Raw genomic sequence first — 57071 nt, 5'->3', positions numbered from 1 at the left:
ACAGCGAGATCCAGGCGCTCGGCCCCTCGAACGGGTGCGCCGAGTTGGCGTTGTAGAAGCCACCACCGTTGGTGCCCAGCAGCTTGATGGCCTCCTGCGAGGCCACCGGCCCACCCGGCAGGTACTGGGTCGCACCCGCGAGGGTGCTCGCCCCGGTGCCCGACGACAGGTTCTGCACCACGCCGCCCAGCACCAGGACGACGGTGCCCAGCACCGCCAGAGGCAGCAGGATGCGGGTGACCGCCCGGGTGAGGTCGACCCAGAAGTTCCCCAGCAGGTCGGTGCGGGTGCGGACGAAGCCGCGGACCAGCGCGACGGCGACGGCGAGCCCGACCGCGGCCGAGAGGAAGTTCTGCACCGCCAGCCCGGCCATCTGCACGAGGTGGCCCAGCGTCGACTCGCCGGAGTACCCCTGCCAGTTCGTGTTGGTCACGAAGCTGACGGCGGTGTTCCAGGCCGAGCCCGGCTCCACGGCGCGCAGGTCGTTCGACCAGGGCAGCCACTGCTGCGCCCGCTGCAGCGCGTGGAGCAGCAGCACCGACACCGCCGAGAACGCCAGCACGCTGCGCAGGTACACCGGCCAGCGCTGCTCCGTGGCCGCGTCCACGCCCACGGCCCGGTAGGCGGCCCGCTCGACCCGCCAGTGCCGGTCGCTGCTGAAGACCTCGGCCATCCGGTCGCCGAGGGGCCGGTGGACGACGGACAGCGCTGCGACCAGCAGCACGGCCTGCAGCCACCCGGCCGTCGCAGCGCTCATCAGAACCGCTCCGGGAAGAGCAGGGCGGCGAGCAGGTAGAGCAGGAGTGCGGCGGCGACGGCCGGTCCCAGCCACATCACAGCCGCTCCACCCCCCGCCCCGCGAGCGCCAGCAGTCCGAAGACCACCAGCGTGAGGAGCACGCAGACCACGTCGGTCACCGTCGAGAGCACCTTCTCCGTCCCGCGCGGACGGCCCCGTGCCGTCCACGTCCGGGCGGCGACGCTAGGAGCCCCCGGACCGGTCGGAGGGCCTCTTGACGGGTTGTTGACGGCCGGGCGGGACGACCTTGACGGCGCCCTGACGGGCGCCGGTGTGCGCTCACCCGTCCGGGGGCGTTGACGCGTTCTTGACGCCCGGCGCGTCGTCCCGGCGGGCGGGACGGCCGATCATGGGGGCATGGCCCGCGGAACGCTGCGCATCTACCTGGGTGCCGCTCCCGGCGTCGGCAAGACCTTCGCCGTCCTCGGGGAGGCCCGTCGCCGGCTGGAGCGCGGCGCGGACGTCGTCCTCGGCATCGTGGAGACGCACGGACGCCCGCGCACCGCCGAGCAGCTGGCCGGCCTCGAGGTCCTCCCCCGCGCCCGCGTGGTGCACCGCGGCGTGGCGCTGGAGGAGCTGGACCTCGACGCCGTGCTGGCCCGGCGCCCGCAGCTGGTGGTCGTCGACGAGCTGGCGCACACCAACGTGCCCGGCTCGCGGCACGAGAAGCGCTGGCAGGACGTCGAGGCGATCCTGGACGCCGGGATCGGCGTGCTGACCACGGTCAACGTGCAGCACCTGGCCAGCCTCACCGACGTCGTCGAGCAGATCACCGGCATCGCGCAGCAGGAGACCGTGCCCGACGCCGTCGTCCGCCGGGCCGACCAGGTCGAGCTGGTCGACATGTCACCGGAGGCGCTGCGGCGGCGCATGGCGCACGGCAACGTCTACCCGGCCGGGCGGGTGGACGCGGCGCTGGCCAACTACTTCCGCGTCGGCAACCTCACCGCGCTGCGCGAGCTGGCCCTGCTGTGGCTCGCCGACCGGGTGGACGAGGGGCTGCGCCGCTACCGCGCCGAGCACGAGATCGACCACGTGTGGGAGGCCCGCGAGCGGGTCGTGGTCGCGCTGACCGGCGGCCCCGAGGGCGAGACGCTGGTCCGGCGGGCCTCCCGGGTGGCCCAGCGCGCCGGTGGGGAGCTGCTCGCGGTCCACGTGCTCTCCCCCGACGGCCTCGTCGGGGTCCCGCCCTCCGCGGTCCGCGACCAGCGGGCCCTCGTGGCGAGCCTGGGTGGCACCTTCCACCAGGTCGTCGGCGACGACGTCGCGACGACGCTGCTGGAGTTCGCCCGCGGCGTCGACGCCACCCAGCTGGTCCTCGGCACCAGCCGGCGGTCCCGGTGGGCCCGGGCGGTGCGCGGCGGGATCGGCGGCCAGGTGGTCGCTGGGGCCGGCGAGATCGACGTGCACATCGTCACCCACGGCGAGGCGGGCTCCCGCGGCTGGCGGCTGCCGCCGCTGACCGGCGCGCTCACCGCCCGGCGCCGCTGGTGGGGGCTGACCCTGGCCGTCGCCGGGGTCCCGCTGGTGACCCTCGCCTGCCTGGCCGTCCCCGGGCTGTCGCTGCCCGTCGTGCTGCTGGCCTTCCTGCTGCTGGTGGTGGCCGTGGCCCTGGTCGGCGGGCTGTGGCCCTCGCTGGCCGCCGCGGTGGCCGGCGGGCTCGCCGAGAACTGGTTCTTCGTCCCGCCGACCGGCGGCTTCACGATCGCCCGCCTGGACGACGTCGTCGCGCTGGTCGGCGGGCTGGTCGTCGCGGTCGCCGTCGCCACGGTCGTGGACCGCTCGGCCCGCCGCGGCGTCGCGGCCGCCCGCGCCCGCGCGGAGACCGCGCTGCTGGCGTCGCTGTCGCGGTCGGTGCTGGCCGGCGACCGGACGGTGCCGGGGATGCTGGAGCAGGTGCGGGAGGCCTTCGGGCTCCGCTCGGTGCAGATGGTCGAGCGCAGCTCCGACGGCGAGGTCGTGGTCGGGGCCTGCGGTGCGTCCGCCGGTGACCCCGGGGACGAGGTCCCGGTGACCGGCACCCTGGCGCTGCGGCTGTGCGGCCGCGCGCTGGCCGCCGGTGAGCGCCGCGTCCTCGTCGCCTTCGCCGAGCAGGTCGCGGTCGCCGTCGAGCACGGGCGGCTGACGGCCCAGGCCGCGGAGGCCGACCGGCTGGCGGCGGGCAACAGCATGCGCACGGCCCTGCTGGCAGCGGTCAGCCACGACCTGCGCACCCCCCTGGCCGGCATCAAGGCCGCCGCGTCGGCGCTGCGCACCCCCGGCCTCGCGCTGACCGACTCCGACCGCGCCGAGCTGGTGACCACCGTCGACGAGTCGGCCGACCGGCTGACGGCGCTGGTCGACAACCTGCTGGACATGAGCCGGCTGCAGGCCGGCGCCGTGGCGCCGGTGACCGGTCCGGTGGACGCCGCCGCAGTCGCGCTCCGGGCCGGCGCCGAGCTGGAGGCCCCCGACCGCGACCGCCTGTCGCTGGCCGTCCCCGACGCGCTGCCCGCCGTGCTGGCCGACGCCGGCCTGCTCGAGCGGGTGCTGGCCAACCTGGTGGCCAACGCCGCCCGGCACACCGACGGGCCGGTGCACGTCACGGCGGGGGCGGTCGCCGGCCGGGTCGAGCTGCGGGTCGTGGACACCGGGCCGGGGGTGGCCGAGGCCGACCGGGAGCGGCTGTTCGCCCCCTTCCAGCGGCTGGGCGACGCGCCCCGCGGGCAGGGCGTGGGCCTCGGCCTGGCGGTCGCGCGGGGGCTGACCGAGGCCATGGGCGGCTCGCTGACCGCCGAGGACACCCCCGGCGGGGGCCTCACCATGGTGGTCGCGCTGCCCGCCGTCGCGGTCCCCGCCGTCCAGGCCCCGGTCGGGAGCCCCGCGTGAGCCGGGTGCTGGTCGTCGACGACGACCCGCAGCTGCTCCGCGCCCTGCGCATCACGCTGCGCGCCGACGGCCACGACGTCGTCACCGCCGCGGACGGGACGACGGCGCTGCACGAGGCGGCCGCGGCGCACCCGGACGTCGTCGTCCTCGACCTGGGGCTGCCGGACCTGGACGGGACGGAGGTGCTGGCGGGGCTGCGGCCGTGGTTCACCGGGCCGGTGCTGGTGCTCTCGGCCCGGGCGGACAGCCGGGACAAGGTGGACGCCCTCGACGCCGGGGCCGACGACTACGTCACCAAGCCGTTCGACATGGCCGAGCTGCTCGCCCGCCTGCGGGCGCTCGCCCGCCGCGGCCCGGCCGGCACGGACGGCCCGGTGGTGACCACCGACCACTTCACCGTCGACCTCGCGGCGAAGCAGGTGACCGTGGACGGCGCCCCGGTGCGGCTGACCCCGACCGAGTGGGCGCTGCTGGCCGAGCTGGTGCGCTCCCCCGGCCGGTTGGTCGGGCAGCGCCACCTGCTCCAGGCGGTGTGGGGACCGGCGTACGAGAAGGAGACCAACTACCTACGGGTCTACCTCAACCAGCTGCGCCGCAAGTTGGAGCCCGCACCCGCCGTGCCGCGCTACCTGCGCACCGAGCCCGGCATGGGGTACCGCTTCACGCCCTGATCAGGCCCGCGGCGGCGCCTTCACCGCGAGGACCGGGCACTCGACGTCGAGCAGGATCCGCTGCGCGGCGCTGCCCATCAGCAGCTTGCCCACGAGGCTGCGCTTCCGGAGCCCGATGACCAGCAGCTCGGCCCCGGTCTCGGCGACGACGTCGGCGAGCTCCTCGGCGACGTCGCGCCCGGACACCGGCTGCCGCAGCTCGGCCGGCACGCCCGCCACGGTGAGCTCGTCCTCCAGCCGTCGCCGGTCGGCGCCCTGCACGTAGCGCTCGTCGACCAGGGCGTCCCCGCGGGAGGAGTTGACGACGACGAGCCTGGCCCCGCGGCGCCGGCACTCCTCGATGCCGTGCAGCAGCGCCGCCTCACCGCGAGGCCCCGGGACGTAGCCGACCACGACCGTGCCTGAGCTCACCGCTCCTCCTCCTCGTCGGCGCCGCGGTCGCGCCCGGCGGGCACGGGTCGCTGCAGCGTGCCGGACTCCTGCACCTCGGCCGGGGTGGCCCGGGGGCCGCGGACCAGACGCAGCACGATCGGGCCGAGCAGCGCCAGCAGCGACAGCGCCAGCACGATCCGGCTGACCCAGCTGTCGACCAGCACCGACAGGTCACCGCCGCTGATCGCCAGCGCCCGCCGCAGGTTGGTCTCCGCGATCGGCCCGAGGATCAGCCCGATGACCGCCGGCGCCACCGGCCAGCCGTACCGCCGCATGAAGAAGCCGAGCAGGCCGATGACCAGCAGCAGGACGAGGTCGAGCGGGTCGGCGTTGACCGCGTACGAGCCCAGCGAGGCGAACATCAGGATGCCCGCGTAGAGGTAGGGCCGCGGGATGCGCAGCAGCTTCACCCAGACGCCGACCAGCGGCAGGTTGAGCACCAGCAGCATGAAGTTGCCGATGAGCAGCGACGCGATGAGCGTCCACACCAGCCCCGACTCGGTGGTGAGCAGCGTCGGGCCGGTCTGGATCCCGTAGCCCTGGAAGGCGGCCAGGATGATCGCGGCGGTCGCCGAGGTCGGGATGCCGAGGGTCAGCAGCGGCACGAGCACGCCCGCGGCGGCCGCGTTGTTCGCAGCCTCCGGGCCGGCCACGCCCTCGATCGCGCCCTTGCCGAACTCCTCAGGGTGCTTCGTGAGCTTCCGCTCGGTGGCGTAGGAGAGGAACGTGGGGATCTCCGCGCCACCGGCGGGCAGCGCACCGAAGGGGAAGCCGTAGGCGGTGCCGCGCAGCCACGGCTTCCACGACCGGCGCAGGTCCTGACGGGTGAACCACGGCCCCGACGTCCCCATCACCTGCACCGGGCCGCGGCGCAGCCGGGAGGCGACGTAGAGGCACTCGCCGACGGCGAACAGCGCCACCGCAACGACGACGACGTCGATGCCGTCGGAGAGCTGCGGGACCCCCAGGGTGAACCGCTCCTGCCCGGTGAGGACGTCGGTGCCGACCAGGCCCAGGTAGAGCCCGATGCCCAGCGAGGCCAGGCCGCGCAGCGGTGAGGCGCCCAGCACGGTGGCGACGGCGACGAAGGCGAGCACGGTGATGGCGAAGTAGTCGGCCGCGGTGATGCCGATGGCGAGGTCCACGACGGTGGGCGCCAGCAGCGCGAGCAGCAGCGTCGCGATGGTGCCGGCCACGAACGAGCCGAGCGCCGCGGTGGCCAGCGCCGCCGAGCCGCGGCCGGCCTTGGCCATCTTGTTGCCCTCCAGCGCGGTCATGATCGAGCTGGACTCGCCCGGGGTGTTCAGCAGGATCGACGTCGTCGACCCGCCGTACATGCCGCCGTAGTAGATGCCCGCGAACATGATGAACGCGCTGGTCGGCTCCAGGACGTAGGTGACGGGGAGCAGCAGCGCGACGGTCATGGCGGGCCCGATGCCGGGCAGCACGCCCACCGCCGTCCCCAGGATGACGCCGACGAGCGCGAACAGCAGGTTCTCCGGGGTCAGCGCGGTGGCCAGCCCGTCGACGAGGTCGCCGAGTGCGTCCATCAGAACCAGTCCGTCGCCCACTCGAGGAGCGTGCCGCCGGGCAGCGCCACGTCCAGCGCCTTGACGAACACGATCCAGACCACGACCGAGGCGATCCCGCCGGCGATCAGCGGGCGCACGATGCCGCGGGCGCCGAGGGCCCACGCGACGGTGCCGAACATGAGGGTGACGGCCAGCGGCCACCCGACGACGTTGATCAGCAGCGCGTGCGCCAGGAAGGCGGCCGCGATGATGCCGACCGCGCGCCAGTCCGTGCCGGCCGTGGGGTCGACGTCCTCGCTCTCGTCCGCGGGCCCGCGGTCGCCGCGCCACACGCGGACGGCCAGCGCGATGCCGGTCGCCGTGACGACCCCTCCGACCAGGTAGGGGAAGAAGCGCGGGCCGACCTGGTTGGTGGAGCCCGGCACCGCGATGTTGGCGGCGTCCAGGACGAGGTACAGCCCCAGCGCCGCGAGCAGCAGCGCCATGACCAGCTCGCCGGTGCTCCGGCCGGGCGGCCCGGGCGGCCCGGGCGCCGCCTCCGGCGGGCCGAGGTCCGCTGCGCTGCTCACTGGATCAACCCGATCTCCTGCAGGATCTGGCGCACGCGGGTCTCCTCCTCGGCCAGGAACTCGCCGTACTCGGCTCCGGTCAGCAGCTGGTCGTCCCAGCCGTTGTTCTCGAGCGCCTCGGCCCACTCGTCGCTGTCGTGCATGTCGACGACGAGCGCGATCAGGTCCTCCCGGGCGGTGTCGGTCATGCCGGGGCGGGCCATGACGCCGCGCCAGTTGGACACCTCGACGTCGAAGCCGGACTCCACGAGGGTCGGCACGTCGGGCACCTGGTCGGAGCGCTCCGGGGTGGAGACGGCCAGGCCCACGAGGTCGCCGGACTGCACCTGGGGGCCGTAGTCGGCGGTGCCGGAGATGCCCGCGACCACCTGGCCGCCGAGCAGCGCGGACAGCGACTCCCCGCCGCCGGAGTACGGGATGTAGTTGATCTGGCCCGGGTCGATGCCGGCCGCCTGGGCGAGCAGCCCGGCGAGGATCTGGTCGGTGCCGCCGGCGGAGCCGCCCGCGATGGGCGTGCCCTGCGGATCGGCGCGCCAGGCCTCGACGAACCCCTCCACGTCGTCGAAGGGTGCGTCCGCCGCGGCGACGATCAGCTCGGTCTCGCCGATGAGACGGGCGATCGGGGTGACGTCGTCGAGCCGGGTGGCGGACTCGTTGGTGTCGACCGCGCCCACCATGACCAGGCCCATCATCATGAGCAGCGCGTCGTCGTCCTGGCGGGCCAGCTGGCCCAGGCCGATGACGCCGCCGGCGCCCTCGACGTTGAAGACCTGCACGTTGCGGGCCAGCCCGGCGCTCTGGATGACGCGCTGCATGACGCGTGCGGTGGTGTCCCAGCCGCCGCCGGGGCTGGCCGGCGCCATGATCCGCATCCGGGAGAGGTCGCCGGGCTGCACGACCGTCCCGGCACATCCGGCGAGGGTGGTCAGCAGCGGCGCGGCGACGGCGCCGGCCAGGAACGATCTCCGGGAGAAGGCCACGGGATTGGACCTCCGAACAGGTGCGGGACGTGGTCTCAGTCCACTCCCCCGCGGCCTGCCGCGCCACTCCGCCGCCGCTGCCTGTGGACAACGGCTCGCGCGCGTCCGTCGAGCGGCGATGCTCTCCCGCAGACGGCGACGGAGGTGCGCGGTGCGGACGACGGTGACCGACGTGTGGGGTGCCCGGTGGACGGTGCGGGCCCGGGAGGTGCGCGGGACCGGGACGGTGCCGCCGCGAGCGGGCCCCGACGTCGACCGCATGCGCCGCCGGCTCGATGCGGCCCTGGGGCAGCACCCGGCCCCCCTGGGTCCGGAGGTGCCCACCGACATCCGGGAGCCGGCCGCCCCCGTCAGCGACCCGGTCGACGCGGAGCTGTCGGCGTTCCGGCGGGGCGAAGGACGGCCGGGCACCCGCCTGTGGGCGCTCGGCCGGACGGGCTGGCTCCTCCGCATGGCCGTGGCCCACCTGCGGACGCCGAGGTCGGGCACCTGGGAGGTCGAACTGCTGGCACGGGGCCGGTTCCGGCGCTGGGCGCGCTGGCAGGTGCGCGGGGAGGAGGCGGCGGCCCGGGCGCTGACCACCGTCGCAGCCGACCTGACCGCCGGGCGGGTTCCGCAGCCCGACGGGGGCACGCTGGTCGAGGTCGTCGACCACCGGCCCCCGTTCCGGCCGCAACAGGTCGCCTGACCGGTCAGACGACGAGCCCGAGCCCGCCGTCGACGAGCAGCGTCTGGCCGGTCGCGTAGCGGGTGCCGATGAGCCCCACGCAGGCGTCGGCGATGTCGTCGGGCGTGGCGACCCGCTTCAGCGGAGCCATCGCGCTCACCCCCTCCTTGATCTGGTCCCACGTCTCGGTCCACGGCGTCGCCACGAGACCGGGCGCCACCGCGTTCACCCGGACCCCGCCGCCGGCGTGCTTGGCGAGCAGCGTGGTCAGGTGGTCCACGGCCGCCTTGGAGACGGCGTAGGGCAGCGAGCTACCGGTCTGGCGGATGCCGGCGATCGAGGTGATGTTGACGATCCACCCGTCCTCGGCGGCACGCAGCAGCGGGAGCGCGGCCTGCGACACGAGGAAGGTCCCGACGACGTTGACGCCGAGCACCCGGTTCCAGTGGTCGATCGTCACGCCGTCGATGTCGGCGAGCGGGACGTCCGCCGTGACCGCCGCGTTGTTGACCAGGCCGTCGAGCCGGCCCCAGCGGTCCTGCGCCGCCTGGACCAGCGCGTGCGCCGTGGCCGGCTCGGAGATGTCGCCCTGCACGTAGACGGCGTCGCCGAGCTCGGCTGCCAGCCGTTCCCCGGCGTCGACGGAGGAGGCGGAGTTGACGACGATGCGGGCGCCCGCGCCCGCCAGCCTCCGGGCGACGGCTTCGCCGATGCCGCTGCTCGACCCGGTGACGATGACGACGTGATCGGTGAGGTCCATGCCGCGCAGTCTGCAGCGCCAGGAGCCGGTGGGGGTGACGGGGCGGTCCCCGACGCGACGGCGCCCGCCCCCTGGTACGGGGACGGGCGCCGTCGATGTGTCAGCTGGCCTTCTTGCGGGCCCGCTTCTTCGGTGCGGCGGCCGCGGCCACGGCGTCCTCGTCGAGGATCTTCGCCAGGTACCGGCCGGTGTGGCTCTCGGGCACGGTGGCGACGAACTCCGGCGGCCCCTCGGCGACGACCGTGCCGCCGCGGAACCCGCCCTCCGGGCCCATGTCGATCAGCCAGTCGGCGCTCTTGATGACGTCGAGGTTGTGCTCGATGACGATCACCGAGTTCCCCTTGTCGACCAGGCCCTGGAGCACCAGCAGCAGCTTGCGGATGTCCTCGAAGTGCAGGCCGGTGGTCGGCTCGTCGAGGACGTAGATGCTGCGGCCGTTCGACCGCTTCTGCAGCTCGCTGGCCAGCTTGACCCGCTGCGCCTCACCACCGGAGAGGGTGGTGGCGGGCTGGCCGAGCCGCACGTAGCCGAGGCCGACCTCGGTGAGCGTGCGCAGGTAGCGCGCGATCGCCGGGATGGCGGCGAAGAAGTCCGCGGCCTCCTCGATCGGCATGTCCAGGACCTCGGCGACCGTCTTGCCCTTGTAGTGCACCTCGAGGGTCTCCCGGTTGAACCGGGCCCCCTTGCACACCTCGCAGGGCACGTAGACGTCGGGCAGGAAGTTCATCTCGATCTTCAGCGTGCCGTCGCCGGAGCACGCCTCGCACCGGCCGCCCTTGACGTTGAAGGAGAAGCGTCCGGGCAGGTACCCGCGCATCTTCGCCTCGGTGGTCTGGGCGAACAGCTTGCGGACCTGGTCCCACACGCCGGTGTAGGTGGCCGGGTTCGACCGCGGGGTGCGGCCGATCGGCGACTGGTCGACGTGCACGACCTTGTCGAGCTGGTCCAGGCCGGTGATGGTGCGGTGCCGGCCGGCGACCATGCGCGCGCGGTTCAGCTGGTTGGCCAGCGTCGTGTAGAGGATGTCGTTGACCAGGGTCGACTTGCCCGAGCCCGAGACGCCGGTGACGGCGGTCAGGACCCCCAGGGGGAACGCCACGTCGATGCCCCGCAGGTTGTTCTCGCGGGCGCCCTTCACGACCAGCTCGCGGCCGGGCGTCAGCTCGCGGCGCTGGGCCGGGATCTCGATCGCCTTGCGCCCGGAGAGGTACTGGCCGGTGAGCGACCGCTCGCTGGCCAGCAGCTCGTCGACGGTGCCGCTGACGACGACCTCGCCGCCGTGCTCGCCGGCGCCCGGGCCGATGTCGACCACCCAGTCGGCGACCTTGATGGTGTCCTCGTCGTGCTCGACGACGATGAGCGTGTTGCCCATGTCGCGCAGCCGGACCAGCGTCTCGATCAGCCGGGTGTTGTCCCGCTGGTGCAGGCCGATCGAGGGCTCGTCCAGCACGTAGAGCACGCCGACGAGACCGGACCCGATCTGGGTGGCCAGCCGGATCCGCTGCGCCTCACCACCGGCGAGCGTGGCTGCCGGGCGGTCGAGGGAGAGGTAGTCCAGGCCGACGTCGACCAGGAAGGACAGCCGCGCCTGGATCTCGCGGAGCACGCGGTCGGCGATCGCCTTCTCCCGCTCCCCCAGTTCCAGGACGCCGAGCCACTGCGAGGCCTCGCCGATGGACAGGTTGGTGACCTCGGCGATCGAGCGGCCGTTGAGCTTGACGGCCAGGATCTCAGGCTTGAGACGGGTGCCGTGGCACACGGGGCACGGCACGTCGCGCATGTAGCCCTCGTACTTGTCCCGCATGTAGTCGCTGTCGGTGTCGTCGTGCCGGCGCTCGAGGAAGGGCAGCACGCCCTCGAAGGCGGCGTAGTAGCTGCGCTCGCGGCCGTACCGGTTCTTGTAGCGGACGTGCACCTGGTCGGGCGAGCCGTGCAGGATCGCCTTCTGCACCTTGGCCGGCAGCCGCTCCCACGGGTCGTCCATGGAGAAGCCGATCTGCTGCGACAGGCCGGTGAGCAGCCGGGTGAAGTACTCGTTGCTCATCGAGCTCGACCACGGCGCGATGGCGCCCTGGTTGAGGCTCTTCTCCGGGTCGGGGACGACCAGCTCGGGGTCGACCTCCTTGCGGGTGCCGATGCCCGTGCACTCGGTGCAGGCGCCGAAGGGCGAGTTGAACGAGAAGGAGCGCGGTTCGAGCGCCTCGAAGGACAGCCCGTCGTCGACGCAGGCGAGGTGCTCGGAGAAGGTCCGCTCGCGCTGCGGGTCGTCGTCCGGGAGGTCGACGAACTCGAGGACGACGAGGCCGCCGGCCAGGCCGAGCGCCGTCTCCACCGAGTCGGTCAGGCGGCGCTTGGCGCTCTCCTTGACCGTGAGGCGGTCGATGATGACCTCGATGGAGTGCTTCTCCTGCTTCTTCAGCTTCGGCGGCTCGGTGAGCGAGTGCACCGTGCCGTCGACCCGGACGCGGGAGAAGCCCTGGGTCTGCAGGGAGCTGAACAGGTCGACGTACTCGCCCTTGCGGGCGCGGACGACGGGGGCCAGCACCTGGAAGCGGGTGCCCTCCTCCATCGCCAGCACCTGGTCGACGATCTGCTGGGGGGTCTGCCGGGAGATCGGCTTGCCGCAGTTCGGGCAGTGCGGCTGGCCGGCGCGCGCGTAGAGCAGGCGCAGGTAGTCGTAGACCTCGGTGATCGTGCCGACGGTCGACCGCGGGTTGCGGTTGGTCGACTTCTGGTCGATCGAGACCGCCGGCGAGAGCCCCTCGATGAAGTCGACGTCGGGCTTGTCCATCTGACCGAGGAACTGGCGGGCGTACGCCGACAGCGACTCGACGTACCGGCGCTGCCCCTCGGCGAAGATCGTGTCGAAGGCCAGGCTCGACTTGCCGGAGCCGGAGAGACCCGTGAAGACGATGAGCGCGTCACGGGGGAGGTCGAGGTGGACGTCCTTGAGGTTGTGCTCTCGGGCGCCGCGGACGACGAGCCGGTCCATGTGATCCCTGTCGGTCGCTGGTGGGTGTCGCGGTGTGGCGGTGCTGGTGCCGTGGTGCTGGTCCTGCGGTGGCTGCCGTGGACGCCGCCGCTCCTGCGGGTGCAACGTGCCTGCTCCCCGCGGTCGTCCGCCTCCGTGGTGTGACCTGCACCCACCCGCGGGGCGGCCGCGCTCAGAGCTCGGCGGTCGACGGTGCGGTGGGATCGAAGACGGGCGCGTAGCGGCGCCACGGGAGCCGGCGTTCCAGCTCACCGGCCAGCCAGAGTAGTCGTCCCTCGGCCCCCGGGGGGCCGGCGAACTGGACGGCGACGGGCGGCCCGCCCGTGCGGCCGGCAGCCGGCAGCACGACCGCCGGGAGCCCGGCGAGGTTCCACGCCGCGGTCCACGGCGCCCACCGTGCGTTGGCCGTGATGTTGGCCAGGAACCCGCGCTCGTGCCACGGCCGCGCGGGCAGCGGCGGGCCGGTGGTCACCGGGGTGAGCAGCACGTCGACGTCGTCGAAGAAGCCGGTCATCCGCTCGCGGAACCGCTCCTGGGTGCGCGGGCGGAGCAGGCCGAGCCGCCGGACGACCCGCCCGATGCGGGCATGGGTCCGGCTGCGCGGCTGGAGCTTGTGCCGGTCCAGGCCCAGGAGCTCGGCGTCGTCCTCGGCCCCGGCCATCCAGCGGACCAGCGCCCCCGCGGCGGCCCCGGGGGTGAGCGGCGGGTTGCGGCGGACCACGGTGTGGCCGGCGGCCTCCAGCTGGGCCACGACCGCGTCGACGGCCGCCCGGGTGGCCGCGTCGGCGCCCACCCCGGGGATCGGCGACCGGGTGCTCACCGCGATCCGCAGCGGGCGGTCCGGCGCCGGCGGCTGCTCCGGCGCCTCGCCCGCGAGCACGGCGTGGGCGAGCGCGAGGTCGGCCACGGTGGTCGCCAGCGCGCCGTTGACCGCCATGCCCGACCAGTCGTCGGCGCCGATGCCGCCGGGCACGACGCCCGTGCCGGGCTTCAGCGTGACCAGCCCGCACGCGGCGGCCGGCAGCCGCAGCGAGCCCATGCCGTCGTTGCCGTGCGCGATCGGCACCGACCCGGACGCGACGGCCGCGGCGCTGCCGCCGGAGCTGCCGGCCGGGGACAGCGCGGTGTCCCAGGGGTTGCGGCTGACCGTGCCGGGACCGTCGGTCGCCGCGTAGAGGCAGAGCTCCGGCACTCGGGTGATGCCGACGACGACGGCACCGGCCTTGCGCAACCGGGTGACCACCGGGTGGTCGGCGCGCTCGGGTTCGCAGCGGCGGGCCGCGGAGCCGTCGGTGCACGTCTCCCCCGCCACGGCGACGTTGTCCTTGATCGCCACCGGCACCCCGGCGAGCGGGAGCGCGAACCGGGTGAGGCTGGCGTCCACCGCCGCGGCCTCGGCGAGCGCCGCGGCCCGCCGCACCACGCGGAACGCGCCGACCCGGGCGTCGACCGCCTCGATGTGGTCGAGGTGCGCCCGCACCACGTCGACGGCCGTGATCTCGCCCGAGCGGACCCGCGCGGCGATCTCCGCCGCGGGCAGCCCGACCAGCGCCGGGTCGCTCGGCGTCCCGTCCAGGTCACCGGCCCAGGGCACCGGCCGCCCGGACGACCCGTCACCGGCCCGCATGACGATCGGGGGCGGTCCGAGACCTCCGCTAGCGTCCATGCCTGGACCGTAGCGGCGGACGCCGACAGTTTTCGAACGGAGGCCGGAGATGAGCTCGTACACCGGGGACGTCGAGGTCGGTGGGGCGCCCGCCGTGCGGGAGCTGCCCGGGCTGACGATCAGCAAGCTGGCCGTCAGCGAGATGGCGAACAACGCCTACCTGCTGCGCTGCACGGCCACCGGCGAGGCGCTGCTGGTCGACGCCGCGGCCGAGCCGGAGGCGTTGCTGGCACTGGTCGGCGACGCGCCGTTGCGCACCGTCGTCACCACCCACGGGCACTGGGACCACCACCGCGCGCTGCCCGAGGTCGTCGCGGCCACCGGTGCGGTGACCGTCGCCCACCCGGCCGACGCCGCTGACCTGCCGGTGCCCGTGCAGCGACCGGTGGAGCACGGCGACACCGTCGCCGTCGGCGAGCAGGTGCTCGAGGTCGTGCACCTGCGCGGGCACACGCCCGGCAGCATCGCGCTGGTGTGGCGCGGCGGGGACGGCGCCGGCACGCACGTCTTCACCGGCGACAGCCTCTTCCCCGGCGGCGTCGGCAACACCCAGCAGGACGCCGCCCGCTTCGCCAGCCTGATCGACGACGTCGAGCAGCGGCTGTTCGGCGCGCTCCCCGACGACACCTGGGTCTACCCCGGCCACGGCGGGGACACGACGCTCGGCGCCGAGCGCCCCTCCCTGCCGGAGTGGCGCGCCCGCGGCTGGTGACGCGCGGCGACGGCGGCCGTCAGGCCTCCGCGGGCTCGTCGTCGTCGTCGAAGGCGGCGGCCAGTTCGTCCGGTGTGCCGGGCAGGTACAGCGGCAGTATCGACACGTTCCACTCCGGACGCCGCTGGTCCACCCCGACCGCGAGGTCCCAGGCGGCCCGGGCGGAGAGCGGCCCGAAGCAGCCCTCGTCGCCGTCCTCGCCGACCGCCACCTCCACCAGCCACTGGTCGGAGAGGTCGGCGGCGAGCTCGGCGAAGTCCGGCAGCGCCTCCTCGTCGGGTTCGGGAGCGTCCGCCAGGACCGGGTAGATGAGCGCCATGCCCCACCGTAGAGGCGCGGGCCCGTTCCGCGCGCGTCCGCCTAGCCTGGCCCGGTGACCAGCGGAGCCGACGACACCCGGTCCATGCGCGAGCGGATGGAGGCCGGCGACCCCTACATCGCCGACGACCCCGAGCTCGCCGAGGCGAGCGCCCGCGCGCTGGACCTCTCGGCCGCCTACAACGCGACGTCGGTGCGCCAGGCGCCGCTGCGCCGGGCGCTCCTCGAGCAGCTGCTCGGCTCGGTCGGCGAGGGCACGGAGCTCCGGCCGCCCCTGCATGTCGACTACGGCCGCAACATCACGATCGGCGCCCGCAGCTTCGCCAACTTCGGGCTCGTGGCGCTCGACGTCGCCGCCATCACGATCGGCGACGACGTGCAGATCGGTCCCAACGTCCAGCTGCTCACCCCCACCCACCCCCTCGAGCCCGGGCCGCGCCGCGAGAAGTGGGAGGCGGCGCAGCCGATCTCCATCGGCGACAACGTGTGGCTCGGCGGGGGCGCGATCGTGCTGCCCGGCGTCACGATCGGCGCCAACACCGTCGTGGGAGCGGGCGCCGTCGTCACGAAGGACCTGCCGGCCGACGTCGTCGCCGTCGGCAACCCGGCCCGTGTCGTGCGCCGGCTCGACGCGTCCTGACTCAGCCCTGATCCGACGGGTCGTCGACCAGCTCGGCGGTGCCCGGGCCGGGGTTCTCGGCGGTCGGCAGCCAGCGCGCCCACCACCGCAGCAGGTGCTCGAACCGGGCCAGCCGGTGCCGAGGCCGACCCGAGCGGGACAGCTCGTGCCCCTCGCCCGGGAAGAGCAGCAGCTCGGAGGGGACGCCCCGCCGCTTGAGCTCGACGTAGAGGCGGGCGCCCTGCTCGACGGGGCAGCGCCAGTCCTCCTCGGAGTGGACGACGAGCGTCGGGGTGGTGATGGCGCCCGCGCCGGCCAGCGGGCTCTGCGCGGCCACGCGGGCCGGGTCGGTGCCGACGTACTGGTCGGCGAACACCCACCCGATGTCCGAGGAGCCGACGAAGCTGACCGGGTCGAGGAACCCGCGCTCCACCACCGCGGCGGCGAACCGGTCGGTGCGGCCGAGGATCAGCGCGGTGAGGTAGCCGCCGTAGGAGCCGCCCAGGACCCCGACCCGGTCGTGGTCGAGCGCCGGGTCGGCCAGCGCCGCGTCCAGGAACGCGAGGACGTCGTCGGCGTCGACCGTGCCGAGGGCGCCGCGGACCGCCCGGCCGTGGGCCGAGCCGTACCCGGAGGACCCTCGCGGGTTGCACTGCACGACCGCGTAACCGGCCGAGACCAGCACCTGGGTCTCGTCGAGCAGCGTCCAGCCGTACTGCGCGAACGGGCCGCCGTGGATCATGAGCAGCACCGGGTGCGGTCCCGGCCCGGGCGGCGTGGTGACCCAGCCGTGCACCGGGGACCCGTCGGAGGACGGCACGCTGCGGTCGCGCATCCGGTGCAGCCGGCCGGTCGCGCCCAGGTCCCGGCCGAACGCCGTGAGCAGCCGGCGTCCTCCTCGGGACAGCGCGATCAGCTCGCCGGCCGAGCGGTCGTGCGCGACGGTCGCCACGACCACCCCTCCCCCGGCGGCGACGCCCCGCACGGTGAACGGCCCGCCCAGCAGCACCTCGGGCGGTCCGCCGTCCATCGGCACCCGCAGCAGCTCGACCGAGCCTCGTCGCTCGACGCCCAGGAGGACGGCGCCGTCGGCCAGCACCGTGGCCGGCCCGAGGTCGCCGCGGTGGTGGTCGGCGGGGTCGAGCAGCGGGAGCAGCGCCCCGTCGTCGGGCACCCGGCAGGGCACCCGCTGGCGGGCCACGAAGTCGGTGCCCTCGGGCCCCAGGTCGGGGACGGCGGTGACCACGAGCGTCCCGTCGGCCGCGTAGGCCGGGCCCGCGCACTCGCCGCGCGAACCGGTCACCCGGCGCAGCCCCGTCCCGTCCACCCCGATCTCGTGCACGTCGCGCACCAGGTCCCGATCGGCGCGCGGGTGACGGGCGGAGACGAACGCCAGCGCCCCGCCGTCCGGGCGCCAGGCGACGTCCGCGCAGTCGGCGTCGCCGGTGGTGAGCTGAACCGGCCGCGGCAGCTCCGCGGCGTCGTCGTGCAGGTGCGGCGGCAGGTCGAGGACGAACACCTGGCTGCGCCGGTCGGGCAGGAAGCCCACGCCGTCCGCGCGGTACTGCAGCGTGGTGAACAGCCGCGGCGGCTCGGCCTCGGGGCCGACGCCGTCGGCCGTGCCGTAGCGCCCGGCGTCGGGGACGCGGGCCACGTAGGCCAGCCGCCGGGAGTCCGGCGCCCACACCGGGGCACCGGCCCCCAGGGGGTGGTCGGTCAGCCGGCGCGGCTCGCCGCCGGCCGTGGCGAGCAGCCAGACCTGGGGCTTGCCGCCCTGCTCGGCACCCAGGTAGGCCAGCCAGCGGCCGTCCGGCGAGAACGCCGGCGCGCCGTCGCGGTGCCCGGTGGTGATCGGCCGCGCCGGCGCCGAGGCGTCGGTCGGGACCGCCCAGAGCTGGCCGCGGTACTCATCGGCCCCCAGGTCCAGCCGCTCCACCGCGACGACCGCCATCCGGCCGTCCGGCGACACGGTCGGGACGCCCGGCGTGCGGAGGACCGCGAGATCGTCAGGGCGCATGGCCCTCGACGCTAGTCCGTCCGCCCGTGCGGATCCGCCGTCACCTCCGGGCCGGGGTCAGGAGGCGATGCGCGCCGTGCGGGCGGTGCCGATGAGCGCCAGGCCGCCGAGCAGCGGCAGGGCGGCGAGCAGCAGCAGGCTGCGGTCGATGCCGAGCACCTCCCCGATGCCGCCGACGACGGCGGAGCCCACGCCCCCGCCGACCAGGAAGACCAGCGTCGCGATGCCGAGGGCCACTCCGCGGACGTCGGCCGGGACGGCGTCGCCCACGGCGGCCATCAGCGCGGGCTGGCCGAGCCCGAACGCCAGCGTCACCAGGACCACGGCCAGCACGAGGACCACCGCGGAGCTCGTGGCCGCGCCCAGCGCGGCGACCGCCAGGGCCAGCGCGGCGGTCGCGTCGGAGGTCATCAGCGACCGCACCGGACCGAGCCGGGCCAGCAGCGGACCGGCCAGCCGCGGGGCGAGGAACCCGGTGACGGCGCTGGGCACCAGCGCCAGCCCGACCTGCAGCGGCGTCCAGCCGCGCGCGGCCAGCACGGCCGGGACGGCGATCAGCAGGGCGAACCAGGCCGCCGGCACCGCCGAGGCGGCCAGGGCGCTGCGGACGACGACGGGTTCCCGGATCACCGACCTCGGGAGGAAGCCCTCCGGCCGGCGGCGCACCTGCGCCGCCACCGCGGGGACGCCCAGGGCGACCAGCAGGGCGCCGGCCGTCGCGACCAGGACCCCCGAGGCGGGCGACTGCACGAGCAGCACCAGGCCGGCGGCCGTGGCCGCGACGAGCACCGCCCCCAGGACGTCGAGGCGCGCGCCGGTCCCCTCGGTCGGCAGCGCACGCCACAGCGCGGGGATGACCAGGAGCCCGAGGGCGGGCAGGGCGACGACCGCACGCCACCCCGCCAGGTCGGCGACGAGGCCGCCCGCGAGCGGGCCGAGCGCGCTCACCGCGGCGGCGGTCCCGGCCACCTTGCCCAGGGCAGCCGTCCGGACGGCGCCGTCGTAGCGGGCGCTGACGATCGCCATCCCGAGCACGGGCACCGCGGCCGCACCGGTGCCCTGCAGCAGCCGGGCGCCGAGCAGCACCTCGATGCCGGGCGCGAAGCAGCCGAGCACGGCGCTGCCGGCCATCAGGCCGGTGCCCACGAGGAGGGGCAGCCGGATGCCGGCGAGGTCGGCGACCCGCCCGTATACGGCCGTCGCCACCGCCAGCATCAGCGCGTAGAGGCTGATGACCCAGGAGACGCCGCCGGTGGTGAGGTCGAGGTCCGCCGCGATCGCGGGGAGGGTGACGGCCACGGCCGCGCTGCCCATCCCGGCGAGGCCGAAGAGCAGCCCCACCAGCAGCGCGACCCGGCCGGCGTCGGTCTCCTCACCCACGCACGGCGCCAACCCGCGGGAGCCGGCGTCTGTTCCGCCCACCGTCAGCGGCGGGCGGATTCCTCGTCCGGCTCGTCGGCGAGGCGGGCCTCGGCCGCCGCCGCGGCCTCGGGCCCGCCGGTGGGCACCGAGCGCGCCGTCCCGTGGTCGACGTCCGGGGCGCCCGGAGTGGCCAGCTGACCGCGGGTCCGCAGCAGGCTGGCGATCGTCGCGACGAGCAGCACCCCCAGGATGATCGTGAGCGACAGCCAGATCGGGATCTCGGGCACCGCCTCGATGTGCTCGCCGCCGTTGATGAAGGGCAGCTCGTTGGTGTGCAGCGCCTCCATCACCAGCTTGACGCCGATGAACGCGAGGATGACCGCGAGGCCGACCGAGAGGTAGACCAACCGCTTGAGCAGCCCGCCGAGCAGGAAGTACAGCTGGCGCAGGCCCATGAGCGCGAACACGTTGGCGGTGAAGACGATGAAGGGCTCCTTGGTGAGCCCGAAGATCGCCGGGATGCTGTCCAGCGCGAAGAGCAGGTCGGTCGTCCCGAGCGCCAGGAAGACGATGATCATCGGGGTCCAGAGCTTCTTGCCGTTCTCGGTGACCCGGATCTTGGCGCCCTGGTAGTCCTGCGTCATCGGCAGCACCTTGCGCATGCGCCGGATGAACGCGTTCTCCTCGTAGTCCTCGTCCTCGCCGCGGTGCCGGACCAGGTTGATCGCGGTGTACACGAGGAAGGCACCGAAGATGTAGAAGACCCAGGTGAAGCGCTCGATCACCGCGGCGCCCAGCAGGATGAAGATCCCGCGCAGCACGAGCGCGATGATGATGCCCACCATGAGCGCTTCCTGCTGCAGGTGCCGCGGCACCTGGAAGCGGGCCATGATGATCACGAAGACGAAGAGGTTGTCGACCGACAGCGAGTACTCGGTCAGCCAGCCCGCGTAGAACTCGGTCGCGAACTGCCCGTCGGTGACGGCCAGGATGACCAGCCCGAACAGCAACGCCAGACCCACGTAGAAGCCGACCCAGATGCCGGCTTCCTTGACCGAGGGCTCGTGCGGGCGACGGGCCACGATCGCGAGGTCGGCGAGCAGCAACAGCGAGAGGCCGACGAACGTCGCGACCTCGAACCAGACGGGGATCTCCACGGGCGGGAACGCTACGAGGTCCCGGGGCGACCCGCCCGGCGGGGTGGGGAGCCGGCGGAAGCGCCCAGGTCAGGGCTGCCCGCCGGCTCCCCCGTGCCTCAGTCGCCCCGCGTGGCGTCCTGGCCCGAGACCGGCGCGGACGCCGGCTGGGGCGGCCCGTCGGCCCGGCCGGTGGCCCCCTCCTCGCGGTCGCCGGGGGCAGCGACGAGCCGCTCGCCGTCGTCGGCACCCGGGTCGGTCGCGTCCGTGGGGCTGGTGTAGCCCTGCGCCCGGTCCCGCTTGTTCTTCGCGAGGCTGGCCAGCGTCGTCACCAGCAGGGTCACGAGGATGACCGACAGCGAGAGCCAGGTGGGGATCTCCGGGATCGCGGTGACGTGCTCGCCGCCGTTGATGAACGGCAGCTCGTTGGTGTGCAGGGCGTGGATGAGCAGCTTGGCCCCGATGAAGCCCAGGATGACGGCCAGGCCGTAGGCCAGGTAGACCAGCCGGTCGAGCAGTCCGTCGATGAGGAAGAACAGCTGGCGCAGGCCGAGCAGCGCGAACGCGTTGGCGGCGAAGACCAGGTAGGTCTCCTGCGTCAGGCCGAAGATGGCCGGGATCGAGTCGACGGCGAAGAGTATGTCGGCGCTGCCGATGGCGACCAGCGCGATGGCCAGCGGCGTGATGTGCCGCTTGCCGTCGACCTTGGTCAGCATCTTGTCGCCGTGGTACTCCTCGGTGGTCGGGACGGCGCGGCGGGTGAGCCGCAGGAAGAAGTTCTCCTTGAACTCCTCGCTGTCGTCGTGCCCACCGCTGCGCGCCTGGGCCCACGCCGTGTAGACGAGGAAGCCGCCGAAGACGTAGAAGACCCAGCTGAAGTTCTCGATGGCCGCCGCACCGATGAAGATGAAGACGGTGCGCAGCACGAGGGCGAAGGCGATGCCGAACAGCAGCACCTTCTGCTGCAGCTCCCGCGGCACCGCGAAGCTGGCCATGATCAGCACGAAGACGAAGAGGTTGTCGACCGACAGGCTCTTCTCGGTGATGTAGCCCGCGAAGTACTCACCGCCGAACGTGCCGCCGGCGAAGATCAGCACGAGCAGGCCGAAGACGACGGCGATCGCGACGTAGACGGCCGACCAGGTGGCGGACTCGCGCAGCGAGGGCGCGTGCGGCGTGCGCACGTGGCCGTAGAAGTCGAACAGGAGCATGCCCACGATCGCGCCGACCGTGACTGCCCAGACCCAGAAGGGGACGTCCAACAGCTTCCTCCGATGACTGGCGACGCGTCAGTACCGGAGGTCTCTCCCACCGTGCCCCGCGAGGCGGCCGGCCGGCGGGCCGGGGGTCATGGGACCCCGTACTGACGACCTCACCGCGCGGGGATACTCCCCTCCACGGGCACACCGCAGGGGGTGCCCGTCGTGCACAACGCAGCCGGTCCGGGTCGAGTTCCCGGCGGCGGAGAATTTCTGCGGACGGTCAGTCCCCGGCCGCGACGAAGGCAGCGCGGGCGCGGTCCAGGAGCCGTGCCCGCTCGGCGGGCCGGAGGTACCCCGCCCCGATCTGCTCGTCGACGGCGGCGGCGTACCGCGCCAGGTAGCCCTCGACGTCGCCGTACCGCTGGCGCAGCTCCTGGGCGGTGAACGGCTGCCACCCGCCCCAGTTGCCGCAGACGTCGGTGATCGACGCGGTGCCGACCGGCCCGAGCGCGACCGGCACGGGACGCCCGAGCGGGACGACGGCGTCGGGGAACCGCACCCCGCCGAGCGGTTGGGCCGTGTCGTCGTCGACGGCTGGGACGAGCAGCGGCACCCCGGGCAGCGCGTTCACGTCCGCATCCGGAGCGGGCGGGACCAGGTCGAAGACGGCGTCGGGCGGCAGCGCGGTCCCCCCGGACGCCGGCAGCCGGACGAGGTCGGCGATGCCTGCGACCAGCGTGCGCAGGTGGGCGTCGTAGGCGATGGGGTTGCGGGGCACCTCGACGCCGCCGTTGCAGCCGAGAGCGCCGAACACCAGGGCGTCGGGATAGGCGGGGCCGGCGTGCGGGGCGGGCCAGTCGTACCGGAGGGCGCCGTGCGTGCGGTCGGCGTGCGCGGTGACGCTCGCCCGGAGGCGGTAGTAGTCGGTGTAGGTGGCGACGTCGACGTACAGCGGATCGCTCTCCGGCCGGGTGAGGATCCGCTCGTAGGGCAGCGGTACGCCGTCCGGCAGCAGGTAGGGCCGCTGCTGCTCCTCCCCCGCCAGCTGGTTGACCGCCAGCCAGTTGCCGGTGCCGGAGACGGTGAGCGCGGCGGCGTAGACCCCGGCGCCCGAGACCGGGTCGACGTTGACGCCCTCGGCGAGGAACGTGGTGACGAACCAGGCGCTCTGGCTGATGCCGGACAGCAGGGCCGTCCCGAAGCGGGGGACGGCGTCCGCGCCGGGGGTGCCGGCGCCGTCCGCGGCCCCGGTGAGCAGCCGACCGAACTCGCGCAGCACCACCTGGCCCACCCCCTGGGCGGTCACCGGGACGCCGGCGGCGATCCCGGCCTCCCACTGCACCCGGGCGTAGCCGAGGTCGAGCTCGCCGAGGAAGCCGGTCCCGCGTCCTGCCGGGTACACCGCGCCGGTCGGCGTGACGTCGGCCGAGCCGAGGGCGAACTGCTCCAGGGAGAGCAGCGTGGCCGGACGGCCGCGGTTCTCCACGTCGACGAGGACCAGGTCGCCCGCACCGCCGGGCGCGAGGACCTCGAACTCCGCGCTCCAGGCGTGGCGGCCCTGTTCGTCGGCGGGCAACCCGGTCAGGCCGGCCACCGCCTCCCCCGGACCGACGACGCCGTGCAGCGTGCCGGAGGTCCGCTGCCACCTCCGCCCGCCCAGCTCGATGGTGGCGGTGCCGGCCTCGACGCGGACGACGGCCGACGCCGGCTCCTCCCCCGCCGTCGCGGTGCGGTCGTCGGAGGGCCGGGAGCCGGCGGTGCGGGTCATGCGGGCTCCCCGGTCAGGCGTGCGCTGCGTCGAACTGGCGGAGTTCCTTCTTGAGCTCGGTCAGCTCGTCGCGCAGCCGGGCTGCGACCTCGAACTGCAGCTCCCGGGCAGCGGACAGCATCTGCTCGTTCATCGTCTGGATCATGTCGGCCAGCTCGGCGCGAGGCAGGCCCTGCACGTCGATCGAGCCGGCCTTGACCTTGGACTTGGACGATAGGCCGGGGACCGGGGCCTTCCCGCGCGACTGCTGACGCCCCGAGCCGCCGAGCATCTCGGTCGCCGCCTCGGCGTCCTCCGCCGCCTTGTAGATGCCGTCGAGGATGTCGACGATCTTCTTGCGCAGCGGCTGCGGGTCCACACCGTGCTCGGTGTTGTAGGCGATCTGCTTCTCGCGCCGCCGGTTCGTCTCGTCGATGGCCTGGGCCATCGAGGGCGTGATCGTGTCGGCGTACATGTGCACCTGGCCCGACACGTTGCGGGCCGCGCGGCCGATCGTCTGGATCAGCGACTTGCCCGAGCGGAGGAAGCCCTCCTTGTCGGCGTCGAGGATCGCGACCAGCGACACCTCGGGCAGGTCGAGGCCCTCGCGCAGCAGGTTGATGCCGACCAGCACGTCGTACTCGCCCTGGCGCAGCTCGCGCAGCAGCTCGACGCGGCGCAGCGTGTCCACCTCGGAGTGCAGGTACCGGACCTTGATGCCGAGCTCGAGCAGGTAGTCGGTGAGGTCCTCGGCCATCTTCTTGGTCAGCGTGGTGACCAGGATCCGCTCGTCCTTCTCGGTGCGGAGCCGGATCTCGTGGACCAGGTCGTCGATCTGGCCCTTGGTCGGCTTCACGACCACCTCGGGGTCGATCAGCCCGGTGGGCCGGATGACCTGCTCGACGACGTCGCCCTGGACCTTGCCCAGCTCGTAGTCGCCCGGGGTCGCGGAGAGGTAGACGCTCTGGTGGATCCGGTCGGTGAACTCCTCCCACTTCAGCGGGCGGTTGTCCATCGCGGACGGGAGCCGGAAGCCGTGCTCGACCAGCGTGCGCTTGCGGCTCATGTCGCCCTCGTACATGCCGCCGATCTGCGGCACCGTCACGTGCGACTCGTCGACGACCAGCAGGAAGTCGTCCGGGAAGTAGTCGATGAGGCAGGCGCCGGCGCTGCCGGGCGCGCGACCGTCGATGTGCCGCGAGTAGTTCTCGATGCCGGAGCAGAACCCGACCTGGCGCATCATCTCGATGTCGTAGGTCGTGCGCATGCGCAGCCGCTGCGCCTCGAGCAGCTTGCCCTGCCGCTCCAGCTCGGCGAGCCGGGTCTCGAGCTCGGCCTCGATGCTGCGGATCGCCCGCTCCATGCGGTCGGGCCCGGCGACGTAGTGGCTGGCCGGGAAGACGAACAGCTCGTCGACCTCGCGCACCACCTCACCGGTGAGCGGGTGCAGGTAGTACAGCCGCTCCACCTCGTCGCCGAACATCTCGATGCGGACGGCGAGCTCCTCGTACACCGGGAAGACCTCGATCGTGTCGCCCCGCACCCGGAAGGTGCCGCGGGTGAAGGAGAGGTCGTTGCGGGTGTACTGCTCGGTGACCAGGGTGCGCAGCAGCTCGTCCCGGTCGCGCTCCTCGCCGGTCCGGATCTTGAGCGCGCGCTCCACGTACTCCTGCGGGGTGCCCAGGCCGTAGATGCAGGAGACCGTGGACACCACCACGACGTCGCGCCGGGTGAGCAGGCTGTTGGTGGCGGAGTGGCGCAGCCGCTCGACCTCCTCGTTGATCGAGGAGTCCTTCTCGATGTACGTATCGGTCTGCGGGACGTACGCCTCGGGCTGGTAGTAGTCGTAGTAGGAGACGAAGTACTCCACCGCGGCGTCGGGCAGCAGCTCCTTGAACTCGTTGGCCAGCTGCGCGGCCAGCGTCTTGTTCGGCGCCATCACCAGCGTCGGGCGCTGCACCTGCTCGATCAGCCAGGCCGTCGTCGCCGACTTGCCGGTACCGGTGGCACCCAGCAGGACCGTGTCCTGCGCACCCGAGTTCACCCGCTCCGCGAGCGCCTTGATCGCAGCCGGCTGGTCACCCGCCGGCTCGAACTCGCTGACGACGCGGAAGCGGCCCTGCGTGGGCCTGATGTCGGAGGTCGTGCGCACGGGGACGACGGTACGACGGGGGTGCGACAGAACGCCGGGTCGCGCTCCCGCGACGCCCTGCTCAGGCGCCCCGCCGGGGGCGGTGGGGCGGACGGGACGGTCCCGCGGCAGGTACTTGCGGGCGGCGCGGGCGTCGCCCTAGCGTCCCGGCTCGCAGGTGCGGCCCCGGGGCCAGCGCCACCCGGATCCTCCGGGCGAGGTCGGCCCCGCCGCCCGGCGCACGGCGCCCCCGCGGACCTCCGCGGGGGCGCCGTCGTGCGTCCGCGACCGGGCGCCCGATCCCCTTCCGGAGCCGGGCAGGTCACACCGATCCCAGGTGTGCGGGGGCCCCCGGGAGGGCACGGACCCACGGTCGCCCCGTCCCGGCCTCCTCCGCAGCCCTGGAGAGAGGCCCAGCCCCGTGTGGGCACCCAGCAGGAGGAACCAGTCCATGACCCAGGTATGGCCCGGCAGCGCCTACCCCCTCGGGGCCACCTACGACGGCACCGGCACCAACTTCGCGATCTTCAGCGAGGTCGCCGACAAGGTCGAGCTCTGCCTCTTCGACGACGAGGGCAACGAGGAGCGCATCCGGCTGCCGGAGATGGACGGCTTCGTCTGGCACGCCTTCCTCCCGGGCATCCACCCCGGCCAGAAGTACGGCTTCCGGGTCCACGGCCCGCACGACCCCGCGCAGGGACTGCGCTGCAACCCGAGCAAGCTGCTGCTGGACCCATACGCCAAGGCGATCGACGGCCAGATCGACTGGGACCCCTCGGTCTTCGGCTACGACTTCGAGACCAAGGAGCGCAACGACGACGACTCCGCCGCGCACATGCCGAAGTCCGTCGTCGTCAACCCGTACTTCGACTGGGGCGTGGACCGCCCGCCGCGCATCCCCTACAACAAGACGGTCATCTACGAGGCCCACGTCAAGGGCCTGACGATGACCAATCCGCGCATCCCCGAGGAGCTGCGCGGCACCTACGCCGGCGTCGCGCACCCGGCGACCATCGAGCACCTCACCGACCTGGGCATCACCGCGATCGAGCTCATGCCCGTGCACCAGTTCGTGCAGGACGACACGCTGCTGCAGAAGGGCCTGCGCAACTACTGGGGCTACAACACGATCGGCTTCTTCGCGCCGCACAACGAGTACGCGCAGTCGAGCAACGGCCAGCAGGTGCAGGAGTTCAAGGGCATGGTCCGCGCCCTGCACGAGGCCGGCATCGAGGTCATCCTCGACGTCGTCTACAACCACACCGCCGAGGGCAACCACCTGGGCCCGACGCTGTCGTTCAAGGGCATCGACAACCGGACCTACTACCGGCTGGTCGAGGGCGACGAGCAGTACTACATGGACACCACGGGCACCGGGAACTCGCTCAACGTCCGGCTCCCGCAGTCGCTGCAGCTGATCATGGACTCGCTGCGGTACTGGGTCACCGAGATGCACGTCGACGGCTTCCGCTTCGACCTCGCCTCCACCCTGGCCCGCCAGTTCCACGAGGTGGACCGGCTCTCGGCGTTCTTCGACCTGGTGCACCAGGACCCGGTGGTCAGCCAGGTCAAGCTGATCGCCGAGCCCTGGGACATCGGTGACGGCGGCTACCAGGTCGGCAACTTCCCCGCGCTGTGGACCGAGTGGAACGGCAAGTACCGCGACACCGTCCGCGACTTCTGGCGCGGCGAGGGCGGGACCATCGGCGAGTTCGCCGACCGCATCTCCGGCTCCTCGGACCTCTACCAGCACTCCGGCCGGCGCCCGGTGGCGAGCATCAACTTCGTCACCGCGCACGACGGGTTCACCCTCAACGACCTGGTCTCCTACAACGAGAAGCACAACGAGGCCAACGGCGAGGGGAACAACGACGGCGAGAGCCACAACCGGAGCTGGAACCACGGCGTCGAGGGCGGGACCGACGATCCCGAGGTCCTCCAGCTGCGCGCCCAGCAGCGGCGCAACTTCATCGCCACGATGATGCTCAGCCAGGGCGTGCCGATGCTGCTGCACGGCGATGAGCTCGGCCGCTCGCAGGGCGGCAACAACAACGGCTACTGCCAGGACTCCGAGCTCACCTGGATCGACTGGGAGAACGTCGACGAGGGCCTGCTCGAGTTCACGAAGAAGGTCACCAGGCTCCGGTGCGACCACCCGACGTTCCGGCGTCGCCGCTTCTTCCACGGCCGTCCGGTGCGCCGGGGCCTGGGCGACCCGGTGCCCGACATCGCCTGGCTCACCCCCGCCGGCGAGGAGATGGCCGACGAGGACTGGGACGCCGCCCACGCCAGGTCGCTGGCGGTCTACCTCAACGGCGTCGGCATCCGCGAGATGGACGAGCGCGGCGAGTACGTCAAGGACGACCACTTCTACCTCGCCTACAACGCCTCGCCCGAGGCCATCGAGTTCACGCTGCCCAGCGACGACTACTCGCGGAACTGGACGACCGTCCTGGACACCGCCGAGATGCACGAGGTCGAGCCGGTCGAGGTCAAGCCGGGTGACACGGTGACCGTCCAGGGCCGCTCCGTCGTCGTCCTCACCGGGCCGGCGGAGTGAGCCCGGCGCAGGACCCCGGCGGCGAGCGTCGCCGGGACGTCCCCGCGGCGACCTACCGGCTGCAGGTGCACGCCGGCTTCGGGCTCGACGACGCCGCCGAGGTGGCCGGCTACCTGGCCGACCTCGGCGTGACGCACGCCTACTCCTCGCCGCTGCTGCGCTCCGCCGAGGGCAGCACCCACGGCTACGACACCGTGGACCACGCGCACATCGACGAGGCCCGCGGCGGGCAGGCCGGCTTCGACCGGTTCGTCGCCGCGCTGCACGAGCACGGCCTCGGGCTGGTGCTCGACCTGGTGCCCAACCACATGGGCGTCGACGACCCGGCCGCGGCGCCGTGGTGGTGGGACGTCCTGCAGCACGGGCAGGCCTCGGCGCACGCCGCCGCGTTCGACGTCGACTGGGACTTCGGCGGCGGCAAGGTCCGCATCCCCGTGCTCGGCTCGGCGGACGACGTCGACGAGCTGGAGGTCGTCGGCCGGGAGGGTGGGGGCAGCGGAGACGGCGAGCTCCGCTACTACGACAACCGCTTCCCGATCGCCCCGGGGACCGGCGGCGGCACGCCGCAGGAGGTGCACGCCCGCCAGCACTACGAGCTCGTGGACTGGCGGCGCGCGGACTCCGACCTCAACTACCGGCGCTTCTTCGCGATCAACACCCTGGCCGGGCTGCGCGTCGAGGACCCCGCGGTCTTCGACGCCACGCACGAGCTGGTGCTGCAGCTGGTCCGCGACGGCGCCGTGGACGGCCTGCGCATCGACCACCCGGACGGCCTGGCCGACCCCAAGGGCTACCTCGACCGCCTGGCCGCGGCGTCCGGGGGGCGCTGGACCGTGGTCGAGAAGATCCTCGAGCCCGGTGAGGAGCTGCCCGAGAGCTGGGCGACGGCGGGGACGACGGGCTACGACGCGCTCACCGAGGTCGACCGGGTGCTGGTCGACCCGGCCGGCGAGCCCGCGCTCACCGCGCTGGACACCGAGCTGTCCGGCGGCCCCGTCGACTACGCCGCGCTCGTGCGCAGCTGCAAGCGCGAGGTCACCGACGGCATGCTCGGCTCCGAGGTGGCCCGGCTGGTCCGCGTCATCGGGGACCTGGGCGGGCCGGGCGGCGGCGCGGTGGGCCGCGCCGAGCAGACCGAGGCGCTGGCCGAGCTCCTGGCCACGTTCGGCGTCTACCGCAGCTACCTGCCCGACGGGCGGGTGCACCTCGACGAGGCGGTCGCCGCCGTCCGGGAGCGCCGGCCGGACCTCGTCCCGGCGGTCGACGCCCTGTACCCGGTGCTCTCGCAGGCCGGCTCCGAGGCGGCCACCCGCTTCGAGCAGACCAGCGGCCCCGTCATGGCCAAGGGCGTCGAGGACAGCGCCTACTACCGCTGGTCCCGCTTCGTCGCGCTCAACGAGGTGGGCGGCGACCCGGCGCACTTCGGCGGCACGGTCGCGGACTTCCACGCCGCGCAGGTGCACCGGCTGGCGGTCAAGCCGCAGGCGATGACCACCCTGTCCACGCACGACACCAAGCGCAGCGAGGACGTGCGGGCACGGCTCGCGGTGCTCGCGGAGCTGCCCACCGAGTGGGCGCAGCTCGTGCGCGGCTGGCTGGACCGGCACCCGCTGGCCGACCGGCCGCTGGCGCACCTGGTGTGGCAGAACCTGGTCGGCGCCTGGCCGCTGTCGCGGGAGCGGGCGCACGCCTACGCGGAGAAGGCCGCGCGCGAGGCGGGCACCTCGACGACGTGGACCGACCCCTCCGAGGAGTTCGAGGCGCAGCTGCACGCCCTGGTCGACGCCGCCTACGACGACGCCGCGACGCACGCGGAGATCGAGGCGTTCGTCGCCCGCATCGCGCCGCTGGGCTGGGCGAACTCGCTGACGCAGAAGCTGCTGCAGCTCACGATGCCTGGCGTCCCCGACGTCTACCAGGGCACCGAGCTGCACGACCTCTCGCTGGTCGACCCGGACAACCGCCGTCCGGTCGACTACGCGCTGCGCCGCCGGCTGCTGGCCGAGCTGGACGGCGGTGCGGTGCCGGCCGTCGACGGCACGGGCGCGGCCAAGCTGCTGGTCACCTCGCGGGTGCTGCGGGCCCGGCGGGACACCCCGGAGCGCTTCGCCGGGTACGCGCCGGTCGAGGTGTCCGGACCGGCCGCCGACCACGTCGTCGCCTTCGACCGGGGCACCCCGGACCAGGACGGCGTCGTCGTCGTCGCCACCCGCCTGCCGGCCGGCCTGGCCGCGACCGGGTGGGGCGGCACCGCGCTGGAGCTGCCCACCGGCGCGTGGCGGGACCTGCTCACCGGCGAGCGGTTCGTCTCCGACGCCGCCGGGCTGGCCGCCGAGGTGCTGCTCGCCCGGCTGCCGGTGGCGCTGCTCGTCCGCGACTGACCCGACGAGATCGGCGATCTCGCGCGCTCCGGAGCCCGGAACCGCGCGAGTTCGCCGATCTCGCCCTTCTCGTGCGCCGTCTCGTGGTGTGATGCGCGCGTGCACATCGACGCGCTGTACCGCTTCCCGGTGAAGTCCCTGCTCGGCGAGCGCGTCGAGGAGGTCCGGCTGACCGGGCGCGGGGTCCTCGGCGACCGGGCCTACGCGCTGGTCGACGTCGAGGACGGCACCGTCGCCAGCGCCAAGCACCCGCGGAAGTGGGGCGCCCTGCTGGGGCTGTCCGCGCGGTTCGTCAGCGAGCCGGTCGCCGGCCGGCCCGCGCCGCCGGTCGCCATCTCGCTGCCCGGGGGCACCGAGCTGCGCAGCAACGAGCCGGGCACGGACGCCGCGCTCTCCGATCTCCTCGGCCGGCCCGTGCGGCTGACCAGCGAGGCCGTGGCCGGCAGCAAGTTCGAGGAGCAGTGGCCCGACATCGAGGGGCTCGCGCCGGAGTCGTTCATCGAGGGCACGACGCACGCCTTCGAGGGGTCCGAGCCGGTGAGCGCGATCGACCTGGGCCTCATGGCGCCGCCCGGCACGTTCTTCGACCTCGCCGCGCTGCACCTGCTCACCCGCTCGACCCTCGACCGGCTCACCGAGCTGGGGGACGGCGGGGACTTCGACGTGCTGCGCTACCGCCCCAACGTCCTGGTCGGCGGCACCGAGCCCGGCTTCGCCGAGGACGAGTGGGTCGGCCGCAGCGTCGCGCTCGGCGACTCGGCGCGCGCCGGCGTGAGCATGCTGACCATGCGCTGCGTGATGACCACCCTCGCCCACGGCGACCTGCCCGAGGACCGCGGCACCCTGCGGACCGTCGCCAGGCACCACCGCCGCGAGATCCCCGGCCTGGGCACCTGGGCCTGCGCCGGCGTCTACGCCGACGTCACCGGCGAGGGCGTGGTGCGCACCGGCGACCCGGTCGCGTTGGTCTGACCCCTCCCCCGCGCACGGGTCGCGGCATACTCCGCCGATGGCGCTGTACGACCGGATCGGCCGCTCCTACCGGCGCACCCGGCAGGCCGATCCGCGGATCGCGGCCGCCATCCGGGAAGCCCTCGGCGACGTGCGCAGCGTCGTCAACGTCGGCGCCGGCGCGGGCGCGTACGAGCCGCCCGTGACGGTGCTGGCGGTCGAGCCCAGCCGCGTGATGCTCGACCAGCGCCCCGCGGACGCCGCGCCGGCCGTCCAGGCGGTCGCCGAGGCGCTGCCGCTGGCCGACGACGCGGTCGACGCGGCGCTCGCCGTCCTCACCGTCCACCACTGGAGCGACGTCGCGGCCGGGGTGGCCGAGCTGCGCCGCGTCGCCCGGCGACGGGCGGTCTTCTTCACCTGGTGGCCCGAGCGGATGGCCGAGTTCTGGCTGCTGCGCGACTACCTGCCCGCGGCGGCGGAGACCGACGCGCGCATGGCGCACCAGGTGGCGCGGTTGAGCGAACTCCTCGGGAACGAGGCCGACGTCCGGTCGGTGCCGGTGCCGCACGACTGCGTCGACGGGTTCGGCGCCGCCTTCTGGCGCCGTCCCGAGGCCTACCTCGACCCCGACGTGCGGGCGGGCATGTCGCTGTTCGCGACGACCGACCCCGACGCCGTGCGCGACGGGCTGGCCCGCCTCGAGGACGACGTCCGCTCGGGCGCGTGGCACCGCGCGCACGCCGACCTGGTGCAGGCCGACGTCCTCGACGTCGGGTACTGCACGGTCGCCGTCGACCTCTGACCGCGCCGGAGGTTGACCGGCCGCGGTCCGGGCATGATCCGACCGCTCCCCACCCGTCGTCCGCCCCGGAGGCCCCCGCATGTCCGCACCCGTCGAGTTCGCCGTCTGGGCACCGCTGCCGGAACGGGTGCGCATCCAGGTCGACGGCAGCGTGCACGACATGACCCGGGACGACGACGGCTGGTGGCGCGCCGACGTCGAGGCCGGCCCGGAGGCCGACTACGGCTTCCTGCTCGACGGGAACGGGACACCCCGCCCCGACCCCCGCTCGCGGCGGCAGCCCGAGGGCGTGCACGGCCTGTCCCGCCGGTACGAGCCGGACTCCTACGAGTGGGGCGACGGCGCCTGGACCGGGCGTCCGCTGGCCGGCGGCGTCGTGTACGAGCTGCACGTCGGGACCTTCACCCCCGAGGGCACCCTCGACGCGGCGATCGGCCGGCTCGGCCACCTGGTCCGCCTCGGCGTGGACTTCGTCGAGCTGCTGCCGGTCAACGGCTTCAACGGCACGCACAACTGGGGCTACGACGGCGTGCTCTGGTACGCGGTGCAGGAGGAGTACGGCGGCCCCGCGGCCTACCAGCGGTTCGTCGACGCCTGCCACCAGCAGGGGCTCGGCGTGATCCAGGACGTCGTCTACAACCACCTCGGCCCGTCCGGGAACTACCTGCCCGAGTTCTTCCCGATCTTCGCCGAGGGCGGGGCGAACACCTGGGGCAACTCGATCAACCTCTCCGGGCCGGACTCCGACGAGGTGCGCCGGTACGTCATCGACAACGCGCTCATGTGGCTGCGCGACATGCACGTCGACGGGCTGCGGCTGGACGCCGTCCACGCCCTGGTCGACGAGCGGGCCACGCACGTGCTGGAGGAGATGGCGCAGGAGGTGGACAAGTTGTCGGTCGCCGTCGGCCGGCCGCTGACCCTCATCGCCGAGAGCGACCTCAACGACCCGCGCATGGTCACCCCGCGGGTCGCCGGCGGCCTGGGGCTGACCGCTCAGTGGAGCGACGACTTCCACCACTCCCTGCACTCCACGCTGACCGGCGAGGGCCAGGGCTACTACGCCGACTTCGCCGAGGCCGGCATCGGCGGCCTGGCCAAGGTGCTCACCGGGGCCTTCTTCCACGACGGCGCCTGGTCGAGCTTCCGGCGTCGGCACCACGGCCGCCCGGTCGACACCGCGACCCTGCCGGGCTGGAAGTTCCTCGGCTACCTGCAGGACCACGACCAGATCGGCAACCGCGCCGTCGGCGACCGCATCTCGGCCACCCTCTCCCCCGGGCTGCTGGCCGTCGGCGCGACGATCGTGCTGACCAGCCCGTTCACGCCGATGCTGTTCATGGGCGAGGAGTGGGGGGCCACCACCCCGTGGCAGTTCTTCACCAGCCACCCCGAGCCCGAGCTGGGCAAGGCTACGGCCGAGGGCCGGATCGGGGAGTTCGCCGAGCACGGGTGGGACGCCGACGTCGTCCCCGATCCGCAGGACCCGGAGACCTTCACCCGGTCGAAGCTGGACTGGTCCGAGCTGTCGCAGGAGCCGCACGACCGCCTGCTGTCGGTGCACCGCTCGCTGCTCGCGCTGCGCCGCGCGCACCCCGACCTGGTGGACCCCGACCTGGCCGGCGTCCAGGTCGAGTGGGACGACGCGGACCGCTGGCTGGTCGTGCACCGCGGCGCCCTGCGGGTCGTGGTCAACCTGGCGGAGGAGCCCCGGGAGATCGACCTGGACCGGCCCGCCGACGAGGTCCTCTTCGCCACCGGCGAGCTGCCCACGGTCGACCGGGACACCGTGACCCTGCCGGCGGAGAGCGCGGCCGTCCTCAGCACCCGCTGACGTGCGCCGCCTCCACCCCTCGCCCTCGGGCGAGCTCGACGACGCCGCGCTGGCCGAGGCCTACCGGCTGCCGGCCGGGCGGTCGGTGCGGATGGACTTCGTCGCCTCGCTGGACGGCGCGGTCAGCGTCGACGGGCGCAGTGCCGGGCTCGGTTCGCCCGGGGACGAGCGGGTGTTCCGCGTGCTCCGGGCGCTGGCCGACGTCGTCCTGGTCGGGGCGGGGACCGCGACCACCGAGGGGTACCGGCCCGTGCGGCCCGGCTCCCCGGTCGGCGAGCTGCGGGCGTCCCTCGGCCGGCCGGCGACGCTGCCGATCGCGGTGGTGACGCGGCAGGCCTCGCTCGACCCGGCCACGGCGCTGGCCGCCGACGCCGGCACGCTGGTGGTCACCTGCGCGGCCGCGGACCCCGACCGCCGCGCGGCCCTGGCCGCCGCCGGCGCCACCGTGCTCCTCTGCGGTGACGACGACGTCGACCTGCCCGCCGCCGTGACCGCGTTGGCCGACCGGGGCCTGGAGCAGGTGACGTGCGAGGGTGGCCCGCAGCTGCTGCACGCGGCGCTGGGCGCCGGGGTGGTCGACGAGCTGGACCTGACGATCGCGCCGGCCCTGGTCGGGGCGGCGCACCGGCTCCTGCCCGACGGGCTGCCCTCGCCGGTCGCGCTGGAGCTGCGCCAGGTGCTGGAGGAGGAGGGCGTGCTGTTCACCCGCTACCGGGTGACCGCCGCCCACGGCTGAGGATCGTCGGCGAGGAGCAGGCATGGCAGCGCTGGACCGGGACGTCGTCGCCGGGCGGATCGCCGGCTTCCCGCGGGTGGCCGCCGACCGGCCGGAGCTCAAGCAGGCGGCGGTCGCGCTCTGCGTCACCGAGGCCGACGGCGTCCCGACGCTGGTGATCACCCGCCGCGCGGCCGGGCTGCGGGCGCACGCCGGCCAGTGGGCGCTGCCCGGCGGCCGGCTCGACGCCGGCGAGGGCCCGCCCGAGGGCGCGCTGCGCGAGCTGCACGAGGAGATCGGGGTCGACCTGGGTCCGGGAGCGGTCCTCGGCCTGCTCGACGACTACGTGACGCGGTCGGGCTACGTGATGACGCCGGTGGTGTGCTGGGCCGGTCCGGTGACGGGGTTCGCCGGGTCCGAGCCGGAGGTGGCCGCGGTGTTCGAGGTGCCGCTGACCGACCTCGACGTCGACCCGGTGTTCGAGTCCATCCCGGAGTCCGACGGGCCGGTCATCAAGCTGCCCCTGCTGGGTGGCTTCGTGCACGCCCCGACCGCCGCGGTGGTCCACCAGTTCTGCCGGATCGCCTGCCGGGGCGAGGTCGAGCGGGTGGCCGGCTACGAGCAGCCGGTCTTCGCCTGGCGCTAGGAGTCGTCGGCGCGGGCCCCGGGCCGGCGGTAGCCGACGGACTGCGCCCGGCGCAGGGCCTCGATCGTCTCCTCGACGGTGAGCAGCACCGTCGTCTCGATCGCACCGAGCGCCCCTCCCCCGCCGATGGCCAGGACGACCGACGCCATCGCGACGTCGTCCGGGGCCTCCCACAGCGTGACGCCGTCGTGCTCGCCGAACGAGTACCAGAACCCGTGCAGCCGGCCGCCGACCGACTCGATGTAGGCCGACGCCGCCCGGCGGCGGTCCTCGGGCTCGACGATGAGCATCGCCCACGTCTCCGGGGTGTAGCGGAACCGCGTCAGGTACATGGGCATCGGCGTGCCTCCCGATCGGCCCCCGCGCTCCCCGAGGCTAGGAGCGGCGGCCCACCCGGTCGAGACCCCCGCGCCCCGGGGCGGGGGCTGCTTGGATACCGGCATGGACCTGCCCCTGCTGCCGCCGGTGAAGCCGATGCTGGCCAAGGCCGCCACGACGCTGCCCACCGGTGACGGCCTGTTCTACGAGCCCAAGTGGGACGGCTTCCGCTGCATCGTCTTCCGGGACGGCGACGAGGTGGAGCTGGGCAGCCGCAACGAGCGCCCGCTCACCCGCTACTTCCCCGAGGTCGTCGAGGCGGTCAAGCAGCACCTGCCGGAGCGCTGCGTGGTGGACGGCGAGATCGTCGTCCCGGCCGGCGACCGGCTGCACTTCGAGGCCCTGCTGCAGCGCATCCACCCGGCCGAGTCCCGCGTGCGGCTGCTCGCCGAGCAGACCCCGGCGTCCTTCGTCGCCTTCGACCTGCTCGCGCTGGGCGACGAGTCGCTGCTCGAGCTGCCCTTCGCCGAGCGGCGGCAGCGGCTGCAGACGGCGCTGGCCGGCACCCGGCCCCCGGTCTACCTGACCGGCATCACCCGGGACGCCGCGACCGCGCAGCGCTGGTTCGACACGTTCGAGGGCGCCGGTCTGGACGGCGTGGTCGCCAAGCAGGCCGACCTCCCCTACGGCCCCGACCAGCGGCTGATGACCAAGGTCAAGCACGTGCGCACCGCCGACTGCGTGGTCGCGGGCTTCCGCTGGCACAAGAGCGGGCCGATCGTCGGCTCGCTGCTGCTCGGGCTGTACGACGAGGGCGGGCTGCAGCACATCGGCGTCGCGGCATCCTTCCCGATGAAGCGGCGCGCGGAGCTGGTGGAGGAGCTGGAGCCCTACCGGGCGCAGGCGCTGGACGGGCACCCGTGGCAGGACTGGGCCAACGCCCAGGTCCAGGAGAACGGGGAGAACCGCATGCCGGGGGCGGTCAGCCGGTGGAACGCGAAGAAGGACCTCTCCTGGGTGCCGCTGCGCCCGGACCTGGTCGTGGAGATCAAGTACGACCAGCTGGAGGGCCGTCGACTTCGTCACACCGGTCAGTTCCTGCGCTGGCGGCCCGACCGCGAGCCGCTCAGCTGCACGTACGACCAGCTCGACGTGCCGGTGCGCTACGACCTGGCCGAGGTGCTCGAGACGCCCTGACCGGCCGGACGGCGGCCCTGCGGGGGGTGATCGTCTGCACGGGGCACGAGACCCTCCTAGGCTCGTGATCATGCGTTCGCACCACCGTCGGCATGCCGTCGTCCCCAGCCTGCTCGCCGCGCTGACCCTCCTGGTCGCCGGCTGCACCTCCGGCGACGGCACCGATGACGAGGCCACCCCGTCCGCCAGCTCCGCCCCGGCCGAGCCGACGGCGGAACCGATCGAGTGGACCGACTGCAACGAGGTGCTGCAGCCGCTGCTCGCCGGCCGGCCGGGCAGCGAGCGCGGACTGTCGTTCGAGTGCGGCCAGGTCACCGTTCCGATCAGCTACGACGAGCCCGGCGGTGAGCGGCTGCCGCTGCGCCTGGTGCGCGCCGTGCACCCCGCCCAGACCGAGAAGATCGGCTCGCTCGTGGTCAACCCCGGCGGGCCGGGCGCCTCGGGTCTCGACGCCGCCCTCGGCCTGGCGCTCACCCTCCCGGAGGACGTGCTGCGCCGGTTCGACCTGGTCGGTTTCGACCCGCGCGGCGTGGCCTCCTCCTCCCCCGTCGAGTGCATCCCGGACGAGACCAAGGAACGCCTGCTCGCCTCCGAGCCGCAGCCGACCAGCGCCGAGCAGCTCGACGACGTCTTCGGCCTGGCCCGCGAGGTGGCCGAGGGCTGCGCCGAGCGCTACGAGTCCCCGGCCGCGCTGGGTGCGTTCAACACCGTCGACACCGCCCGCGACATGGACCTGCTGCGCGAGGCGCTCGGCGAGGAGCAGCTCACCTACCTCGGCTACTCGTACGGCACCACGCTGGGCTCGACCTACGCCGAGCTCTTCCCCGACCGCGTCCGCGCCCTGGTGCTGGACGCCGCCGTCGACCCCGACGCCGACCGCCGGGCGGCGGCCGAGGCGAGCGCCGCCGGGCTCGAGGCCGGCTTCGACGCGTTCGCGCAGAACTGCACGAGCCTGCTCGCCGGCTGCCCGCTCGGTGACGACCCGCGGCTGTTCGTCGACGAGCTGATGCTGCAGGCCTCGCAGGCGCCCATCCCCAGCGCGGAGGAGGGCGAGACGCGGCAGGCGACGCCGGGCGTCGTCCACACCGCCATCACGGCGGCGCTCTACGACACCCGCACCTGGCCGCAGCTCTCCCAGGCGCTGGCCGCCGCCCGCGGCGGGAACTCGGCCGGTGTGTTCTCCCTGGCCGACAGCTACTCCGGGCGGCTCCAGGACGGCACCTGGTCCAACCTGCTCGACGCCAACCTGGCCATCAACTGCGCCGACACCGACGAGGAGATCGAGAGCGACGAGGTGCGCGCGCTCGCCGCCGACTGGGACGCCCGCTACCCGCTGTTCGGCGCCGGCGCGGCCGCAGGTCTGTACACCTGCACGCCGTGGGAGGCAGACCGCACCCCGCTGCCCGAGCGCGACGCCGAGGGCGCCGCGCCGATCCTCGTCGTCGGCAACTCCGGTGACCCGGTGACGCCGCTGCCGGGGGCCGTGGACCTCGCCGAGCGGCTCACCTCGGCCGTGCTGCTCACCTGGCAGGGGCAGGGCCACACGGCCTACCCGAAGAACCAGTGCGTCAACGACGCGGTGAACGCCTACCTCGTCGACCTGGTCGTCCCGCTGGACGGGCTCACCTGCCCTGCGTGACACTCGGCCCCCGGTCGAGGAGAGGGAACGCGCAGCGATGGCGAGCAGCAAGGACGCGGTGATCCTCGACGTCGGGGGCCACGAGGTGCGGGTCTCCAACCCGGAGAAGCCGTACTTCGCCGAGAAGGGCATCCGGAAGATCGACGTCGTCGAGTACTTCGTCGCCGTCGGCGAGGGCATCCTGTTCGCGCTCCGGGACCGGCCGACGACGCTGGAGCGCTGGCCGGGCGGGGTCTTCGAGGGCGCCCGGCTGTCCACCCGCATGGACAACACCGGCGACGCGTTCTACCAGAAGCGGGTGCCCAAGAACGCCCCCGGATGGGTGCCGACGGCGCACATCACCTTCCCCAGCGGCCGGACCGCCGACGAGATCGCGCCGGACTCGGTCGCCGTCGTCGCCTGGTGCGCGAACCTGGGCACGCTGACCTTCCACCCGTGGCCGGTGGACAAGACCGACGTCGAGCAGCCCAACCAGATCCGCATCGACCTCGACCCGCAGCCGGGCACCGACTTCTCCGACGCGGTGTGGGTCGCCCCGCACGTGCGGGAGCTGCTGCACGAGTTCGGCATGGAGGGCTGGCCGAAGACCTCGGGCGGCCGCGGCGTGCACATCTACGTGCCGATCCAGCCGCGCTGGACCTTCACCGACGTCCGCCGGGCGGTGATCGCCTTCGGCCGCGAGCTGGAACGCCGGCTGCCCGAGCGCGTGACGATGTCGTGGTGGAAGGAGGAGCGCGGCGAGAAGATCTTCATCGACTACAACCAGATGGCCCGGGACCGCACGATCGCCTCGGCGTACTCCATCCGGCCCAAGGCGCACGCGCCGGTGTCGGCGCCGGTGGACTGGGACGAGCTGCCCGACGTCTCGCCGTTCGACTTCGACGTGCTGACCATGCCCGACCGCTTCCGGCAGGTCGGCGACAGGCACGCCGGGCTGGCCGACCACGCCTTCGGCATCGAGCCGCTGCTCGAGCTTGCCGAGCGGCAGGCCGCGGACGACGGCCTCGGCGACCTGCCCTACCCGCCGGACTACCCGAAGATGCCGGGCGAGCCGATGCGCGTGCAGCCGAGCCGCGCGAGGAAGCCGGTCGCCGGGGAGGCCTGACCGGGCCGGTCACCCCTGCAGTCGGCCGCCGTCCCGCGGCCGGATGTTGGGCAGCGACCGCGGCCGGCGCGGCTCGACCGAGCCGCGGTACTCGTAGGCGATGCGGCCGTGGGCGTCGAAGACCTCGACCGGCCCGAGGACGCGGAACGTCGCCCAGTCGGCCCCGGGCATGCCGTCCTCGCGCAGCTGCCGGGTCAGCGACTCGCGCAGCGCCGAGGTCGCCTCGTGCAGGTGCAGGAACGGCAGCGCCGTCGTCGCCCGGTACCTCTCCACGACCGTCTCCCTCGTGCAGCTCAGCGACCGGGCCCGCGTCAGTCGGCCAGCGCCCGCTCTTCGCGCAGCGCCTGGAAGACCCGCTTGCGCAGCGCGTCGCCGGCCCGCTCGGGGACGTCCTGCAGGCTCATCGAGATCAGCCAGCGCCCGCCGTTGGCCTGCTGCCGCACCACCACGCCGCGCAGGGCCAGCACCTCGGACTCCAGCGTCAGGTTCACGTCGAGGCGGGTGCCGGACTCCGGCGGGAGGCCCCACCCGTCGACCAGGACCCGCACGCCGGCCTCGCTCAGGTCCACCGTCTCGCCGACCAGCTGGCCGTCGGCCCACGGCAGGTAGACCGGCAGGGCGACGCGGCCCCGCACGGCCTTCCGGCGCTGGCTGCGCGCGGCCGGCCCGGTGGGCACGAGGTGCCAGCGCACCTCCTCGCCCGGCTCCACCTCGATGACCTTGGCGGGCCGGGTGCGCTCCTCCTCCGCGCCGACCCAGTACAGCTCGACGGGGTCGTTCTCCTTGACCGAGGTCTTCCAAGCGGTGCCCTCACCGTCCGGGCGGACCACGATCGTGAACTCGGTGGAGACGTCGACGGCGGCGGTGACCGTGATCCCGCGCGCCACCAGCGTGACGTCGGCCCGGGTGCTCTCGTACGGCCGGCTGGCGTCGGACTCGGTCATTGCTGCCTCCGCTGGTGGATGCCCGTGTAGCGACTCCAACCGAGCCGCCTCCTCTCCTTCGGCGGGCCCGGCGGCATGTTGAGCGGAAACGGGGAGCGGGCTACATGCGCCCGGCCAGGGACGCGACGACGGCGCGCAGCTCGACGGCGGACTCGGCCAGCCGGTCGGCCAGCAGCAGGTCGAGGTCGGCGTCGTGCAGGTCGTCGATCGACGCCAGCGGGACGAGGTGCGGCATGCGGTCGGAGGGACGGGCGGGCGGAGCGGGGGGTCGCATCGGTGCTCTCCAGGGCGGGGGACGGGCCGGTTGTCCGGCGGTACCGACCCTCACCACCGCTCCGCGCGGTCTCCGCCGCTCAGCCGCAGGAAATGCGCAAGACGCCGTCGCGGGGCAGTTCGGTCCCCCCTCGGGGTGAGGTGGCACCCCGGACCCGGCTGTCCCGCTCGATACCGGGCAACGCTGGACGAAGGGAGCACGTCGGAGGAGCGGAGGAGGCGGGATGAAGCACGCGCTCGTGGCGTACGGGACCCTCCTCGTCGTCCTGCTGGCGGTGGCCCGGCAGTACGAGGCCGCCGGTCCCGACGGCGTCGACGCGCTCGACCTCGCCACCGCCCTGGTCGACGCGGTGCTCGTGCTGGCCGTGGCGGCCGGGATCCTGCTGGCCGGCCGGCTCGGCCTGGAGCGCTGGGCGCTGTCCATGGCGCGCTGGCGCCGGGCGCGCGCGCTCGAGCAGGCGGAGCTGCCCGACGCGGAGGTCATCGGCGTCACCTCGTGGCGGCCCGGCACCCCACCCCCGCCGCCCGCGCCCGTCGTGGTCGAGCCGGCCGTGCGGCCGGCGCCGAAGTCGTCGGCCGGCTTCACCTACGTGGGCCCCTCGTACGCCCGCGAGGTGCCCGCCGCGCCGCCGTTCCCGGACCGGCGCGGCCGCTCGATCTGATCACCGGAGCGGCTCCTCCGGCAGAACCCTGGTCGACCGGGCCGGGCAGCCGCTAGGCTTTCCCCCGTCGGGAAGGCCCTGCGCTATGGCAGGACCCCGATGCACCACCTCAGCTAGGAGCGAGCAATGCCCGAAGGTACTGTCAAGTGGTTCAACGCGGAGAAGGGGTTCGGCTTCGCCACTCCTGACGGTGGCGGACCCGACGTGTTCGTCCACTACTCGGCCATCCAGACCAGCGGGTACCGCTCGCTCGACGAAGGCCAGCGGATCGCGTTCGACATCGAGCAGGGCCAGAAGGGCCCGCAGGCTGCGAACGTCACCCCGCTCTGATCACCTGATCAGCACGCAGCGCCCCCGCCCGGATCCCGGGCGGGGGCGCTGTCGTTCCAGGGTCCTCAGCGGGCCCGGGGCACGTAGCCGCCGACGAGCGCCTGCATGAGCAGCGCCCCGGCGTCCGGGCCGACGGCGGCCGCGGCGTCCGCGAAGGCCCGCCAGCGCTGCCGCTCCGCGTCGGTCGGCGCGTTCTCCGCCCGGGCGCTCGCCTGCTCCAGCAACCGCTCCCACTCCCCCTGCGGGGTCGGCCACAGGCCGGCCAGCCGCCGGGCCTCCGCCGAGATCGCGGTAATCCGCACGATGTCGCCGGCGTGGTTGGTGAGCGGCTCGACGTAGCCGGCGGACACCAGCGCCTTCGCCGCGACGACGACGTCGGCCTTCGGCAGCCCGCTCGCCGGCACCACCGCGCCCAGCAGGTAGGGCGACCCGCCGTGCTCCGGGGTGTCCACGAGGCGGGCGATCGCCCGCAGCACGGGCAGGTCCCGGGTGAACCAGGTGTCGGGCAGGGGCCGGTCGGGCGGCGAGGACGGCGTGGTCACCCCGCCAGTCTCCCCGCTGCCGGGCACGCGGCGGTGCCCCGCCCCGGGGTCACGGGGGCGGGGCACCGTCCGCGTCACCGCGGGAGGGTCAGCTCGGGCCGGACCGCCAGGATCAGGCCGAGCGCGGTGTAGCCGACGAGCAGGTGCCCGGCGCTGACGAAGGCGCTGCCCCCGTCGCCCACCAGGGCCATCGCCGGGATCATGAACAGCAGCCACGTCTCCGCGACCGCCGGCCAGATCCGCGCCGGCCCCCGCCACCGGCCGGCGATCGCGATGCGGATGCCGATCGCCGCCATGCCGAGCATGGACAGCGGCCAGAACGCGTCGAGGGCCAGCCAGAACGCGTCCTCGGACACGTCGGGCGCCACCATCCACTGGAGCGAGGAGACGATCGCCAGGCCGAGCAGCACGTGCTCGGCGTGCAGCAGGCGGCGGGCCAGCCGGCCGGTACCGGTGGCCCGCGTGCGCAGCTGGACGCTGACCAGCGCCACCAGCCCGAGCTGGAACAGCAGCGAGCTGGCCTTGTAGTAGAGCGGGTACTCGCCGGCCGGGTCGACGTCGTGGGTGAGCATCGAGCCGACGGCCCAGGAGGCCGCGCCGGCGGCCATCGCCAGGCCGCCGAGCCGGATCGGCCGCAGCGGGTCGGCTGCCGCCGTCGCGTGCGCGGCCGCGGTGTCGGTCCGGGCGGTCGGCGGGCTGGTGTTGACGGACATCGTTCGGTCCTCCGGAGGGGCACGGGCAGTGCCCGGTGGCACCGCTGGGAGAACCGTCGTGGTCGGGCGTCCCGGGCAGCCAGGGGCCGGGCGCCCGGATCGGGCCCGCCGGCGTCCCGGCCGGGTCGGGACGCCGCGCCCCTGTCCTCCGGGACGCCGGTCCCGGCATGATCCGCGCGTGCAGGTCCGCAGCCCCGACGACGCCGTCGCGCCCGTGGCGCCCCCGCCGGGGCCCTCCCGGCTGGAGCGCGTCGCGCCCGTGGTCGGCTGGGCCGTCGCGGCCGCCACCCTCGCCGCCGTCCTGGCCAGCGCGGCGCTGGACCTGGCCACCTCGCACGCCGCCCGGGAGGCGGTCGACTCGGGCACCGGCTGGGAGATCGGGCTGTCCGGCCTGCTGCTCGCCGTCCCCGGCGCGCTGCTGCTCGGCCGCGCGCCGCGCAACGCCGTCTCCTGGGTGGTCGCCGGCGCCGCGCTGTTCTGGGCGCTCGACGGGCTCGCCTCGTCCTGGCTCACCTACGCGGTGCAGCGCGAGCCGTCGCTTCCGGGCGCCTCCTTGGCGTTCTGGTTCGTGCAGCGGTTCGGCGCCTTCCTCCTGCTCGGCCTGCCGCTGCTGCTCCTGCTCTACCCCGCCGGCCGGCTGCCCGCGGGGCGGTGGCGCACCGTCTCCCTGGTCGCGCTCGGTTGCGCGGCGCTGCTGCCGGTGCTGGTGGTGACCACCCCGGCCGACGTCCTGGACCGGCGGGCCGGGACCGACATGCCCGAGCCCTTCCGCGACCTGAACCTGGATCCGACCAGCGTGCCGCTGCCCGAGGGGCTGGTGCTGCCGCTGCTGCACCTGGCCTTCCCGCTGAACGCGGTCGGCATCCTGCTGCCGCTCGCCGTCGTCGTCCACCGGCTGCGCGCGGCCGAGGGCGAGGACCGGCGGCGGATGCGCTGGCTGCTGTGGGCCGGCGTCGTCGACGCGCTGGTCGTGCTCGGCGCGCTGCTCTTCCCGTCGACGCGGATCAGCCTCGACCTGGCGCTGGCCATCGGACTGACCGGGCTGGCCATCACGCTCGGCATCCTCCGGCCCCGGGCGGTCGACATCGACCGGCTGCTGGGCGGCACGCTGGTCTACGGCGGGCTGGCCGCCGGCGTCGTCGCCCTGGACCTGCTCGTGCTCGGCTCGGCCGGCGTGCTGCTCGGCGACCGCTCCGAGGAGCGCGACGCCCTGCTCCTGACGCTGCTGGTGCTCGCCGTCGCCTACGTGCCGCTCCGGGCAGCGCTGTGGCGCCTGGTCCGCCGGTGGGTGCTCGGGGAGCGCGAGGACCCCTACCGCGTGGTGTCGGGCCTTGCCGAGCGGCTCGAGCGCAGCGACGGTGCCGATCAGCAGCTCATGGCCGTCGCGGGGGCGGTCGCCGAGGCGTTCCGGTCCCCCTACGTCGGGGTCGAGGTCACCTCGGTCGACGGGGAGCGGGTGCTCGCCGAGCACGGCGAGCGGCCGGACGCCGTGCGCGCGCTGCCCATCGCCTACCGCGGTGAGCCGGTCGGCCGGCTGCTGCTCCCCCGGCACGGCGTCCGCGCCGCCCTGCTCACCCGCGACGAGCGGCTGCTCGCCGACGTCGTCCGGCAGGCCGCCGCCGCGGCCCGCGCCAGCTCGCTGGCAGCGCAGCTGCAGGCCGGCCGCGAGCAGCTGGTCGCGGCCCGCGAGGAGGAGCGGCGCCGGCTGCGCCGCGACCTGCACGACGGCCTCGGGCCCAGCCTCGGTGCGGTCGTGCTGCGCATCGACACCGCCCGCAACCTGGCCGCCGACCGGCCGGAGGAGGCCGACCGGGTGCTCCGCAGGGCGCGGGACGACGTCGCCGCGGCGCTGGCCGACGTCCGGCGACTGGTGCACGACCTGCGCCCGCCGGCGCTGGACGACCTCGGCCTGGCCGGGGCGGTCCGCTCGCAGGCCGAGCGGGTGCTGCCGCCCGTGCTGACCGCCGCCGTGGTCGCCGACGAGCTCGGCGACCTGCCCGCCGCCGTCGAGGTCGCCGCGTACCGGATCGCGTCCGAGGCGCTGGTCAACGTCGCGCGGCACGCGCACGCCAGCCGGGTGGACGTCTCGCTCGCGCGGGACGGCGGCGCGCTCGTGGTCGCGGTGGCCGACGACGGCGTCGGCATCGCGGCGGACGCCCCGGCCGGGGTGGGGCTCGTGTCGCTGCGGGAGCGCGCCGCCGAGCTGGGCGGGTCGTGCACGGTCGAGTGCCCGCCCGACGGCGGCACGGTGGTGCGGGCGGTGCTGCCCGCGGGAGGAGCCGGTGATGGCTGAGGTCGAGGAACCGCTGCGGGTGCTGGTCGTCGACGACCACCCCGTCTACCGGGACGGGCTCGCGGTGCTGCTGGGCTCGGTGCCCGGGCTGTCGGTCGTGGGCACCGCCGCCGACGGCGCCGCGGCGGTGCGCTGCGCCCGGGGGGAGCAGCCCGACGTCGTCGTCATGGACGTGCAGATGCCCGGGATGGACGGCATCGCGGCGACCCGGGCGATCACCTCGGAGTCGCCGTCGACCGGTGTGGTGGTGCTGACCATGAGCGAGGACGACGGCACGGTCTTCTCCGCCGTCCGCGCCGGGGCCCGGGGCTACCTGCTCAAGGGCGCCGACCAGGAGGAGGTGGTGCGGGCCATCACCACGGTGGCAGGGGGCGGCGCGGTGTTCGGTGCCGCGCTGGCCCGGCGGATCGCCGAGTTCTTCAGCGCCGGCCCGGCCGGCCCCGAGACGGCCTTCCCCCAGCTGACCGCCCGCGAGCGCGAGGTCCTGGACCTGGTGGCGGCCGGGCGGACCAACGCGCAGATCGCCGCCGCCCTCTACCTGTCCCCGAAGACGGTGCGCAACAACGTGTCCAACGTGCTGGCCAAGCTGCAGGTCACCGACCGGGCGGAGGCCATCGTGCGGGCCCGGGATGCCGGGTTGGGCCGCTGAGCGGCGGGAATGGCGACCCCGCCGGGCCCGTTCCCGTAGGCATGACGACCTCCTCCCAGCAGCCCCAGGTGCAGAAGACCGACGAGGAGTGGCGGGCGCAGCTGTCGCCGGAGGAGTACGCGGTGCTCCGCCAGGCCGGCACCGAGCGCGCGTGGACCGGTGAGTACGTCGACACGAAGGCCGTCGGCGTCTACGAGTGCCGGGCCTGCGGCGCCGAGCTGTTCCGTTCCGAGACCAAGTTCGACTCGCACTGCGGCTGGCCCTCGTTCTACGAGGCCTCGGCCGAGGACAACGTGATCCTGCGCGAGGACCGCAGCTACGGGATGCTCCGCACCGAGGTGCTGTGCGCCAGCTGCCACAGCCACCTGGGCCACCTGTTCGACGACGCCCCGCAGACGCCCACCGGCGACCGCTACTGCATCAACAGCGTCTCGATCCGGCTCCAGCCCGCGAGCTGAGCCCACCCCGCACGCGGCCGAGGGCGGTCACCGGATGCCCGGTGGCCGCCCTCGTCCCGCTTTTCCGCGGAGAAGCGCCCCGCCTTTCCGCGGAAAAGCAGGGATCGGGTCAGGCGAGGTCGCGGACCAGCTCGGCGATCGGCTTGCGGACCCCGGTGTAGAACGGGATCTCCTCGCGCACGTGCCGGCGGGCGCGGCTGGCCCGCAGGTCGCGCATGAGGTCGACGATGCGGTGCAGCTCGTCGGCCTCGAAGGCGAGCATCCACTCGTAGTCACCGAGCCCGAACGAGGCCACGGTGTTGGCCCGCACGTCCGGGTAGGGCCGCGCCTGCATGCCGTGCTCCTTGAGCATGTCGCGGCGCTCCTCGTCGGGGAGCAGGTACCACTCGTAGGAGCGCACGAACGGGTAGACGCACACGTAGCGGCGCGGCTCCTCGTCGGCCAGGAACGCCGGGATGTGGCTGCGGTTGAACTCGGCCGGCCGGTGCAGCGCCATCTGCGACCACACCGGGTCCAGGTGCCGGCCCAGCTGGGTGCGGCGCAGCCGGGTGTAGGCCTCCTGGAGCGCCTCCGGCGTCGAGGAGTGCCACCAGACCATCAGGTCGGCGTCGGCCCGCAGGCCCGCGACGTCGTAGACCCCGCGGACGACGACGTCCTTGCCGGCCAGCTCCTCGACCAGCGCGGCCGCCTCGTCCGCGGCGGCGCTGCGCACGTCGTCGGCCAGCGGGCGGGCCAGCCGGAACACCGACCACATCGTGTAGCGGATGCTGGCGTTGAGCTCGTTCGCCCGCTTGCCGATGCTGCGCTCGTCGGTCTGCTGCCCGGTCTGCTCGGTCATGCGCCCATCATCCCCCGTGACGCGGGACCGCCCGCGACCCGGTGCGGGTCGCGGGCGGTTCCGGTTCAGCGGGAGGTGCGGGCGGCGCGCCGGCCCCCGAGGAGGTCGGCGTGCGCCTCGCGGCAGTCGCCGCAGGCGGCCAGCCACACGGAGTGGCGCAGGCAGCGGGCGGCGGGTCGGGATCGCGGGGCGGGAACGGTGTTCGCGTGGTGCACGTTGCTCACGGCCAGTGCAACACCGGCGCGCCTCCGCCGATGCCCGCGCCCGACCGTGGCGCCGACCACGGTCCCCTGCTACTGCCCCGGCGCGGCCAGCCAGGCGTCGATCTCGATCTGCACCACCCGGCCGACCAGCACCCGCGGCGCCCGGATGCCCACCGCCCGGCGGTCGAGGGTCGCCGCCGCCCGCACCAGCGTCCCGCCGTCCGCCGGTTCCGCGACGCCGGCGACCTCCAGCGGCGTCGCGGTGCCGCGGACGACGAGGATGCCCGCCGCCAGCCAGCAGCCCTCGGCGCCGCGGGTGAAGCGGTCGCACGTCCAGACCATCACCGGCTGGCGGTCGACGGCGAGGAACCGGGCACGGCGCAGGTCCACGTCCCGGCGGGTGACGCCGGTGTCCAGGCTGGCCAGGTCGAACTCGGCCCGCGCCCGCACCGGTGCACCGTCGTCGTCCACCTCGATCTCCCCGCAGCTCAGCGCGATGGAGCCCTGGACCGGGATGCCGAGGTTGCGCACGGTGAAGCGCACCGAGGTGCGGGTGTCGGAGACCGCGTGGGTGCGCGTCGAGGCCGGCGTCCGCGGCGCGGCGATCACGACCGGGCTCCCGCCGCGAGCCGGGCGTGCAGCACCCGGTCGACGTCCACCCGCTCCGGGTCGCTCACCAGCGCCGGGTCCTCCCAGGGCAGCAGGTCGGTGGCGAAGACCGCCCGCCGGATGTCGTCCAGCACGGGCAGCGCCGTCACGAGCGTGAACACCACCAGGGCGTCGTCGTCACCGCGCAGCACGTGCGTGCCGACGACGCCGTCGACGTGCCGCACGGCCGGTTCGATGCGCTCGCGGCCGGCCCGGATGGCGGCGTCGGTCCGCGCCGCGTCGCCGCCGGGGAACCACAGCACCTGCGCGAACTCCGGTGCCGCGCCCGCCGCCGCACCCGCGGTGCCGGCGACCACGTCGTAGCCGCCGACCGCGGTCAGGAAGCCGGGGTCGGGGGTGCCGGCGGCAGCGGCGTCCGCGGCGCTGCGCCACAGCGCGAGCAGCAGGCCGTCGGAGCCGTCGAGCCGGCCGAGGACGCAGGCGTCCTCCTGCCCGGCGCCGGTCAGCCCGGCGAGCAGACCGCGGGCCCAGGAACCGGGGTCCTCGTCCGGCCACCGCCGGAACCGGTGGATCGTCGCGTGCACGGGGTCCTCCTTCCTCCGAGCGGACCGCCGACCGGTCCGGCACGGGTCGACCCTCCGCCGCCGCCGGCCGCCGGGCATCAGTGCTGCCACGCAGATGCGGTACGCAATTCCCGTACGCAGGCGCCCGCACCGGTGGGATGCTCTCGGGGTGCCGGAGGCCGGGCCTCCCCCGGGCGCGCACCGGGGTCCCTTCGTCGGCCGGGACGTCGAGCTGGTCCGCGTCCGCGCGCTCCTCGACGGCGCCCGGGCCGGCTCGGGCGGGCTCGTCCTGGTGGCCGGTCCGGCGGGCATCGGCAAGACGCGCACGGTCGAGGAGGCGCTCGCCGGCGTCCCGGTGCCCGTGGTGTGGGGTCGCTGCGTCGACGACCCCGGAGCCCCGCCGCTGTGGCCCTGGCGCCGGGTGCTGCGCGCCCGCCCGGAGGTGGCCGCGGCGGTCGGCGACGCGCTGGCCGCGGTGGACGGCACCGCCGACGATCCCGAGGTGGCCCGGTTCCGCCTCGTGACCGCGGCGACGGAGGCGCTGGTCGCCTCCGCCGAGCCGACCGGCCTGGTCGTCGTCCTCGAGGACCTGCACTGGGCCGACCCGACCTCGTTGCGGCTGCTCCGCCACCTGGCCGGCGAGCTGCACCGGTCGCGACTGCTCGTGCTGGGCACCTACCGGGACCCCGCCGGCCCGAGCGCCGCCGAGCACCTCGCCGCCGCACTGCCCGACCTCCTGCGCTGGCCGGGGACCGAGCTGATCGAGCTCGGCCCGCTCGCCGAGGACGACGTCGGCCGCTACCTGGGCGCCGTCGCGCCGGTTCCGGTGCCGCCCGGCACCGTGCGCGGCCTGCACCGCCGGTGCGGGGGAAACCCCCTGTACCTGCGGGCGCTGACCGCGGCCGGCGGCACGCCGGACGACGCCCCGGCGTCCGCAGCGCTGCGGCACGCCGTCCGCGCCGCGCTGGCCGCCCTCCCACCCGACGTCGCCGAGCTGCTGGTGGTCGCCGCGGTCCTGGGCGAGGAGGTGCGCCCCGGGCTCCTCGCGGCCGTGACCGGGCGCCCGGAGGACGACGTCCGCCGCGGCCTGGACGCCGCGGTGCAGGCCGGCGTGCTCGCTCCCGTGCCCGACACCCCGGGCCGCCGCCGCTTCGTGCACGCCGTCGTGCGCGACGGCGTCTACGCCGACCTCGCGCCCAGCACCCGGGAGGCCCTGCACCGGCGCATCGCGGAGGCGTGGGAAGGCGCGGTCGGCGTCGACGACACCACCGCGGGCGTGGTCGCCGGCCACTGGCTGCGCGCCTCCGCGGACCCCGCCGCCCTGCTGCGGGCGGCGGGCTGGGCCCGGCGCGCCTCGGCCGCCGCGACGCGGTCGCTCGCCTTCGAGGAGGCGGCCGCCTTCCTGCGGACGGCGCTGGACGCCCTCGAGCGCGCCGGCTGCGACCCCGAGCAGCGGGCCGAGCTGCTCGTCGAGCTGGCCGGTACCGAGTACCGCGCCGGCCGATTCGCCGAGGGCCTCGAGCACGCGGTCGCGGCGTCCGAGGCGGTGGCCGGCCGGGCGCGGTCGGACCTGCTCGTGGCGGCCGCGCTGGCCGTGCACGACGTCGCGGCCCCCGGCTTCCCACCGGCCGTGATGGCGCTGTGCGAGCGGGCCCTGGCCGAGCCGGACGTCGCCGGCTCCCCCGTCCTGCGGGCCCGCCTGCTCGCGCAGATGGCGTCGTCCCAGGCCGACGCCGGCCGCCTCGCGGCGTCCGCGGAGCTCTCCGCCGAGGCGCTCGAGCTGGCCGAGGCCGCGGGTGATCCCGAGGCGGTCCTGGACGCCGTCCGCGCCCGGATGAAGGTCAGCGTGGACGCCCTGCCGCCTGCCGAGCGGCTGCGGCTGGGCCGGCTCGCCATCGAGCACGCGGGCGCGACCGGGCAGCCCCTGGTCGAGCTGTGGGGCGCGAAGTGGCGGATCGACGCGGCGCTGGAGACCGGCGACCTGACCACCACCGAGGAGGAGCTGGCGCGGATCGCGGCGCTGGCCCGGCGGACCGGGCTGCCGCTGGTCCGCTGGCACGACCTCCGGTTGCGCGCCTCGGTCGCCGCGCTCGTGGGCCGCTTCCCGGAGGCGCTGGCGCTCAACGAGGAGGCCCGCGTACTGGGCGCCCGCGACCTCGCGCAGGACCTCTCCACCGCCGGCATGTCCGGGGCGTTCCTGCTGCAGCACGCGCTGGTCACCGGCGACCCCCTCTGGGACGACGCCGCCCTGCACCTGCTCGACCTCGCCGGCGACGTCCCGATCGTGCTGGTCACCCGGGCGCTCGTGGCTCTCCTGCGAGGGGAGCGGGACGAGGCCGCGGCGCGCTACGACGACCTGCGCGGGCGCCTCGCCGATCCCGACTTCGCCGCGTCCAGCGGCGTCCCGACGAACCTGGTGCCGCTGGTCGAGGAGTTCGCCGACCCGGCGACCGCGGAGGTGCTGGCCGGCCTCATCGCGGCCCGCCCGATCGCCGCCGGCGGAGCGGGGGTCTACTGCTGCGGCTCGCTCACCTCGCTGCTCGGGCGGCTGGCCGTGGTCCGCGGCCGGCTGGACGAGGCGGTCGGCTGCTTCGAGGAGGCGCTGGCCGTCGACACCGGCACCGGCGCACGCCCGGCCGTGGTGCACGACCGGCTCGGGCTGGCCGGTGCGCTGCTGCGCCGCGGCCGGTCCGCGGACCTGCCGCGCGCCGCCGATGCGGCGTCGGCCGCCCGCCAGGAGGCGGTGCGGCTCGGCATGCCGGGACCGGCGCGGGAGGCGGCGGCCCTGGCCGACGCCGTGGCCGCGGCCCGGCGCGCGGCCGATCCGCTGACCGAGCGGGAGCGCCAGATCGCCGGGCTCGTGGCGGCCGCGCTGACCAACCGGCAGATCGCCGACCGGCTGGTGCTCTCCGAGCGCACCGTGGAGACCCACGTGCGCAACATCCTGACCAAGCTGGGCGCCGCGAACCGGACCGAGATCGCGGTGCTGACCTCCGGGGGCTAGCGCGGCACGGCGACCAGGACCGGGCGGGACCGGCCGGGCAGGCAGGCGACCGCGGCCAGCGCCAGCGCGACGCCGTCCTCGACCAGGGCGGCGGTGGGGGCCGGCATGCGGGCACCGGCCCACCGCCGCCAGGCGGCCCCGGCGAGGGAGCCGGCCACCGCGGCTGCCGCGCCCGCCGTCGCCGGCAGCGCGCCGTTGGCGCCGGACCGGGTGGCCAGGCGCGCGCCGCCCTCCGCGCCACCGACCAGGCGCGAGGGCAACCCGGCGCCGCTGAGCCGCGAGGGCGCCGCCGGGTGCTTGTCCGCGGCGAACTCCGCCCCCAGCGCGGTCAGCGTCGCCACCTTGGCCGCTCCGGTGGCGCGGCCCGGGCCGGTGCCCCGCGGCGCGCTGAGGATCGGCCCGGCGAAGCCGAGGCTGCTGCGGCTGCCGGCGGCCAGCCCGAGCAGCGCGGAGCGGAGCACCACCGCGGCGCTCGCGGGCCGGCGCGGGGTGCGGTTCTCCCGGTCGGTGGGCAGCGCCTCGAGCACGCCCTGCACGGCCATGCCGTAGGCCAGGTGCGGCACCGCGTCGGCGATCCACTCGTCCCGGGTCCAGCCGCGCGGGTCGTCCACGCCCAGCTGCGCGATGGCGAGGTCGGTGGCGGCCGCGGACGCCGCGCCCGCCAGCACCGCGCCCACCGGGGCGGGGAACCGCACGCCGGAGGACCGGGCGGCGCTGGCCAGCACCCCGACGCCGAGCCCGTTGGCCAGCCCCGCGAGGGCGGCCAGTCCGGAGCGTCGGGACCGCCGGGTCTCCCCGGCGCCGGGCACCGGGCGGCCGACGCGCTCGGCGACGGCGTCGACGATCCGCTCGGGCACGGTGCTGGCCGGCCGGCCGCGCACCGCCATGTCGAGGTGGTTGACGGCGTCGAGCGCGACGGTGCCGGCCGCGCCGGCGGCCAGTCCGCGGAGGAAGGTCCCGGTCATGCCCCGACCCTCGTGGGGCGCGGGGGGATCGGCAACCGGCGGACCGGGTGGATCAGCCCGCGAGCGCGGCCACTGCCCGACGCGCGTCGCGGATGCAGGCCGGCACGCCCACGCCGTCGAACGCCGCGCCGGCCACCTCCAGGCCGGGCACCCCGGCCACCGCCGCACGCACCGCCGCCACCCGCGCCGGGTGGCCGACCAGGTACTGCGGCAGCCCGCCGCCCCAGCGGACCAGCGCCGTCTGCAGCGGCTCGGGGCGGGCCAGGCCCAGCAGGTCGGCGACGTCGTCGACCACGGCGCCGACGAGCTCGTCGTCGTCCCGCTGCAGGTCGCCCTCCTGGCGGAAGCGGCCGACCGAGGACCGGACCAGCAGCGCCTCCCCCCCGGCGAGGTGCGGCCACTTGGCCGACGACACCGTCACGCCCTTGACCAGCCGGCCGGTCACCGGCGGCACGAGGAGCCCGGACCCGGCGGCGATCTCCTGGGCGGGGAACGCCATCGCGACCACGGCCATCGACGCGTACGGGATGCCCAGCAGCGGCTCGACCGCGCCGGGCACGGCCTCGCGCAGCAGCCGGGCGGCCTTGCCGGCCGGAGCGGTGACGATCACCGCGTCGGCGGTCAGCAGCTCCGGCTCGGCCGCGGAGCCCACCGACAGCTCGAAGCCGGCCGCCGTCCGCCGCAGCCCGTGGGCCGGGGTGCGCAGCCGGACGTGGGCGCCACTGGCCGCGACCAGCGCGGCGGGCAGCGAGCCGATGCCGTCGGCGACGGTGACGAACACCGGACCGTCGGCGTCACCGCGGCTGCGGGTCCCCGCGTCGCGGGCCGCGGCCGCGGCGCCCAGCACCGAGCCGGCCGCGGGCAGGTGCGCGGCCAGGGCCGGCATGGTGGCCTGCAGCGAGAGCTCGTCGGCGCGCCCGGCGTAGACGCCGCCGAGCAGCGGCTCGACCAGCCGGTCGACCACCTCGTCGCCCAGGCGCTCGCGCAGCAGCGCACCGACGGCGACGTCGCCGTCGAGGCGGACGGGGGGCAGGTCGGCCTCGGCGCGCACCCGCGCCACGCCGTCCGCGGACAGGAAGCCCTCCAGGCCCTCGGCCTCGGCCGGGACGCCGAGGACCGTGCCCGGCGGCAGCGGGTGCCGGCCGCCGGGCAGCACCACCGACGCCTGCGTGGTGGCGGGGGCGACCAGCCGGTCGCCGAGCCCCAGCGCCTCGACCAGCTCGACCGCGTCCGGGACGCGGGCCAGCATCGCCTCGGGGCCCGTGTCGTACCAGTGGCCGGCCAGCTCGACGCGGTGCAGCTTCCCGCCGATCCGGTCGCCGGCCTCCAGGACGACGATCTCGTCGTCGGGCCGGCGGCGCCGCCACTCGAAGGCGGCGGCCAGGCCGGTGATGCCGGCGCCGACGACGACGAGCCGGCTCATCGGGGAGAGGCCTCCGTCAGCTCGTGGACCAGCTCGGCGACGTGGGTGAGCACGCCGGGGTCGGTGTCGGGCAGGACGCCGTGGCCCAGGTTGAAGATGTGGCCCCGCGCCGCCTTGCCCTGCTCGACGACCCGGCGCACCTCCCGGTCGACGGTGGCCCGGTCGGCCAGCAGGACGGCGGGGTCGAGGTTGCCCTGCAGCGAGCGCTGCTGGCCCACCCGGCGGGCGGCCTCGTCCAGCGGGATCCGCCAGTCGACGCCCACGACGTCGGCCCCGGCGTCCCCGATCAGCGGCAGCAGCTCGCCGGTGCCCACGCCGAAGTGGATGCGCGGGACGTCCCGGTCGCCCAGCCCGTCGAACACCGACCGCGAGAAGGGCAGCACCCGCTCGGCGTAGTCGGCGGCCGACAGCACGCCGGCCCACGAGTCGAACAGCTGCACCGCGACCGCACCGGCGTCGACCTGGGCCCGCAGGAAGATCGCCGCCGACACCGCGAGCTTGTCGAGCAGCCGGCCCCACGCCTCGGGCTCGGCGTACATGAACGCCTTGGTGCGGGCGTGCTCCTTGGAGGGCCCGCCCTCGATCAGGTAGGTGGCCAGGGTGAACGGCGCCCCGGCGAAGCCGATCAGCGGCGTGCCGCCGAGCTCGGCGACCAACCGCCGCACCGCCGTCTGCAGGAAGCCCAGCGCGTCGGGCTCCAGCGGGGGCAGCGCGTCGACGTCGGCGACCGAGCGGACCGGGTTCGCGATGACCGGGCCGATGCCGGGCTTGATCTCGACGTCCATCCCGGCGACGACCAGCGGCAGCACGATGTCGGAGAAGAGGATCGCCGCGTCGACCCCGTGCCGGCGGACCGGCTGCAAGGTGATCTCGGTGACCATGTCGGGGTCCTGGCAGGCGTCGAGCATCGCGGTGCCGGCGCGGAGGCTGCGGTACTCCGGCAGCGAGCGCCCCGCCTGGCGCATGAACCACACCGGGGTGCGGGTGACCGGCAGCCCTCGGGCGGCGCGGACGAGGTCGGAGTCGGCCGGGGACGTCGACGGGCCCGGGGTGGAGGAGCTCACGGGGGCCGAGTCTCCCAGACGACGGAGCGGTCCGTTCCCGGCGCGTCGCCCGGTGAGTCGGGGACGCGTGCGGCGCGTCGGACGCGATGTGCTAGTCCGCGACCTACCCTGCGCACGTGGAGCCGCACATCCTGGCCGGGGCCGGGAACAAGGGCAAGGACCCGCGCGGGGACGACGTCCCCGCCGCGTTCCGGGCAGCCCTGGACGCCCTGGACCGCGTGCGCGCCCGCCCGGAGATCGTCCTGGAGCACATCCCGGCGCCCCAGCGGCTGGCCCCCTTCGCGCACGCCCTCGGCGCCTCGGTGAGCGAACGGGACGGCGACGAGGACGTCCAGATCGCCAGCGCGCGGTTCATCGTCCTGCACGACCCGGCCGGCCACGAGACCTGGAACGGCACGACGCGGTGCGTCGGCTACCTCTCCGCGGAGACCGACGAGGAGCTCGTCGACGACACGATGTTCTCCGAGGTCGCCTGGAGCTGGCTCACCGACGCCCTCGCCGAGACCGGCGCCGCGCACACCACCGTCGGCGGCACGGTCACCCGCACCGCCTCGACCCGCTTCGGCGAGCTCGCCGGGCCCGAGCACTCGGTGGACGTCGAGATGCGCGCGTCCTGGACCGCCGGCGACACCTCGCTGGACAAGCACCTGCAGGCCTGGCTCCAGGTGCTGGCCAACGCGGCCGGCCTGCCACCGCCCGGCGTGCGCCTCCTCGGACCGGGCGGGGAGAGTCGCTGACCGGTCCGGCAGCGAGACTCTCTAACATCGGTACCGGCGCAGCGGCCTCCGCGCGGCGCCGACCGACGAGGACCGGCGAGAAGGTGGACGGCAACTGAGCACCGAGCCCACGCCCCGGCCGGCGACGGACGGTGCGGTCGAGGAGAGCACCGCCGTTCCGCTGCTGGCCCCGCGCGACGGTCTCCCGCCCGTCATCGAGAACTCCACCCAGCTCGTCGAGTACGCCCAGGCCCTGCGCGAGGGCACCGGGCCGGTCGCCGTCGACGCCGAGCGCGCGTCGGGCTACCGCTACGGCCAGCGCGCCTACCTGGTGCAGCTGCGCCGCAACGGCTCGGGCACCGGCCTGGTCGACCCCGTCCCGCTGCCGGACCTCTCGGTCCTGCAGGACGCCATCGGCGACGCGGAGTGGGTGCTGCACGCGGCCAACCAGGACCTGCCCTGCCTGGCCGAGATCGGCCTGGTCCCCCGCCGGCTGTTCGACACCGAGCTCGCCGCCCGACTCGCCGGGCTGCCCCGCGTCGGCCTCGGCGCCGTCGTCGAGTCGCTGCTGGGCTACTCGTTGGTGAAGGGGCACTCGGCCGCCGACTGGAGCACCCGGCCGCTGCCCGAGGAGTGGCTGGTCTACGCCGCGCTGGACGTCGAGGTGCTGGTGGACCTCCGCGACGCGCTGGCCGCGATCCTCGAGGAGCAGGGCAAGACCGACTGGGCCCGCCAGGAGTTCGAGGCGATCCTGGCCGCCGGCCCCCCGGCGCCGAAGGCCGACCCGTGGCGGCGGACCTCCGGCGTGCACGGGCTGCGCAGCCGCCGCCAGCTGGGCATGCTGCGCGCGATCTGGGAGGCCCGCGACGAGCTGGCCCGCCGCCGCGACGTCGCCCCCGGCCGGGTGCTGCCCGACACGGCGATGGTCTCCGCCGTGCAGGCCGACCCGAAGAACGAGGGCGCCCTGCTGGAGCTGCCGGTGTTCCGCGGCCGCGCCAACCGCCGGCTCGTCGCGCACTGGTTCCAGGCGCTGGTCCGCGGCAAGGCCCTGCCCGAGGACGAGCTGCCCCCGCACAGCCGCACCGGTGACGGCCCGCCCCCGGTGAACCGGTGGGCCGACCGCGACCCCGCGGCGGCCACCCGGCTGCAGGTCGCCCGCGCGGGCCTGGCCGAGCTCTCGGACAAGCACGTCGTCCCGGTGGAGAACCTGGTCTCCCCCGACCTCGTCCGCCGCCTGATGTGGCACCCCCCGGCGCCCCGCGAGCGCGACGAGATGGTCGCGGCGCTCCGGGCCGGCGGTGCCCGCGAGTGGCAGATCGGCCTGACCGCCGACCTGCTCACCGACGCGATCACCCGCGCCTGACCCCCGGGGGGGGGGGGGGGGGGGGGGGGCGCGGGGGGGGGGGGGGGGGGGGGGGGGGGCCCCCCCCCCCCCGAGACCGCGTTGGCGACGCCGAGGACGCTCTCGTCGTTGCGCCAGCTGGTGGCCAGGGTC

General features: G+C 74.9%; 51 protein-coding genes (1 of these 51 running past the window's edge). 23 read left to right on the top strand and 28 right to left on the bottom strand.

All coding sequences use genetic code 11. The features are described from left to right. Both kdpA and kdpF read right to left on the bottom strand, forming a co-directional pair. Positions 1-757, bottom strand: partial view of a potassium-transporting ATPase subunit KdpA gene (gene kdpA, locus ACI79H_RS16920; protein WP_456555577.1) — the 5' portion only. It extends 905 nt beyond the left edge of the window; the window shows 757 of its 1662 coding nt (coding positions 1-757); it begins with the start codon at positions 755-757; its stop codon lies beyond the left edge, outside the window. Then, positions 757-834 carry a K(+)-transporting ATPase subunit F gene (gene kdpF, locus ACI79H_RS16915; protein ID WP_456555671.1) on the bottom strand — a complete coding sequence of 26 codons (78 nt, stop codon included), beginning with the start codon at positions 832-834 and terminating at the stop codon, positions 757-759. Before kdpF ends, kdpA begins: the two co-directional genes overlap by 1 nt. 321 nt (positions 835-1155) lie before the next feature. Between kdpF and ACI79H_RS16910 the strand changes: the two genes are divergently transcribed. Beyond that, positions 1156-3666, top strand: coding sequence for an ATP-binding protein (locus tag ACI79H_RS16910; protein WP_456555576.1), 2511 nt, complete (start codon positions 1156-1158; stop codon positions 3664-3666). After that, the gene (locus ACI79H_RS16905; protein ID WP_456555575.1) at positions 3663-4337 is read left to right on the top strand and encodes a response regulator; all 675 of its coding nucleotides are present in this window, start codon (positions 3663-3665) and stop codon (positions 4335-4337) included. The genes ACI79H_RS16910 and ACI79H_RS16905 overlap by 4 nt, the downstream gene beginning before the upstream one ends. On the opposite strand, the gene ACI79H_RS16900 is transcribed toward ACI79H_RS16905, so the two are convergent. From ACI79H_RS16900 to ACI79H_RS16885, 4 genes are read right to left on the bottom strand one after another with little or no spacing between them, the layout of a single operon-like run. Continuing rightward, positions 4338-4748, bottom strand: a complete 411-nt coding sequence (locus tag ACI79H_RS16900) for a universal stress protein (RefSeq protein WP_456555574.1) — start codon at positions 4746-4748, stop codon at positions 4338-4340. After that, entirely contained in the window at positions 4745-6319 is a 1575-nt protein-coding gene (locus ACI79H_RS16895; RefSeq protein ID WP_456555573.1) for a tripartite tricarboxylate transporter permease, read from the bottom strand. The genes ACI79H_RS16900 and ACI79H_RS16895 overlap by 4 nt, the downstream gene beginning before the upstream one ends. Further along, positions 6319-6870 carry a tripartite tricarboxylate transporter TctB family protein gene (locus ACI79H_RS16890; RefSeq protein WP_456555572.1) on the bottom strand — a complete coding sequence of 184 codons (552 nt, stop codon included), beginning with the start codon at positions 6868-6870 and terminating at the stop codon, positions 6319-6321. The genes ACI79H_RS16895 and ACI79H_RS16890 overlap by 1 nt, the downstream gene beginning before the upstream one ends. Continuing rightward, on the bottom strand, positions 6867-7850 hold the full coding sequence (locus ACI79H_RS16885; protein WP_456555571.1) for a Bug family tripartite tricarboxylate transporter substrate binding protein: 984 nt from the start codon (positions 7848-7850) through the stop codon (positions 6867-6869). The genes ACI79H_RS16890 and ACI79H_RS16885 overlap by 4 nt, the downstream gene beginning before the upstream one ends. 151 nt (positions 7851-8001) lie before the next feature. On the opposite strand from ACI79H_RS16885, the gene ACI79H_RS16880 reads away from it, so the two are divergent. Next, positions 8002-8538, top strand: a complete 537-nt coding sequence (locus ACI79H_RS16880) for a hypothetical protein (protein ID WP_456555570.1) — start codon at positions 8002-8004, stop codon at positions 8536-8538. A gap of 4 nt (positions 8539-8542) precedes the next feature. Here ACI79H_RS16880 and ACI79H_RS16875 read toward each other — a convergent pair whose 3' ends face one another. From ACI79H_RS16875 to ACI79H_RS16865, 3 genes are all read right to left on the bottom strand, one after another. Beyond that, on the bottom strand, positions 8543-9277 hold the full coding sequence (locus ACI79H_RS16875) for an SDR family NAD(P)-dependent oxidoreductase (protein ID WP_456555569.1): 735 nt from the start codon (positions 9275-9277) through the stop codon (positions 8543-8545). Positions 9278-9377: 100 nt separating this feature from the next. Beyond that, positions 9378-12269 carry an excinuclease ABC subunit UvrA gene (uvrA, locus tag ACI79H_RS16870; protein ID WP_456555568.1) on the bottom strand — a complete coding sequence of 964 codons (2892 nt, stop codon included), beginning with the start codon at positions 12267-12269 and terminating at the stop codon, positions 9378-9380. Between the two features lie 172 nt (positions 12270-12441). Further along, positions 12442-13935: an amidase gene (locus ACI79H_RS16865; protein WP_456555567.1), complete on the bottom strand. Its 1494-nt coding sequence runs from the start codon at positions 13933-13935 to the stop codon at positions 12442-12444. A 49-nt stretch (positions 13936-13984) separates the two neighbouring features. Between ACI79H_RS16865 and ACI79H_RS16860 the strand changes: the two genes are divergently transcribed. Further along, the gene (locus ACI79H_RS16860; RefSeq protein WP_456555566.1) at positions 13985-14647 is read left to right on the top strand and encodes an MBL fold metallo-hydrolase; all 663 of its coding nucleotides are present in this window, start codon (positions 13985-13987) and stop codon (positions 14645-14647) included. A gap of 19 nt (positions 14648-14666) precedes the next feature. On the opposite strand, the gene ACI79H_RS16855 is transcribed toward ACI79H_RS16860, so the two are convergent. Beyond that, entirely contained in the window at positions 14667-14966 is a 300-nt protein-coding gene (locus ACI79H_RS16855) for a hypothetical protein (protein ID WP_456555565.1), read from the bottom strand. A 54-nt stretch (positions 14967-15020) separates the two neighbouring features. Here ACI79H_RS16855 and ACI79H_RS16850 point away from each other — a divergent pair, with 54 nt between their 5' ends. Further along, entirely contained in the window at positions 15021-15605 is a 585-nt protein-coding gene (locus ACI79H_RS16850; protein ID WP_456555564.1) for a sugar O-acetyltransferase, read from the top strand. A gap of 1 nt (position 15606) precedes the next feature. On the opposite strand, the gene ACI79H_RS16845 is transcribed toward ACI79H_RS16850, so the two are convergent. The 6 genes from ACI79H_RS16845 to uvrB form a co-directional block, all read right to left on the bottom strand. Then, on the bottom strand, positions 15607-17601 hold the full coding sequence (locus ACI79H_RS16845) for a S9 family peptidase (protein ID WP_456555563.1): 1995 nt from the start codon (positions 17599-17601) through the stop codon (positions 15607-15609). A gap of 57 nt (positions 17602-17658) precedes the next feature. After that, positions 17659-18981, bottom strand: coding sequence for an MFS transporter (locus tag ACI79H_RS16840; RefSeq protein ID WP_456555562.1), 1323 nt, complete (start codon positions 18979-18981; stop codon positions 17659-17661). Between the two features lie 44 nt (positions 18982-19025). After that, entirely contained in the window at positions 19026-20120 is a 1095-nt protein-coding gene (locus tag ACI79H_RS16835) for a TerC family protein (protein ID WP_456555561.1), read from the bottom strand. Between the two features lie 98 nt (positions 20121-20218). Next, on the bottom strand, positions 20219-21361 hold the full coding sequence (locus tag ACI79H_RS16830; RefSeq protein ID WP_456555560.1) for a TerC family protein: 1143 nt from the start codon (positions 21359-21361) through the stop codon (positions 20219-20221). Between the two features lie 220 nt (positions 21362-21581). After that, on the bottom strand, positions 21582-23069 hold the full coding sequence (locus ACI79H_RS16825; RefSeq protein WP_456555559.1) for an alpha/beta hydrolase domain-containing protein: 1488 nt from the start codon (positions 23067-23069) through the stop codon (positions 21582-21584). Between the two features lie 13 nt (positions 23070-23082). Next, positions 23083-25200 carry an excinuclease ABC subunit UvrB gene (gene uvrB, locus ACI79H_RS16820; protein ID WP_456555558.1) on the bottom strand — a complete coding sequence of 706 codons (2118 nt, stop codon included), beginning with the start codon at positions 25198-25200 and terminating at the stop codon, positions 23083-23085. Between the two features lie 430 nt (positions 25201-25630). Between uvrB and glgX the strand changes: the two genes are divergently transcribed. The 7 genes from glgX to ACI79H_RS16785 all read left to right on the top strand — a co-directional run bounded on the left by glgX (position 25631) and on the right by ACI79H_RS16785 (position 35068). Continuing rightward, on the top strand, positions 25631-27739 hold the full coding sequence (glgX, locus tag ACI79H_RS16815) for a glycogen debranching protein GlgX (protein ID WP_456555557.1): 2109 nt from the start codon (positions 25631-25633) through the stop codon (positions 27737-27739). Then, entirely contained in the window at positions 27736-30120 is a 2385-nt protein-coding gene (treY, locus tag ACI79H_RS16810; protein WP_456555556.1) for a malto-oligosyltrehalose synthase, read from the top strand. Before glgX ends, treY begins: the two co-directional genes overlap by 4 nt. A 99-nt stretch (positions 30121-30219) precedes the next feature. Next, on the top strand, positions 30220-31092 hold the full coding sequence (locus tag ACI79H_RS16805; protein WP_456555555.1) for an MOSC domain-containing protein: 873 nt from the start codon (positions 30220-30222) through the stop codon (positions 31090-31092). Positions 31093-31129: 37 nt separating this feature from the next. Next, positions 31130-31873, top strand: a complete 744-nt coding sequence (locus ACI79H_RS16800; RefSeq protein ID WP_456555554.1) for a methyltransferase domain-containing protein — start codon at positions 31130-31132, stop codon at positions 31871-31873. Positions 31874-31952: 79 nt separating this feature from the next. Further along, the gene (treZ, locus tag ACI79H_RS16795) at positions 31953-33707 is read left to right on the top strand and encodes a malto-oligosyltrehalose trehalohydrolase (protein ID WP_456555553.1); all 1755 of its coding nucleotides are present in this window, start codon (positions 31953-31955) and stop codon (positions 33705-33707) included. Between the two features lies 1 nt (position 33708). Beyond that, positions 33709-34443: a dihydrofolate reductase family protein gene (locus ACI79H_RS16790; RefSeq protein WP_456555552.1), complete on the top strand. Its 735-nt coding sequence runs from the start codon at positions 33709-33711 to the stop codon at positions 34441-34443. A gap of 22 nt (positions 34444-34465) precedes the next feature. Further along, entirely contained in the window at positions 34466-35068 is a 603-nt protein-coding gene (locus tag ACI79H_RS16785; protein ID WP_456555551.1) for an NUDIX hydrolase, read from the top strand. Here ACI79H_RS16785 and ACI79H_RS16780 read toward each other — a convergent pair. Beyond that, positions 35065-35406, bottom strand: coding sequence for a GYD domain-containing protein (locus tag ACI79H_RS16780; protein WP_456555550.1), 342 nt, complete (start codon positions 35404-35406; stop codon positions 35065-35067). The genes ACI79H_RS16785 and ACI79H_RS16780 overlap by 4 nt on opposite strands. A 103-nt stretch (positions 35407-35509) precedes the next feature. Between ACI79H_RS16780 and ACI79H_RS16775 the strand changes: the two genes are divergently transcribed. The 3 genes from ACI79H_RS16775 (at position 35510) to ACI79H_RS16765 (ending at position 39327) form a co-directional block, all read left to right on the top strand. Beyond that, positions 35510-36583 carry an ATP-dependent DNA ligase gene (locus tag ACI79H_RS16775; RefSeq protein ID WP_456555549.1) on the top strand — a complete coding sequence of 358 codons (1074 nt, stop codon included), beginning with the start codon at positions 35510-35512 and terminating at the stop codon, positions 36581-36583. A 70-nt stretch (positions 36584-36653) separates the two neighbouring features. Beyond that, complete coding sequence (locus ACI79H_RS16770; RefSeq protein ID WP_456555548.1) at positions 36654-38222, top strand: alpha/beta hydrolase; 1569 nt, start codon at positions 36654-36656, stop codon at positions 38220-38222. A gap of 37 nt (positions 38223-38259) precedes the next feature. After that, entirely contained in the window at positions 38260-39327 is a 1068-nt protein-coding gene (locus ACI79H_RS16765) for a DNA polymerase domain-containing protein (protein ID WP_456555547.1), read from the top strand. A 9-nt stretch (positions 39328-39336) separates the two neighbouring features. Here ACI79H_RS16765 and ACI79H_RS16760 read toward each other — a convergent pair whose 3' ends face one another. The 3 genes from ACI79H_RS16760 to ACI79H_RS16750 form a co-directional block, all read right to left on the bottom strand. Continuing rightward, positions 39337-39600: a hypothetical protein gene (locus tag ACI79H_RS16760; protein ID WP_456555546.1), complete on the bottom strand. Its 264-nt coding sequence runs from the start codon at positions 39598-39600 to the stop codon at positions 39337-39339. 38 nt (positions 39601-39638) lie between these two features. Continuing rightward, a complete protein-coding gene (locus ACI79H_RS16755) occupies positions 39639-40271 on the bottom strand; it encodes a PilZ domain-containing protein (protein ID WP_456555545.1) in 633 nt (210 codons plus the stop codon). 100 nt (positions 40272-40371) lie between these two features. Continuing rightward, the gene (locus ACI79H_RS16750) at positions 40372-40545 is read right to left on the bottom strand and encodes a hypothetical protein (protein WP_456555544.1); all 174 of its coding nucleotides are present in this window, start codon (positions 40543-40545) and stop codon (positions 40372-40374) included. Between the two features lie 223 nt (positions 40546-40768). Between ACI79H_RS16750 and ACI79H_RS16745 the strand changes: the two genes are divergently transcribed. Both ACI79H_RS16745 and ACI79H_RS16740 read left to right on the top strand, forming a co-directional pair. Continuing rightward, positions 40769-41206 carry a hypothetical protein gene (locus tag ACI79H_RS16745; protein ID WP_456555543.1) on the top strand — a complete coding sequence of 146 codons (438 nt, stop codon included), beginning with the start codon at positions 40769-40771 and terminating at the stop codon, positions 41204-41206. A gap of 126 nt (positions 41207-41332) precedes the next feature. Beyond that, positions 41333-41536: a cold-shock protein gene (locus ACI79H_RS16740; RefSeq protein ID WP_040339721.1), complete on the top strand. Its 204-nt coding sequence runs from the start codon at positions 41333-41335 to the stop codon at positions 41534-41536. A 65-nt stretch (positions 41537-41601) separates the two neighbouring features. Here ACI79H_RS16740 and ACI79H_RS16735 read toward each other — a convergent pair whose 3' ends face one another. Continuing rightward, positions 41602-42078, bottom strand: a complete 477-nt coding sequence (locus ACI79H_RS16735; RefSeq protein ID WP_456555542.1) for a hypothetical protein — start codon at positions 42076-42078, stop codon at positions 41602-41604. Between the two features lie 74 nt (positions 42079-42152). Beyond that, positions 42153-42791 carry a hypothetical protein gene (locus ACI79H_RS16730; protein ID WP_456555541.1) on the bottom strand — a complete coding sequence of 213 codons (639 nt, stop codon included), beginning with the start codon at positions 42789-42791 and terminating at the stop codon, positions 42153-42155. 178 nt (positions 42792-42969) lie between these two features. On the opposite strand from ACI79H_RS16730, the gene ACI79H_RS16725 reads away from it, so the two are divergent. The 3 genes from ACI79H_RS16725 to msrB are packed head-to-tail and all read left to right on the top strand — an operon-like array spanning position 42970 to position 46191. Continuing rightward, entirely contained in the window at positions 42970-45084 is a 2115-nt protein-coding gene (locus ACI79H_RS16725; protein ID WP_456555540.1) for a histidine kinase, read from the top strand. Next, positions 45077-45733 (top strand): response regulator, encoded by a 657-nt coding sequence (locus ACI79H_RS16720; RefSeq protein ID WP_456555539.1) that lies wholly within the window; start codon positions 45077-45079, stop codon positions 45731-45733. The genes ACI79H_RS16725 and ACI79H_RS16720 overlap by 8 nt, the downstream gene beginning before the upstream one ends. Positions 45734-45774: 41 nt before the next feature. Continuing rightward, positions 45775-46191: a peptide-methionine (R)-S-oxide reductase MsrB gene (gene msrB, locus ACI79H_RS16715; RefSeq protein WP_456555538.1), complete on the top strand. Its 417-nt coding sequence runs from the start codon at positions 45775-45777 to the stop codon at positions 46189-46191. A 109-nt stretch (positions 46192-46300) separates the two neighbouring features. Here the strand turns inward: msrB and hemQ are convergent, their stop codons facing one another. The 3 genes from hemQ to ACI79H_RS16700 form a co-directional block, all read right to left on the bottom strand. Next, positions 46301-47029, bottom strand: coding sequence for a hydrogen peroxide-dependent heme synthase (gene hemQ / locus ACI79H_RS16710; RefSeq protein ID WP_456555537.1), 729 nt, complete (start codon positions 47027-47029; stop codon positions 46301-46303). A gap of 293 nt (positions 47030-47322) precedes the next feature. Then, entirely contained in the window at positions 47323-47841 is a 519-nt protein-coding gene (locus ACI79H_RS16705; RefSeq protein WP_456555536.1) for a YceI family protein, read from the bottom strand. After that, entirely contained in the window at positions 47838-48425 is a 588-nt protein-coding gene (locus tag ACI79H_RS16700; protein WP_456555535.1) for a hypothetical protein, read from the bottom strand. The genes ACI79H_RS16705 and ACI79H_RS16700 overlap by 4 nt, the downstream gene beginning before the upstream one ends. Before the next feature lie 148 nt (positions 48426-48573). On the opposite strand from ACI79H_RS16700, the gene ACI79H_RS16695 reads away from it, so the two are divergent. Next, positions 48574-51408 carry an ATP-binding protein gene (locus ACI79H_RS16695; protein WP_456555534.1) on the top strand — a complete coding sequence of 945 codons (2835 nt, stop codon included), beginning with the start codon at positions 48574-48576 and terminating at the stop codon, positions 51406-51408. On the opposite strand, the gene ACI79H_RS16690 is transcribed toward ACI79H_RS16695, so the two are convergent. Genes ACI79H_RS16690 through hemE form a run of 3 tightly spaced genes read right to left on the bottom strand, consistent with a single transcriptional unit; the run spans position 51405 to position 54860 of the window. Continuing rightward, the gene (locus ACI79H_RS16690; protein WP_456555533.1) at positions 51405-52373 is read right to left on the bottom strand and encodes a hypothetical protein; all 969 of its coding nucleotides are present in this window, start codon (positions 52371-52373) and stop codon (positions 51405-51407) included. The genes ACI79H_RS16695 and ACI79H_RS16690 overlap by 4 nt on opposite strands. 52 nt (positions 52374-52425) lie before the next feature. Next, a complete protein-coding gene (gene hemG, locus ACI79H_RS16685) occupies positions 52426-53796 on the bottom strand; it encodes a protoporphyrinogen oxidase (RefSeq protein WP_456555532.1) in 1371 nt (456 codons plus the stop codon). Continuing rightward, positions 53793-54860, bottom strand: coding sequence for a uroporphyrinogen decarboxylase (gene hemE, locus ACI79H_RS16680; protein ID WP_456555531.1), 1068 nt, complete (start codon positions 54858-54860; stop codon positions 53793-53795). Before hemE ends, hemG begins: the two co-directional genes overlap by 4 nt. Positions 54861-54976: 116 nt before the next feature. On the opposite strand from hemE, the gene ACI79H_RS16675 reads away from it, so the two are divergent. Beyond that, positions 54977-55597, top strand: a complete 621-nt coding sequence (locus tag ACI79H_RS16675; RefSeq protein ID WP_456555530.1) for a DUF3000 domain-containing protein — start codon at positions 54977-54979, stop codon at positions 55595-55597. A 94-nt stretch (positions 55598-55691) separates the two neighbouring features. Then, the gene (locus ACI79H_RS16670) at positions 55692-56939 is read left to right on the top strand and encodes an HRDC domain-containing protein (RefSeq protein ID WP_456555670.1); all 1248 of its coding nucleotides are present in this window, start codon (positions 55692-55694) and stop codon (positions 56937-56939) included. The last annotated feature ends 132 nt before the right edge of the window (positions 56940-57071 follow it).

The sequence above is a fragment of the Blastococcus sp. SYSU D01042 genome, assembly GCF_054050515.1.
Note: the sequence above shows the minus strand (reverse complement) of the source record. Positions and strands in the feature narration are given on the sequence as shown.

Bases quoted from the DNA above. Each gene is read 5' to 3' on its own strand.
- kdpF (WP_456555671.1), bottom strand. From the start codon at position 834: ATGTGGCTGGGACCGGCCGTCGCCGCCGCACTCCTGCTCTACCTGCTC.
- ACI79H_RS16910 (WP_456555576.1), top strand. From the start codon at position 1,156: ATGGCCCGCGGAACGCTGCGCATCTACCTGGGTGCCGCTCCCGGCGTC.
- ACI79H_RS16895 (WP_456555573.1), bottom strand. From the start codon at position 6,319: ATGGACGCACTCGGCGACCTCGTCGACGGGCTGGCCACCGCGCTGACC.
- ACI79H_RS16875 (WP_456555569.1), bottom strand. From the start codon at position 9,277: ATGGACCTCACCGATCACGTCGTCATCGTCACCGGGTCGAGCAGCGGC.
- uvrA (WP_456555568.1), bottom strand. From the start codon at position 12,269: ATGGACCGGCTCGTCGTCCGCGGCGCCCGAGAGCACAACCTCAAGGAC.
- ACI79H_RS16865 (WP_456555567.1), bottom strand. From the start codon at position 13,935: ATGGACGCTAGCGGAGGTCTCGGACCGCCCCCGATCGTCATGCGGGCC.
- ACI79H_RS16860 (WP_456555566.1), top strand. From the start codon at position 13,985: ATGAGCTCGTACACCGGGGACGTCGAGGTCGGTGGGGCGCCCGCCGTG.
- ACI79H_RS16855 (WP_456555565.1), bottom strand. From the start codon at position 14,966: ATGGCGCTCATCTACCCGGTCCTGGCGGACGCTCCCGAACCCGACGAG.
- ACI79H_RS16845 (WP_456555563.1), bottom strand. From the start codon at position 17,601: ATGCGCCCTGACGATCTCGCGGTCCTCCGCACGCCGGGCGTCCCGACC.
- ACI79H_RS16825 (WP_456555559.1), bottom strand. From the start codon at position 23,069: ATGACCCGCACCGCCGGCTCCCGGCCCTCCGACGACCGCACCGCGACG.
- glgX (WP_456555557.1), top strand. From the start codon at position 25,631: ATGACCCAGGTATGGCCCGGCAGCGCCTACCCCCTCGGGGCCACCTAC.
- ACI79H_RS16800 (WP_456555554.1), top strand. From the start codon at position 31,130: ATGGCGCTGTACGACCGGATCGGCCGCTCCTACCGGCGCACCCGGCAG.
- treZ (WP_456555553.1), top strand. From the start codon at position 31,953: ATGTCCGCACCCGTCGAGTTCGCCGTCTGGGCACCGCTGCCGGAACGG.
- ACI79H_RS16785 (WP_456555551.1), top strand. From the start codon at position 34,466: ATGGCAGCGCTGGACCGGGACGTCGTCGCCGGGCGGATCGCCGGCTTC.
- ACI79H_RS16780 (WP_456555550.1), bottom strand. From the start codon at position 35,406: ATGCCCATGTACCTGACGCGGTTCCGCTACACCCCGGAGACGTGGGCG.
- ACI79H_RS16775 (WP_456555549.1), top strand. From the start codon at position 35,510: ATGGACCTGCCCCTGCTGCCGCCGGTGAAGCCGATGCTGGCCAAGGCC.
- ACI79H_RS16770 (WP_456555548.1), top strand. From the start codon at position 36,654: ATGCGTTCGCACCACCGTCGGCATGCCGTCGTCCCCAGCCTGCTCGCC.
- ACI79H_RS16765 (WP_456555547.1), top strand. From the start codon at position 38,260: ATGGCGAGCAGCAAGGACGCGGTGATCCTCGACGTCGGGGGCCACGAG.
- ACI79H_RS16755 (WP_456555545.1), bottom strand. From the start codon at position 40,271: ATGACCGAGTCCGACGCCAGCCGGCCGTACGAGAGCACCCGGGCCGAC.
- ACI79H_RS16750 (WP_456555544.1), bottom strand. From the start codon at position 40,545: ATGCGACCCCCCGCTCCGCCCGCCCGTCCCTCCGACCGCATGCCGCAC.
- ACI79H_RS16745 (WP_456555543.1), top strand. From the start codon at position 40,769: ATGAAGCACGCGCTCGTGGCGTACGGGACCCTCCTCGTCGTCCTGCTG.
- ACI79H_RS16740 (WP_040339721.1), top strand. From the start codon at position 41,333: ATGCCCGAAGGTACTGTCAAGTGGTTCAACGCGGAGAAGGGGTTCGGC.
- ACI79H_RS16730 (WP_456555541.1), bottom strand. From the start codon at position 42,791: ATGTCCGTCAACACCAGCCCGCCGACCGCCCGGACCGACACCGCGGCC.
- ACI79H_RS16720 (WP_456555539.1), top strand. From the start codon at position 45,077: ATGGCTGAGGTCGAGGAACCGCTGCGGGTGCTGGTCGTCGACGACCAC.
- msrB (WP_456555538.1), top strand. From the start codon at position 45,775: ATGACGACCTCCTCCCAGCAGCCCCAGGTGCAGAAGACCGACGAGGAG.
- hemQ (WP_456555537.1), bottom strand. From the start codon at position 47,029: ATGACCGAGCAGACCGGGCAGCAGACCGACGAGCGCAGCATCGGCAAG.
- ACI79H_RS16690 (WP_456555533.1), bottom strand. From the start codon at position 52,373: ATGACCGGGACCTTCCTCCGCGGACTGGCCGCCGGCGCGGCCGGCACC.
- hemG (WP_456555532.1), bottom strand. From the start codon at position 53,796: ATGAGCCGGCTCGTCGTCGTCGGCGCCGGCATCACCGGCCTGGCCGCC.